This is a genomic window from Arthrobacter sp. Dra40 (assembly GCF_059091905.1).
The window spans coordinates 1-53951 of the sequence record NZ_JBNHHB010000034.1 but is presented as its reverse complement, the minus strand read 5'-3'; the positions used below and the strand labels follow the sequence as shown (position 1 = coordinate 53951).

Annotated in this window: 49 protein-coding genes and 2 pseudogenes; 31 read left to right on the top strand and 20 right to left on the bottom strand. The window is 65.6% G+C overall.

The window, feature by feature from the left end:
* Positions 1-208: 208 nt before the first annotated feature.
* Positions 209-637: a DUF6325 family protein gene (locus AC5RWT_RS15785; RefSeq protein WP_494080973.1), complete on the top strand. Its 429-nt coding sequence runs from the start codon at positions 209-211 to the stop codon at positions 635-637.
* 27 nt (positions 638-664) lie between these two features.
* Positions 665-937, top strand: coding sequence for an SHOCT domain-containing protein (locus tag AC5RWT_RS15780; protein ID WP_494080972.1), 273 nt, complete (start codon positions 665-667; stop codon positions 935-937).
* Positions 938-1099: 162 nt separating this feature from the next.
* Here the strand turns inward: AC5RWT_RS15780 and AC5RWT_RS15775 are convergent, their stop codons facing one another.
* The 6 genes and pseudogenes from AC5RWT_RS15775 to AC5RWT_RS15750 form a co-directional block, all read right to left on the bottom strand.
* The gene (locus AC5RWT_RS15775) at positions 1100-2977 is read right to left on the bottom strand and encodes a glycoside hydrolase family 15 protein (RefSeq protein ID WP_494080971.1); all 1878 of its coding nucleotides are present in this window, start codon (positions 2975-2977) and stop codon (positions 1100-1102) included.
* Between the two features lie 578 nt (positions 2978-3555).
* A complete protein-coding gene (locus tag AC5RWT_RS15770; RefSeq protein WP_494080970.1) occupies positions 3556-4680 on the bottom strand; it encodes an AI-2E family transporter in 1125 nt (374 codons plus the stop codon).
* Between the two features lie 968 nt (positions 4681-5648).
* Positions 5649-6017, bottom strand: a complete 369-nt coding sequence (locus tag AC5RWT_RS15765) for a cupin domain-containing protein (protein ID WP_494044177.1) — start codon at positions 6015-6017, stop codon at positions 5649-5651.
* 123 nt (positions 6018-6140) lie between these two features.
* Positions 6141-6397, bottom strand: a pseudogene (locus AC5RWT_RS15760) (pyridoxamine 5'-phosphate oxidase family protein); the annotation flags it as partial.
* Between the two features lie 32 nt (positions 6398-6429).
* Positions 6430-6681 carry a hypothetical protein gene (locus AC5RWT_RS15755; RefSeq protein ID WP_494080969.1) on the bottom strand — a complete coding sequence of 84 codons (252 nt, stop codon included), beginning with the start codon at positions 6679-6681 and terminating at the stop codon, positions 6430-6432.
* A gap of 167 nt (positions 6682-6848) precedes the next feature.
* Positions 6849-7751 (bottom strand): ribonuclease Z, encoded by a 903-nt coding sequence (locus AC5RWT_RS15750; RefSeq protein ID WP_494080968.1) that lies wholly within the window; start codon positions 7749-7751, stop codon positions 6849-6851.
* 112 nt (positions 7752-7863) lie between these two features.
* On the opposite strand from AC5RWT_RS15750, the gene AC5RWT_RS15745 reads away from it, so the two are divergent.
* Positions 7864-8466, top strand: a complete 603-nt coding sequence (locus AC5RWT_RS15745; protein WP_494043657.1) for a DnaJ family domain-containing protein — start codon at positions 7864-7866, stop codon at positions 8464-8466.
* A 12-nt stretch (positions 8467-8478) separates the two neighbouring features.
* Here the strand turns inward: AC5RWT_RS15745 and AC5RWT_RS15740 are convergent, their stop codons facing one another.
* Positions 8479-9102 carry a uridine kinase family protein gene (locus tag AC5RWT_RS15740; RefSeq protein WP_494080967.1) on the bottom strand — a complete coding sequence of 208 codons (624 nt, stop codon included), beginning with the start codon at positions 9100-9102 and terminating at the stop codon, positions 8479-8481.
* 110 nt (positions 9103-9212) lie between these two features.
* Between AC5RWT_RS15740 and AC5RWT_RS15735 the strand changes: the two genes are divergently transcribed.
* From AC5RWT_RS15735 to AC5RWT_RS15725, 3 genes are all read left to right on the top strand, one after another.
* The gene (locus AC5RWT_RS15735; protein ID WP_494043659.1) at positions 9213-9992 is read left to right on the top strand and encodes a lipoate--protein ligase family protein; all 780 of its coding nucleotides are present in this window, start codon (positions 9213-9215) and stop codon (positions 9990-9992) included.
* 52 nt (positions 9993-10044) lie between these two features.
* The gene (gene moaA / locus AC5RWT_RS15730) at positions 10045-11154 is read left to right on the top strand and encodes a GTP 3',8-cyclase MoaA (protein ID WP_494043660.1); all 1110 of its coding nucleotides are present in this window, start codon (positions 10045-10047) and stop codon (positions 11152-11154) included.
* A gap of 120 nt (positions 11155-11274) precedes the next feature.
* The gene (locus AC5RWT_RS15725) at positions 11275-11730 is read left to right on the top strand and encodes a DUF4262 domain-containing protein (RefSeq protein ID WP_494080966.1); all 456 of its coding nucleotides are present in this window, start codon (positions 11275-11277) and stop codon (positions 11728-11730) included.
* 30 nt (positions 11731-11760) lie between these two features.
* Here AC5RWT_RS15725 and AC5RWT_RS15720 read toward each other — a convergent pair whose 3' ends face one another.
* The 3 genes from AC5RWT_RS15720 to AC5RWT_RS15710 all read right to left on the bottom strand — a co-directional run bounded on the left by AC5RWT_RS15720 (position 11761) and on the right by AC5RWT_RS15710 (position 13897).
* Positions 11761-12390 carry an MBL fold metallo-hydrolase gene (locus AC5RWT_RS15720; RefSeq protein WP_494080965.1) on the bottom strand — a complete coding sequence of 210 codons (630 nt, stop codon included), beginning with the start codon at positions 12388-12390 and terminating at the stop codon, positions 11761-11763.
* A complete protein-coding gene (locus AC5RWT_RS15715) occupies positions 12387-13475 on the bottom strand; it encodes an S-(hydroxymethyl)mycothiol dehydrogenase (RefSeq protein WP_494080964.1) in 1089 nt (362 codons plus the stop codon). The genes AC5RWT_RS15720 and AC5RWT_RS15715 overlap by 4 nt, the downstream gene beginning before the upstream one ends.
* Positions 13476-13639: 164 nt before the next feature.
* Positions 13640-13897: a glutaredoxin domain-containing protein gene (locus AC5RWT_RS15710; RefSeq protein WP_494080963.1), complete on the bottom strand. Its 258-nt coding sequence runs from the start codon at positions 13895-13897 to the stop codon at positions 13640-13642.
* A gap of 133 nt (positions 13898-14030) precedes the next feature.
* Between AC5RWT_RS15710 and AC5RWT_RS15705 the strand changes: the two genes are divergently transcribed.
* The 9 genes from AC5RWT_RS15705 to AC5RWT_RS15665 all read left to right on the top strand — a co-directional run bounded on the left by AC5RWT_RS15705 (position 14031) and on the right by AC5RWT_RS15665 (position 25815).
* Positions 14031-14810 (top strand): SOS response-associated peptidase, encoded by a 780-nt coding sequence (locus AC5RWT_RS15705; protein ID WP_494080975.1) that lies wholly within the window; start codon positions 14031-14033, stop codon positions 14808-14810.
* 156 nt (positions 14811-14966) lie between these two features.
* Entirely contained in the window at positions 14967-15398 is a 432-nt protein-coding gene (locus tag AC5RWT_RS15700; protein WP_494080962.1) for an SRPBCC domain-containing protein, read from the top strand.
* A gap of 291 nt (positions 15399-15689) precedes the next feature.
* The gene (locus AC5RWT_RS15695) at positions 15690-16004 is read left to right on the top strand and encodes a DUF6504 family protein (protein ID WP_494080961.1); all 315 of its coding nucleotides are present in this window, start codon (positions 15690-15692) and stop codon (positions 16002-16004) included.
* 91 nt (positions 16005-16095) lie between these two features.
* Positions 16096-19665: a DNA polymerase III subunit alpha gene (locus tag AC5RWT_RS15690; protein WP_494080960.1), complete on the top strand. Its 3570-nt coding sequence runs from the start codon at positions 16096-16098 to the stop codon at positions 19663-19665.
* A 206-nt stretch (positions 19666-19871) separates the two neighbouring features.
* Positions 19872-21884, top strand: a complete 2013-nt coding sequence (gene thrS, locus AC5RWT_RS15685) for a threonine--tRNA ligase (RefSeq protein ID WP_494080959.1) — start codon at positions 19872-19874, stop codon at positions 21882-21884.
* A 2-nt stretch (positions 21885-21886) separates the two neighbouring features.
* Positions 21887-22468, top strand: a complete 582-nt coding sequence (locus tag AC5RWT_RS15680; RefSeq protein WP_494043668.1) for an HIT family protein — start codon at positions 21887-21889, stop codon at positions 22466-22468.
* A gap of 7 nt (positions 22469-22475) precedes the next feature.
* Positions 22476-23087, top strand: a complete 612-nt coding sequence (gene pgsA / locus AC5RWT_RS15675) for a phosphatidylinositol phosphate synthase (protein WP_494080958.1) — start codon at positions 22476-22478, stop codon at positions 23085-23087.
* Positions 23088-23251: 164 nt separating this feature from the next.
* On the top strand, positions 23252-24166 hold the full coding sequence (gene pdxS, locus AC5RWT_RS15670) for a pyridoxal 5'-phosphate synthase lyase subunit PdxS (RefSeq protein WP_494043670.1): 915 nt from the start codon (positions 23252-23254) through the stop codon (positions 24164-24166).
* Positions 24167-24450: 284 nt separating this feature from the next.
* The gene (locus AC5RWT_RS15665) at positions 24451-25815 is read left to right on the top strand and encodes a hypothetical protein (RefSeq protein ID WP_494080957.1); all 1365 of its coding nucleotides are present in this window, start codon (positions 24451-24453) and stop codon (positions 25813-25815) included.
* Positions 25816-25912: 97 nt separating this feature from the next.
* Here AC5RWT_RS15665 and AC5RWT_RS15660 read toward each other — a convergent pair whose 3' ends face one another.
* From AC5RWT_RS15660 to AC5RWT_RS15650, 3 genes are all read right to left on the bottom strand, one after another.
* Positions 25913-26263, bottom strand: a complete 351-nt coding sequence (locus tag AC5RWT_RS15660) for an SHOCT domain-containing protein (protein ID WP_494080956.1) — start codon at positions 26261-26263, stop codon at positions 25913-25915.
* A gap of 13 nt (positions 26264-26276) precedes the next feature.
* On the bottom strand, positions 26277-26726 hold the full coding sequence (locus AC5RWT_RS15655; RefSeq protein WP_494043673.1) for a DUF6325 family protein: 450 nt from the start codon (positions 26724-26726) through the stop codon (positions 26277-26279).
* Positions 26727-26920: 194 nt separating this feature from the next.
* Positions 26921-27370 carry a DUF7144 family membrane protein gene (locus AC5RWT_RS15650; protein WP_494080955.1) on the bottom strand — a complete coding sequence of 150 codons (450 nt, stop codon included), beginning with the start codon at positions 27368-27370 and terminating at the stop codon, positions 26921-26923.
* 189 nt (positions 27371-27559) lie between these two features.
* Between AC5RWT_RS15650 and AC5RWT_RS15645 the strand changes: the two genes are divergently transcribed.
* Both AC5RWT_RS15645 and AC5RWT_RS15640 read left to right on the top strand, forming a co-directional pair.
* On the top strand, positions 27560-28960 hold the full coding sequence (locus AC5RWT_RS15645) for an MFS transporter (protein ID WP_494080954.1): 1401 nt from the start codon (positions 27560-27562) through the stop codon (positions 28958-28960).
* Between the two features lie 74 nt (positions 28961-29034).
* Positions 29035-30423 (top strand): CapA family protein, encoded by a 1389-nt coding sequence (locus AC5RWT_RS15640; RefSeq protein ID WP_494080953.1) that lies wholly within the window; start codon positions 29035-29037, stop codon positions 30421-30423.
* A 43-nt stretch (positions 30424-30466) separates the two neighbouring features.
* On the opposite strand, the gene AC5RWT_RS15635 is transcribed toward AC5RWT_RS15640, so the two are convergent.
* Both AC5RWT_RS15635 and AC5RWT_RS15630 read right to left on the bottom strand, forming a co-directional pair.
* Positions 30467-31189, bottom strand: coding sequence for a type 1 glutamine amidotransferase (locus AC5RWT_RS15635; protein WP_494080952.1), 723 nt, complete (start codon positions 31187-31189; stop codon positions 30467-30469).
* Positions 31189-32499: a MurT ligase domain-containing protein gene (locus tag AC5RWT_RS15630; RefSeq protein ID WP_494043678.1), complete on the bottom strand. Its 1311-nt coding sequence runs from the start codon at positions 32497-32499 to the stop codon at positions 31189-31191. Before AC5RWT_RS15630 ends, AC5RWT_RS15635 begins: the two co-directional genes overlap by 1 nt.
* A 154-nt stretch (positions 32500-32653) precedes the next feature.
* Here AC5RWT_RS15630 and pdxT point away from each other — a divergent pair, with 154 nt between their 5' ends.
* The 9 genes from pdxT to AC5RWT_RS15585 all read left to right on the top strand — a co-directional run bounded on the left by pdxT (position 32654) and on the right by AC5RWT_RS15585 (position 42504).
* On the top strand, positions 32654-33328 hold the full coding sequence (gene pdxT / locus AC5RWT_RS15625; RefSeq protein ID WP_494080974.1) for a pyridoxal 5'-phosphate synthase glutaminase subunit PdxT: 675 nt from the start codon (positions 32654-32656) through the stop codon (positions 33326-33328).
* A gap of 2 nt (positions 33329-33330) precedes the next feature.
* On the top strand, positions 33331-34086 hold the full coding sequence (locus AC5RWT_RS15620) for a YebC/PmpR family DNA-binding transcriptional regulator (RefSeq protein WP_494043679.1): 756 nt from the start codon (positions 33331-33333) through the stop codon (positions 34084-34086).
* 26 nt (positions 34087-34112) lie between these two features.
* On the top strand, positions 34113-34673 hold the full coding sequence (ruvC, locus tag AC5RWT_RS15615) for a crossover junction endodeoxyribonuclease RuvC (protein ID WP_494080951.1): 561 nt from the start codon (positions 34113-34115) through the stop codon (positions 34671-34673).
* Between the two features lie 170 nt (positions 34674-34843).
* Positions 34844-35479, top strand: a complete 636-nt coding sequence (gene ruvA, locus AC5RWT_RS15610; protein WP_241912834.1) for a Holliday junction branch migration protein RuvA — start codon at positions 34844-34846, stop codon at positions 35477-35479.
* 1 nt (position 35480) lies between these two features.
* Positions 35481-36566 (top strand): Holliday junction branch migration DNA helicase RuvB, encoded by a 1086-nt coding sequence (ruvB, locus tag AC5RWT_RS15605; protein ID WP_494080950.1) that lies wholly within the window; start codon positions 35481-35483, stop codon positions 36564-36566.
* A gap of 139 nt (positions 36567-36705) precedes the next feature.
* On the top strand, positions 36706-37152 hold the full coding sequence (yajC, locus tag AC5RWT_RS15600) for a preprotein translocase subunit YajC (protein ID WP_494043682.1): 447 nt from the start codon (positions 36706-36708) through the stop codon (positions 37150-37152).
* A 112-nt stretch (positions 37153-37264) separates the two neighbouring features.
* Complete coding sequence (gene secD, locus AC5RWT_RS15595) at positions 37265-38992, top strand: protein translocase subunit SecD (protein ID WP_494043683.1); 1728 nt, start codon at positions 37265-37267, stop codon at positions 38990-38992.
* Positions 38992-39984, top strand: coding sequence for a protein translocase subunit SecF (secF, locus tag AC5RWT_RS15590; RefSeq protein ID WP_494043684.1), 993 nt, complete (start codon positions 38992-38994; stop codon positions 39982-39984). The genes secD and secF overlap by 1 nt, the downstream gene beginning before the upstream one ends.
* A gap of 309 nt (positions 39985-40293) precedes the next feature.
* Positions 40294-42504: a RelA/SpoT family protein gene (locus AC5RWT_RS15585; protein WP_494080949.1), complete on the top strand. Its 2211-nt coding sequence runs from the start codon at positions 40294-40296 to the stop codon at positions 42502-42504.
* Between the two features lie 69 nt (positions 42505-42573).
* On the opposite strand, the gene AC5RWT_RS15580 is transcribed toward AC5RWT_RS15585, so the two are convergent.
* From AC5RWT_RS15580 to AC5RWT_RS15570, 3 genes are all read right to left on the bottom strand, one after another.
* Entirely contained in the window at positions 42574-43185 is a 612-nt protein-coding gene (locus tag AC5RWT_RS15580; RefSeq protein WP_494043686.1) for a type IV toxin-antitoxin system AbiEi family antitoxin, read from the bottom strand.
* 95 nt (positions 43186-43280) lie between these two features.
* Positions 43281-45068, bottom strand: coding sequence for a DUF349 domain-containing protein (locus tag AC5RWT_RS15575; protein WP_494080948.1), 1788 nt, complete (start codon positions 45066-45068; stop codon positions 43281-43283).
* 64 nt (positions 45069-45132) lie between these two features.
* On the bottom strand, positions 45133-45924 hold the full coding sequence (locus AC5RWT_RS15570) for a peptidylprolyl isomerase (protein WP_494080947.1): 792 nt from the start codon (positions 45922-45924) through the stop codon (positions 45133-45135).
* Between the two features lie 194 nt (positions 45925-46118).
* Between AC5RWT_RS15570 and hisS the strand changes: the two genes are divergently transcribed.
* Positions 46119-47468, top strand: coding sequence for a histidine--tRNA ligase (hisS, locus tag AC5RWT_RS15565; protein WP_494043689.1), 1350 nt, complete (start codon positions 46119-46121; stop codon positions 47466-47468).
* A gap of 137 nt (positions 47469-47605) precedes the next feature.
* On the opposite strand, the gene AC5RWT_RS15560 is transcribed toward hisS, so the two are convergent.
* Positions 47606-48856 (bottom strand): APC family permease, encoded by a 1251-nt coding sequence (locus AC5RWT_RS15560; RefSeq protein WP_494080946.1) that lies wholly within the window; start codon positions 48854-48856, stop codon positions 47606-47608.
* 208 nt (positions 48857-49064) lie between these two features.
* Here AC5RWT_RS15560 and aspS point away from each other — a divergent pair, with 208 nt between their 5' ends.
* The 3 genes from aspS (at position 49065) to AC5RWT_RS15545 (ending at position 53163) form a co-directional block, all read left to right on the top strand.
* Positions 49065-50891, top strand: coding sequence for an aspartate--tRNA ligase (gene aspS, locus AC5RWT_RS15555; protein ID WP_494080945.1), 1827 nt, complete (start codon positions 49065-49067; stop codon positions 50889-50891).
* A 93-nt stretch (positions 50892-50984) separates the two neighbouring features.
* Complete coding sequence (locus AC5RWT_RS15550) at positions 50985-51602, top strand: GNAT family N-acetyltransferase (RefSeq protein ID WP_494080944.1); 618 nt, start codon at positions 50985-50987, stop codon at positions 51600-51602.
* Positions 51603-51738: 136 nt separating this feature from the next.
* Positions 51739-53163, top strand: coding sequence for a replication-associated recombination protein A (locus AC5RWT_RS15545; protein WP_494080943.1), 1425 nt, complete (start codon positions 51739-51741; stop codon positions 53161-53163).
* Between the two features lie 37 nt (positions 53164-53200).
* Here AC5RWT_RS15545 and dtd read toward each other — a convergent pair whose 3' ends face one another.
* Positions 53201-53653: a D-aminoacyl-tRNA deacylase gene (dtd, locus tag AC5RWT_RS15540; protein ID WP_494043694.1), complete on the bottom strand. Its 453-nt coding sequence runs from the start codon at positions 53651-53653 to the stop codon at positions 53201-53203.
* A 216-nt stretch (positions 53654-53869) separates the two neighbouring features.
* Between dtd and AC5RWT_RS15535 the strand changes: the two are divergent.
* Positions 53870-53951 (top strand): annotated as a pseudogene (locus tag AC5RWT_RS15535) (30S ribosomal protein S4); the annotation flags it as partial.

Genomic DNA, 53951 nt, shown 5'->3' with positions numbered 1-53951 from the left:
CCGCCTCACACCCCTCGAATTTGAGACAATCGAAACCGGCCTTCAAGCCGCTTAGAAACCATCAACCCCGAGAGTCAACGAAACCCGGGGCAGTCCCACCGGTCGCGTGGCTGGAAGGTCAACAGATCATCCGGGGCGGGTGAGGTCTGACCGGTTCGGCACAGGGAATATTTGTAGGACTTGCAGTTCCGGCCAACAGGAGTCACACATGAAAGTCGGACCCGTTGAAGTCATGATCTGTGCGTTTCCGCGATCCGAGGTCGACGCAACCGTCATCGATGCCTTGAGGGAAGCCGTCAAGCCCGGTGCGGTGGCCATCATCGATCTGGTTTTGCTATCGAGAGACCAGTACGGAGTAGTGCACGTCCGTGATATGGAAGACCACCTTCAGGAGGCTTGGTCGGGCCTCGTAGATTATTCCCGGTTGCTGACGCTTCTCAGCGACACGGACCTTGAAGTCGCTGCCGAATCAATAGGAAACAACGAAACAGCATTGGTGCTAGCGCTGGAGCATCGTTGGGCGCAGCACCTTTCCGATGCCGTACAGGATTCAGGAGGGGTAACTACCCTATACGCGAGAATTCCGCATGACATAGTGGTCGCTGCCGTCGAAGCAGCCGGCATTTCCGCGACCTGAACCGAACAAAGAACCCGAGTAATTCTGATGACATTTGCGAGAAGCGGCCTACCCGGGCTGCTGGGAACCATAGCGAGATCTGCTGCCCTCTCGGGTGCAGCACGCGTAACAGCAGGTTCACTTGATGATCGTGTCCGTGCCCGCCGGGCATCAGAACTGCGGGCACCCAGTGTCCCGTCCGCTACCCCCGCTGGTAAAGAGTGGCTGGCTGATCAACTGGAGATACTTGCTGAACTGCACGCCGCCCACGTGTTGACTGACAAGGAATTCGCTGCCGCGAAAGCGAGGCTCCTGTCATGACCTTCGGGGGAGCGGCCCTTCTCCGCTTGCATCTGTAGACGTCCAACTGCGCGGCGCCCCGCCCATTTGGGCATCCCCGCGACGGCGTACGACCCAGGCGGATAAACCACCAAGAGGGCCGCTGACGCAGCGACCCAGACGGTCGGGAAGTGGGCTGCGGTCTTACGGCGAGGTGTGCCGAGTCTGGCTCCCGAATCGCCGGCCATTCTGCGCGGCGTCCAGACGGTCGTTGAGGGTGATGGCGGCGTCGATAAGTGCCAGATGAGTAAACGCTTGTGGAAAGTTGCCGATCTGCTCTCCGGTGGCAGCGATCTCCTCGGAGTACAACCCGACGTGGTTTGCGTAAGTCAGCATCTTGTCGAACGTTAATCGTGCTTCATCGAGCCGGTTGGACCGGGCCAAGGCATCTACGTAGAGGAACGTGCATAGTGAGAACGTCCCCTCCGAACCGCGCAGCCCGTCCGGGGAGGCGCTGGGGTCGTAGCGATAGACCAAGCTATCGGAGACGAGCTCTGTATCCATCGCCCGGAGGGTCGACTGCCACATGGGATCTTGTGGGGACACGAAGCCAACCTGAGGCATCTTCAGCAATGCGGCGTCCAGGACATTCTCTCCATACTGCTGGACGAAAGCCTGGCGTTCGCTGCTCCACCCCTTTTCCATGATCTGTTGGTAGATGGCGTCCCGTTCTGCTATCCACCGGGTGAGTGGCGCCGGCCGCCCGTGCGACGTCGCGAGTCGGATGCCACGGTCAAACGCGACCCAACACATGAGTCGTCCGTACGTGAAGTCTTTGCGCCCGCCCCGGGTCTCCCAGATCCCTTCTTCCGGCTGGTCCCAGTTATCGGCGAGCCAATTAAGCAATTCGGAGATGGCGAGCCACCCGGATTGTCCGATTCCGACGCCTGCGCCGTCGAGGTAGTAGACCGCATCGAGCGCTTCGCCGTAAATGTCCAGTTGGAGTTGGTCAGCGGCTCCGTTTCCAATCCGCACCGGGTAGGAGCCGCGGTAGCCTTTCCAATCCGCCAGGACTTCCTCGTGGAGGTCCGTGCTGCCATCAACGCGGTACATGATATCCAGCGGGTAGGAGCCTTCCTCCCGAGGCTCGGTAACGCGGTCGCGGAGCCAGTGGCTAAAGCCGACAGCCTCATCGACGAATCCCATGCGAAGCAGCGCGTGAACCGAGAATGATCCATCGCGGACCCAGGTGAATCTGTAGTCCCAGTTGCGTTCACCGCCGATCTCTTCCGGAAGACCGGCTGTGGGGGCAGCCACCAAGCTTCCGCTGGGCGCATAGGTCAGCAGCTTCAGCGTGATAGCCGACCGCTCCAGGACCGCGCGCCACCGTCCTGTGTAGGTGGACTGACTGAGCCAGTTTTGCCAAAAGTGTGCGGTGTCGTCGGCCAACTGCTGTGCCTGCGCCGGTCGCATCACCGTGGGGGCAACATCCGGGCCCGTTTCCAGCACGACCCCACGCATTTGACCTTCCTCAAGGTCGAGGACGGCCCGCAGCATACCTTCGTCGGAGGATACAGAACGACCTAGCCTTTCGTCGTCCTCCTCACGAATGAGGCTGAGGCTTAGGCGTGTCTCGCCTGCGTCGAAGACCGCGCCGGAATCAGTGAGACTCAGCTCATGGCTCTGCCGTCCGTAGTCGAATCGGGGAGCAACCTCGATCTCGAACGAGATCCTCCCGCGAACGCATCGGACCATCCGCACAAGCCGGTGCTGCTGACTGGGGGCAGTGCCCGTGGTGGGAATCATGAAGTCGGTAAGTTCTCCGACCCCTGCTTCAGTCAGAAAACGCGTAATCAGGATTGCTGTATCGGGGAAATAGAGCTGCTTCGTTGCGAATGCTTTCTCGCGGGGTCGCGTGGTGAAGTGGCCTCCGTGCTCATGATCCAGCAAGGAGGCGAAGATGCTGGGCGAATCGAAGCGTGGGCTGCAGAACCAATCCAGAGTGCCGTCTGTGGCAACCAGCGCCGTCGTCTGCAGATCACCGATAAGACCATGATCGGCGATCAGTGGGTGTGTGTTCATGACGGAGACCTATTCTTCAGATAATGGAGACCGTTCTGACGGCGGATGCTGAAAGGACAGGAAAGGTTTGGCGGCAGCATTTCGTCAGGCTGGATCGTGGTGACTCTCAATTAATGTTGTGGGCGCCCGCGGCCCGTGTCATCATCCCCAAAGGATGAGCAACCACTTAAGTCCCATGAAGCTGTTGGGGGAGCCGAACGCACTAATCCTCCTCATCGGCGACCGTCACTGACAACATCAGAATCAGGACGCTGCCCACGTGCATGGCGGGATGTTGGGAACGGCAAACATTGTCCGGGTTTCTGAGGTGGGTCCGGCTGCTCGGGGCGCTTCAGACTCGGAGCCATTCGACGTCTATGGCCAAAGGCCCCTTGTCTCAGGTCACCTAGGAGCCAATCGAGATGCTGCTCCGACCGGTGGACGGCGACCACTACGCATTGTCTAGCTGGCCGTGGCCAGATCATGCCAGCCATGGGGATCGCCTTTGAACGTCGCTTAAAGCCGGCACTGTGGCACTGCGACGGTAGCAAGTCAGTGCGCCAGTTGCCGCGCCCGTCAATGGGGGCGTTTCGGTGAGGTTATGTCGGCTCGGAACCGGCCGGAGGCAGGTCCGGGTTGAGGTCCTCAAGCCGCGGGTCCTCGGCGGTCCAGACCTGCAACACGGCCCACGCAACTGCGGCCAACGGAACGGCCAGCACCGCGCCGATGATGCCGGCCAGGATCGTGCCGGCGGTCAGCGAAAACAGGATTACCAACGCATGCAGCTTCAGTGACCTGGCCATCACGATCGGTTGCAGCAGATGGTTTTCCAGTTGGTTGACTGCGACGACGATGATGACCACGATGACGGCGATAATTGGACCTCGGGTCACGAGCGCTACCAGTACGGCCAGCACGCTGGCAACCGTGGCTCCCACAAGCGGAATGAAGGCACCGAGGAAGACGATCATGGCCAGCGGGATGGCCAGCGGGACCTGCAGCACCAGCAGGCCAATGCCGATTGCCGTTGCGTCGATCAGTGCAATGATGGCCGTTCCCCGTACGTAGCTGCCCAGCACCTCGAGCGTGCGCTTGCCAGCACGGCGCAGTTTGGCTTCCCGCGGGCCGCTGAACGGACGTAACAGGAAGTTCCAGATTTTCGCCCCGTCTTTGAGGAAGAAGAAAAGGACAATAACCATCAGTGCGGTGCCCGCAAAAAACTCAGTGGCCGCCGACAAGCCCGACAGCGCGCTGGACCGGGCTTGGGCGCTAGTGGCGAAATCGATCAAGGCCTGGCGTCCTTGTGCCAGTTGCTCCTGGCTGATCGGAAACGGCCCATTCAGCAGGAATGAATCGAGTTGATCGAGCCCGGAGGAGGTGGCGGCAACCAGTTCATTCAACTGGCTGCGCACCGCCAGGACAATAACGGTTCCCGTCACCGCCAGAACCACCAGCAAGCCCAGGAAGGACAGAAGCGTTGCCGGTACGCCTGGCAGACCCGCACGGCGCAGCAGGTTCACCAACGGGCCGATCGCTGCGGACAGTATCAGCGCGATCAGTACCGGAATCAGCAGCAGGCTGACTCGTAACAATCCATACACCGTAAGACTGACGAGAGTCAGGATCAGCAGGATCTGCGCGCAGCGGCTGCCCGCGCGTCCGAGCGTATCCTGCCATGCGCTGCCCGCCTGCTGGGACGTGGGGATGCGCGAGGATGGTGACATGCTGGGTTCCCTCCGTTGGTGGAAACCCGGATTTTCCGCGTTCTAGTCGCGGGGGTCCGGGTTGAACTCCTCTAGCAGCGCGCCCAGGCGGGCGTCCGGCACGCCGCCTTAGAGCGGGTCCTAAGTGTCTTTCCACGGGCCGGTCCGAATCAGTGTCAACGACGGCATGGCTCAGCGGCACTGCGACAACGCCCTCATCGGGAAGGACGGTTTCGTCGCCGTGGATGTTCCGCTCGGGGTCCGTCAGATTCAGGCCGTCTTCCGGGCGGATCTCTTCGCTCATCGTGGCCTCCTGCGATCGTTGATGCGCTGACGGCGGCTTAGGCTGACAACATAGTCCGAACTCGCCGACAGGGAAACAGGTAGCTTGTCCGGAAGGGAGTAGAACCGGTGGTTTCGGGAAGCAACGGGGCAGCGCTATGGGAAGAGAATCACGTTCAGGATCTCGGCCGCAGCGACGGCGGTCCTCAGCACGGCTGCCTGTCTGCTCCGCGACATGGGTAGATGGCGGGATGGCTGGATGGTTCCAACTCGGCCGTCAAGTGAGTATCACCCGGCCGGAATGATTTTCTGACGTTGCATAAAAGCGACCACCGGTGGCGAACCGGGTGTATTTTTGTTCCTTTCCCGCCGGTGATCAGCCCGGGCCGAGGACCCAGCCAGCATCTGCACCCGATGATTCCCGGGCCAGCAGGACGAACGGTGGAGGGTGCACGGGAGGATTGTGAGTGACGAACCGTCCGGTTTCTGCGGTGGCTCCGGCTGCTCGGGGCGCTTCAAAACGGAGTCATTCGACTTGTAGAGAGAAAGCCGCCGTTGCCTCAGCACACTGAGGAGCCAATCGAGACTCTGCTCCTACAGGTGGGTGGCGAACAACATGCGGACCTAGCCTAGGCGACTGGCTAGTTGTCAGTCGCCTAGCGGGGCCGGCACCAGGCTGGACTCCCAGAGTCGGGCGGGGATGAAATTTAGTCCCGTCGCTTGGCGTAGTCGGCGTAACCCGCCCAGTCGATGACCACGCATTGCTCGTCGCCGATGACCCAGGCATCATGGCCCGGGGGTACAGACATGTAGTCGCCGGCGGCAAACTCGCTTTCTTGGCCGTCGTCCATGACGATCTTCATCCGTCCGGACAGCACATAGCCAGCGTGGCTGGCTTGGCAGCTGTCCGTCTTGGCGATCGGCTTCACGTGCTTGGACCATTGCCAGCCGGGTTCGAAAACGCCCCGCCCCACGCCGCCGGCCTCAAGATTGACCAGATCAAGCTTTCCCATGCCTTCCTCGAAAGGACGGGTTTCCTCGGGTTCGTCCAGACTCTTGCGGATCATGCCAGCCATGAGGATCTCCTTTGAACCAAAAGGTGTGATGCTCAAAGTGTGGCAGCGTCCCGGGAGGGGGTCAACGCGCCGGAATTCTTCGGTCGGTCCCACCTCTGCCGCCTGCCCTTTGACGACGACACTCCAGGCCTGATGGGTGCGGCTATTGATGTGGTCGGCTTCCAGTGCCACCGGTTTTCCCATCAACGCCGCTGACAGTTTTGTGCCTGGCGCAGTGCGGAAACGATGGTCTCGTGGTCGGTCCGGAACTTGAGCGGAAACAACTCCGGGTGGTCGTCTACCCACACGGCGAGACGGCCCAGCGCAACACCTCGAAGCAGCCGCCAGCAGTCGTCTGCTCCCAGGACCTCGGTGGTGGGCGGTGAGGGCTTGTTCTCCATGGCGGCGAGCCTACTCGGTCAGCGGACAAGGCTTATTGCATAGGGTCCTCCGGGTCGAAGTCGTCCAGCGACGCACCCGGGCGCTCGTCCGGCACGCCGCCTTCGAGCGGGTCGGACAGGGTTTCGTCCACCGGCCGCTCGGAGTCTGTGTCGACCCCGGCGTCCACTAGGTCCGGCGGGACCGCATCCACGCCTTCATCGGGAATGACCGGGTCTTCGCCCTGGACATTCAACTCCGGATCCGGCAGGTTCTGCTCGTCTTCGGGACGGTTCTGTTCACTCATCGCGGCCTCCTTCAACTGTTGATCCAACCGGTTAGTGTGCCAACATAGCCCGAACGCTTGCCGAGGGAAATAGGTCGGAGCCCGAATCCGCTGCCGGAGGTGGAAGAGGACCGCGGAACTGTGCTGGCACTGACGTCCAGGCAGGGACGGACGCCGGCCTCCCGCGGCTATTGTCCTCGCGTCGCGGTCTGCCGGCGCTTGGGAAAGGGGATTACGTCCAGGTCCCGTGCAATAACGACGGCGGTGTTCCCCGCACGGGCGCGGGCCTGCTCACCGAGCGGGATCAAGTCCCCGTAACGCGATGAGAAGTGCGTGAGTACCAGCATGCCCACCTCGCCGCCGGCGGCGAGGTCGCCTGCCTGTCCCGCCGTGAGGTGGCGGTACTGCGCTGCCAGCGCGCCGTCGTCGTCGCTGAAGGTGGACTCCGCCACCAACAGGTCCGCTCCGTCCGCGAGTTCTTCCGCGCCGGCGCACACCGCAGTGTCCATGACGAAGGCGAACCGCTGGCCGGGCCGCGGCACGCTGACATCTTCCAGCCGCACACCGTTCAGGGTCCGCTGGTAAAGCAGGCGTCCAACGTCGGGGCCGGCAATCCCGGCGGCAGCGAGCCGCTCGGGCAGCAGGGTGCGGCCGGCGGGCTCCGTCAGTCGGTAGCCGTAGGCCTCAATCCGGTGGTCCAGGGGGCGTACTTCGAGGCCATCCGCAATGGCGCCGGCCGCGCCGTGCGGGTGCAGGTGCAGGTCCAGTCCCGGGGAGGCGAGCGAGACCAGCGCCCGGACCACGTCCTCGCCGGAGGCGGGGTAATGCAGATGGACCGGATGCTCGACCCCATCCAGGACCATGCGCGAAAGCACGCCCGGCAAGCCGTAGCAGTGGTCGCCGTGCAGATGCGTGAGGCAGATGCGGGTGATCCGGCTGGCCGAGACGCCGGCCAGGATCATCTGCCGCTGCGTGCCCTCGCCCGGATCGAACAGCAATCCCTCGCCGTCCCAGCGCAACAGGTAACCGTTGTGATTGCGGGTCCGGGTGGGGACCTGGGAGGCGGTGCCGAGGACGACGAATGCGCGCATGGCTCCGAGTCTGCCACCGCGCATTGCCGCGTGTAGGCCGGGCTGGGAAAATATCAACAACGCCCGTGGCTGCGCAGCCGGGCTAAGGCTCTACGGAGGTGGTGAGGGACAGATGGGCAGGACATCCGGGGACAACGGCCGGCGGATGGAACGCGCCGCCGAGTTGCGCGCCGCGCGGGAACAAGGCCCGACTGGCCCGGAGGACGCCGAACAGACCGCGGCGGACGAGGAGAAGCAGCGGAAAATCCGGGAGCTGGACACCTCCCGGCGCGCGGACTACCTGGTCCGGGAGGCGATGGCCCGCGGCGACTTCGACGACCTGAAATATGCGGGCAAACCGATTCCGAACCTGGGCAATGGATACGACCCCGACTGGTGGCTCAAGGGGTTGATCGAGCGCGAGCACCTGACCGGGCTGGGCCCGGAAGCCCTGCTGTTGCGCACCGAGGACGCCGAACTGGATGGCCGGCTGGACCAACAGGTTGCGGAACGGCAGGTGCGCGAGATCTTGGAGGACTTCAACGCCAGGGTCATCAACGCGCGGCGCCAGTTGCAGGGAGGCCCACCGGTCATCACCAAGACCCGCGACCTGGAGTACGAAGTGGAACGCTGGCGCGAGCGCCGCGTGGCCAGGGCCGCCGCAGCGGCGGATGAAGCGCCGGAGCCCGAGCCGAAGCGTCATTGGTGGCGCCGGATCTGGGACGTCACCGAGTAGGTTTTTGCAGCGCTACTGTCGGCCGCCGACCGAAAGCGGCTGCAGCCCGGCCAGTTCCTTCTTGACCTGTCGCTTGGCGACGACACGGAACCCTGCTTGCAAGTAGCGGTCACGCACGCCTCGCTCGGAGCGGAAGAGCGCCCAGCCGCGCTTGAGCAGGAACGGCAGCGGTTTGCGCTGCTCGCGGAGGTCGCGCACCAGCCGGCGCACCGCCGTCGTGAGGGGAGGGACCTTGATGAAGACTGCGTCCACCTCCACCCCGAGGCCGCGCAACGGGGCCAGCACGGCATCGGCGAAGATGCCCTCGGCGATCACCGGGCCTTCGGCGAGAGACACGGTGCGATGACCGGTGTAGCTGGAGGTGGCGATGGAGTAGTTGGGGATCTCGGTCCGCCCGGTCTGCAGCAATTGCACCATCGCGCGGGCCGCGGCGCCGCTGTTCCAGGTCCCGGGATGGTCCCAGTCGATCTCTCCGTAAGGCGTTTGCGGCAGCGGGGTAGCCGCGGTGTGCTCGCCGATCTCCCGGTAGAACCCGTCGAGCTCCACGTGCGGGCGGCCGAACCGGGCCGCCAGATAGGACTTGCCGGAACCGGAGGCGCCGCCGAGCAAAATGAGCGGGGTTTGGGGAGAAGGCACATCGCTATTATTCCGTGTCCGGGTCGTAAGCCGGCCGCGCCGTAAGATGGCAGGGGTATTCCGCCCCGGCCGGAAGCGCCGAGCAGCACGTTGAGGAAGCAGGCATCACGTTGGAGCAGTCACCGCAGACCGCTGGCGGACTGGAATGGGTCAAGCAGCCGGAATCGTTCGGTGCGGAAGCGGACCTGCAGTACGGGCTGGAACTGCTGGCCGCCGCCAAGCAGGGACGTCTCGGCCCCACCATGCGCGTCTACCGTCCGGCGCCTACGGTGGCGTTTGGCCAGCGCGACGCCCACCTGCCCGGCTTTGAAGAGGCAGCACGGCGTTGCCGCGAACTCGGTTTCGAGCCGCTGGTGCGCAAGGCAGGAGGCCGTGCCGCGGCGTACCACGAAGGCTGCCTGATACTGGACCACGTGGAGCCGCTGGCCGACGCCATTGCCGGCGCGAAGAAGCGCTTTAGCCAGTTCGGCGAGCTCATCGCTTCAGGCCTGCGCGATGCGGGACTGCTCGCCGCCGTCGGCGAAATCCCGGGGGAGTACTGCCCCGGCGAGTTCAGCATCCACGGCGCACACGCGGTTGACCCGCTGCGCCGGGTCAAGCTGGTGGGGACCGCGCAACGGGTAGTCGCCGGTGCCTGGCTGTTTTCCTCGGTGGTGGTGGTGCGGGATTCGGCTCCGCTGCGCGAGGTGCTGACGGCCAGCTACGACGCACTGGGACTGGACTGGGACCCGGCAACCGCCGGTTCGGCCGAAGACCTGGTGCCCGGGCTGAACGTCGCCATGGTTGAACGGTCGCTGCGGGCGGTCTACTCGGACCAGGCGGCGGTGCGGGACGGGGCGTTCGGCGAGCTGCTGGCCCGGGTGCCGGCGCCCGTTGTAGTCCGGGTGTAGCCAGCCTAGTCTGGAAGGGACTTCGAGTCCCGGCACACGGCGGAGGCACACCATGGACGGGCCAGCGCAGCACGGTCCGCATACTCTGAACGATGTACTGGACCGGCCACTGCGTGATCTGCGGATCTCCGTGACCGACCGGTGCAACTTCCGCTGCGTCTACTGCATGCCCAAGGAAATCTTCGGGCGCGACTTCGTTTTCCTGCCGAAAGACCAACTGCTCAGCTTCGAGGAGATCACCCGGGTGGCCCGGATAGCGGCCGCACAGGGCGTGGAAAAGATCCGGCTGACCGGCGGCGAACCGCTGCTGCGGCGGGGGATCGAAAATTTGGTGGCCGGGCTCGCAGAACTGCGCACTCCCGAAGGCCGCCCGCTGGACCTGGCGATGACCACGAACGGTTCCGTGCTGGCCCGCAAGGCGGCGGTTCTCAAGGCGGCCGGGCTGTCCCGGGTAACGGTCTCGCTCGACTCCGTCGATGACGCCACCTTCCGGCAGATGAACGACGTCGACTACCCCGTGGCCACGGTGCTGGAGGCAATCGAGGCCGCGGCCGCCGTCGGGCTTGGCCCGGTCAAGGTGAACATGGTGGTCAAGCGCGGAATGAACGACGGCGGCGTCCTCGCGATGGCGCGCCACTTCCGCCATACGGGGCACATCGTGCGGTTCATCGAATACATGGATGTCGGTTCCACCAACGGCTGGAACCTGGAGCAGGTGGTCCCCTCCGCCGAGGTGGTGCGGCGGATCGATGCCGAACTCCCGCTGGAACCGCTGGCTCCCCGCTACGCGGGCGAGACCGCGACGCGCTTCAGGTACCGGGACGGCGGCGGCGAGATCGGGACGATTTCCAGTGTCACGCAGGCGTTCTGCCACGGCTGCACCCGGGCCCGGCTGAGTACCGACGGGAAGCTGTTCACCTGCCTGTTCGGCACCGGCGGCACCGACCTGAGGGCTTTGCTGCGCGGTGGCGCCAACGACGACGAACTGGCCGGCGTGCTCGCCGGCGTGTGGCGCCGCCGGACGGACCGCTATTCGGAGCTGCGCAGCGCCGAGACCGCGGGCGTTGACCCCCGTTCCGGCGGCGCTCCGGCCCAGGCAGGTGCCCCGCCGGCGACCGGCTGGCCCGGGCGGAAAGTGGAGATGCACTACATCGGCGGCTGATACAGACTTATCCACATCGGCGGATTCGCCGGTGCCGTTGGAGCAGACGCGCCTGCAGACTGGCTGGACAAGTCAATCCATCGGCAAGAGGAGCCCGTGGTGTGCGATATCTGCAATGGCATGACCCATCGGGAGGCCAGGGAGAAGACGCTCCGAACCATCGACAGGTACGGCTGGCAATGCATGATTGTCGAGGGGGACACCGACAACACCGCTTTTGGCTACACCATCGGGCTGACCCAGGTGCAGCATCCCGAAATACTGCTTACCGGACGGACCTTGGCGGAGACCCACGCCATTCTCAGCCTCTTGACGCACCGGGTGCTCCACCATGGCCGCACCCTGGTGGCCGGGATGGAAGTACCGCTGCGGCCGCGGAAAGTGGCGCTGGCCCGGATTGAGCGGCCGGAGAATGTGCTCCTGGTCGCGGCAGATATTTACAAGGGCCGGCTACGCGGCCTGCAGGCCATCTGGGCCGACAAGGAAGGGCTGTTTCCGTGGCAGCAGGAGGTCCCGGACGTGCTGACCCAGCCCCTCTATGGAACACCGCCCGTGCTCAGGCCGAAGCCGGGTTGAGCACGGGCGGTGTATTTGAGCGGGCCGTTCTCAGTGCCCGCGGGCAATCCATTCGTCCAGTTGCGGTGCCTCGGCGCCGATGCTGGTGGCATCGCCGTGGCCGGTGTTCACCGTGGTCTCGGCCGGCAGCGTCAGCAGCCTGTCCTTGATCGACTCGATGATCGTCTCGAAGCTGGAGTAGCTGCGTCCGGTGGCGCCGGGGCCGCCGTTGAACAGCGTGTCGCCGCTGAACAGCACGCCCGCAGACTCCAGATGGAAGCAGACCGAGCCGGGGGAATGGCCCGGGGTGTGGATGGCCTTCAGCTGCGCTCCCGCGACCTCGAACGTATCTCCGTCCTTGATCGAGTGGTCCGGCGTGCTGTCCGGGAAGACCGTGTCCCAGAGCATCCGGTCGTCGTCGTGCAGGTACACCGGTGCCTTCACCAGGTCCCGGAATTCGCCGACGGCGCGGATGTGGTCGTCATGGCCGTGGGTCAGCAGGATGGCCTTCACGGTCCGGGAACCGACAGCGGCGGCGATGGCCTGCGGGTCGTGAGCCGGGTCGATGACGAACACCTCGGCGTCGTCACCGACGATCCAGACGTTGTTGTCCACGTCCCAGGTGCCGCCGTCCAGCGAGAAGGTGCCGGAAGTGACTAGGTTTTCGATCGTGGCGCTCATGCGACCTCCACCACCGAACGCAGGACCTTGCCGTCGTGCATCTTGTCGAAGGCGGCCTCCACATCATCCAGCGTGATCCGCTCGGTGACGAAGGCGTCCAGGTCCAAGTTGCCCTGCTTGTAGTGGCTGACCAGCATGGGGAAGTCGCGGGAGGGCAGGCAGTCGCCGTACCACGAGGACTTCAGCGAGCCGCCGCGGCCGAACACATCCAGCAGCGGCAGTTCGAGCTTCATATCCGGCGTCGGGACGCCCACCAGTACCACGCGGCCGGCCAAATCGCGGGCGTAGAAGGCCTGCTTGTAGGTCTCCGGGCGGCCCACTGCTTCAATGACGACGTCGGCGCCGTTGCCACCGGTCAGCGCCCGGATGGCCTCCACCGGGTCCTGCTCCTTGGAGTTGATGCCGTGCGTGGCACCCAGGGACTTGGCCAGTTCTACCTTGTTGTCGTCGATATCCACCGCGATGATCGTGGTGGCACCGGCCAGTTTGGCACCGGCGACGGCGGCGATGCCAACCCCGCCGCAGCCAATCACGGCGACGGATTCGCCGCGCTTGACCTCACCGGTATTGATGGCGGCGCCAATGCCGGCCATCACACCGCAGCCGAGCAGGCCCACCGCGGCCGGATCGACGTCGTCGTCCACCTTGGTGCACTGGCCGGCGGCAACCAGGGTCTTCTCGGCAAAGGCGCCGATGCCCAGCGCCGGGGAGAGTTCGGTGCCGTCCTCCAGCGTCATCTTCTGCGTGGCGTTGTGGGTGTTGAAGCAGTACTGTGCCTGGCCGCGCTGGCAGGCCCGGCATTCACCACAGACGGCGCGCCAGTTCAGGATCACGCGGTCGCCGGGGACCAGGTTGGTCACGTCCGGGCCCACGGCGCTGACCACGCCGGTGGCCTCGTGGCCGAGCAGGAACGGGAAGTCGTCGTTGATCCCGCCCTGCTTGTAGTGCAGGTCCGTATGGCAGACGCCGCAGGTGAGGATGTCCACCAGCGCCTCGCCCGGACCCGGGTCCGGCACCAGGATGGTTTCGATGGAGACCGGCGCATTCTTTTCCAGGGCCACTACTGCCCGTACCTTGTGAACCATGCGGGAGTGATTCCTTCCTAGCGAAGTCTGGCGGGGCCGTCGTCGGCCACCCTGCCCATCCTAGGAAGAAAACAGGGGCGCCACAATTTCCAAAACGAATGTTATGAAAACTGTGGCGCCCTCGATGCCTGCGGTTCGAATTCCGCCGGTGGAGCCTGCGGCTGCTAGACGCCCAGGCGCTCCTTGACCAGTGAGAGCGGCGGGTTCGTGGCGCTGCTGCCATCCGGGAAGAGCAGGGTGGGAACCGTCTGGTTTCCGTCGTTGAGCTTCTCGACCAGCTCGGCGGTGCCCGGGACCTCTTCGATGTTGATCTCGGTGTAGGCGATGCCCTGCGCATCGAACTGGGTCTTCAGGCGACGGCAGTACCCGCACCAGGTGGTGGAGAACATGGTGACGGTTCCGGCAGCAGGTGTGTAATCCAAGGTGGCTCCTTCTGGTGTGAAAGCTTGTGTACATGTCAACGTCGCGCCGGCCGTGGTCATTCCCGGCGCTGAGCGTTGCCGCGGACTGTTCGGGCCGGTGGCCTTCGTTCCGGCCCGCGGGCGAGATCCCAGGATGCCACGAAAGGCAGGGAACTGTGCCTGCCCTGCGCCGCCTGAATCCGCGGTACTGGACCATAATGGAGGCATGTGTGGCAGATACGTCATGGCGCGGGGAACCGGCGACCTAGTGGCTTCGTTCGACGTCGATGAGTCCTACGTTGAAGAAATCCAGCCTTCGTACAACATTGCACCGACGGACGAAGTCCCCCTGATCATCGACCGCAGGGGGCCCAGCGGCGATGGAGTATCCAGAAAACTCATCATGGCCCGGTGGGGCCTGGTACCCCCGTGGGCTAAGGATCCTCGATCCGGCGCACGACTGATCAACGCACGCATGGAGACCGTGACGGAAAAACCCTCGTTCCGAAAGGCTGCGGCCAGAAAGCGCGGATTGCTGGTTGCGGATGGGTACTTTGAATGGCAAAAGACCCCCGACGGCAAAATACCGACCTATCTGCATGGCGAACGCGAAGAGATGCTGGCCTTCGCGGCTCTCTTCGAGAATTGGCCGGACCCAGCCTTGCCGGAAGATCATCCGGAGAAGTGGCTGCGGACCTGCACCATCATCACCACGCAAGCTTCCGATTCGCTCGGGCACATCCATGACAGAACGCCGCTGATCGTCCCCAGTGACCTTTTTTCGGACTGGCTGGATCCGGAAACAACATCGGAGGCCGATGTGCAACAGCTGCTGGATGCTATGCCCGAACCGCATCTTGTTCCGCGGCGGGTCAGTTCCAAGGTCAACAATGTGCGCAACAACGGGCCCGATCTCATCGCCGAGGCAGCATAGCGCTGGCTCGGCCGTTCGGAGACGTGATTTCTCGACGGCCGCGCCGGAACAATTCCGCCGAACTTATTGTGCGCCGGCCCTCGCTGCTGGAAGCTGGGGGAGAGTAGCCGGACCCAGCCGCTTTAGGGCGTCTGTGGGTATGTGGGGGAGGAACCGATGACGGGAAAGTTTGTTGCCAGTTCGACGACGACCATCGCGGCACAGCCCGATCGTGTCTGGTCGGTGATTACCGACCCCGAAGCCATCAAGGGGTTCATGTTCGGTACCGAGGTCGAGACGGACTGGAGCATCGGTGGGCCCATCCGCTGGCGGGGTGAATGGGAAGGCAAGGCCTACGAAGACAGGGGCCGGGTGCTGGAGTTCGAACCGGGCAGGCGGCTGGTCGTGACACACTTCAGCCCGCTGACCGGGCAAGAGGACGCGCCGGAGAACTACCACCGCCTCACTTGGACGCTGGAGGAAGTTCCCGGCGGGACCGAGTTCACACTGTCGCAAGACAACAATGCCACTGCCGAAGCGGCCGAGCACTCCAAGCTGATGTGGGACAAGCTGGTGGGCGATGTGAAGGACCTGGCCGAGCAAGGCTAGGCAAGGGGGCCGCGGACGTCCCGCTGCCGCCATGCGGCGACATTGATGAGATGGCAGCGGTCTTGGCCCTGCTCGGATCTAGGGCGTAGTAGCGGCAAGCCAGGGAACTGCGGCAGGCTGAGGGCACCCCCTCCACGCTCTGATTTTGTCAGTGCCCGCCCCTACTCTTGATCTTGGATTCGAACACATATTCGAATAGAATAAGAGGGTCAAGTTCTTTGGCAGGCGTGTTGGCGCAGGGGCGCATGCTGCGGACTCTGACCCGTTGTCCAGATGAAAGGTGGCTGGCACATGGGTGTTTTCAGCGAAGCTGTCGAAGTTGTTTGTTCCCCTGCCGGACAGCCGCTGCGGCTGCGGTGGCAGGGCAGGAGCTACCGGATCGTCGCAGAACCTGTGCGTTGGTATGAACGCCGCAATTGGTGGGCGGAAGAACTGCGGGCAGAGCGGGGCAGGGGAGCCGGGCTGGTGGACCATGAGATCTGGCGTGTTCAGGCACGGCTGAACGGCAGGTCGCAGATCCGTACCTTGGATCTTTCCCATCAGGTGGATGCCGATCGCTGGCGACTGATCCGTGTCCATGATGCCGTCCGTGAACTGAGCGCATGAGCGCAGACCCGCAGTATTTATTCGCCTCGGTTTTCGCGGCAGCCTGCCGGATAACGATCCTGTGCCTTGAATAAGGCGTTTGGAATGACCAATGAGCTTTTCCCATCTGCATGTATCCACGGCGTTCAGCGCCCACTACGGTGTCTCCTGGCCTGATGAATTGGCCGGCGCAGCCGCTTCCTTCGGAGCGGACGCTTTGGCCTGCACAGACCGGGACGGACTTTACGGAACGGTCAAGCACCTCAAGGCATGTCTGGCCGCGGGGATTGATCCGATAGTCGGCGTGGATCTGGCAGTCCAGGACGACGGCGGCCGGGACACCGGGCGCGTTGTGGTGTTGGCGCATGGCGGAAGCCAAGGCAGCGGCTACCATGCGCTCTGCCGCCTGATTTCCGCGGCGCATGACGGTACGGCAGGCAGCGGGCGGGGAAGCAGGCACCGGACGCCCGGGGTGACGCTGGAACAACTCGCCCGGCATGCCGGTACTCCGGACGGCGGACCTGCCCTCACGGTGCTGTTGGGTCCGATGTCCGAGGTCGGTCAGGCGTTGCGCCGCCGCAGCTATGCCGAAGCGCGGCGGCTGGCCGGACACTGGCGCACCGTCCTGCCAGTTGGATCGTTGGCAATGGAGATCGTTTCCCACCTCAGTGCACCCGGCGAGAACCTGAGCACCGCCCATGCTGTGCGCATGCTCAACCTTGCCGGGGAGCTGAAGATTCCAGCAGTGCTGACCAATGCGGTGCGCTACTGCGAAGAGGACGGAGCAGCCACCGCAGATGTGCTGGACTCGGCTAGGGCTTTGACGGCCTTGTCCAAACTGCCTGACCTGCAGCCCAGTGCCCAGGGCTGGTTGAAATCCCCTGCCCAGATGCACGCGCTGGCGCGGGAGATCGTTCAGGCCGCCGGTGGCGGAAGCCGGGACGTGCACCGCCTGCTGTCCATGACGGAAGCCGTGGCGGACCGGTGCCGGATGGACCCTTACCAGGACATGGGCTTCAAGCATCCAGTGGTCCCTGAAGCCTCGGTCATCGGGATCGATGGGGAACCCATGACCGAGCTGCTCCAGCGCTGTGAAACCGGCATCGCCGAACGGTTTGGCGGAATATCCGGACGGGCGGAACAGGGGCTGCGGGACCGGTTGGCACATGAGCTGGGCATCATCTCCCGGCTGGGCTTCGCCTCCTACTTCCTGACAGTTGCCGAAGTATCGCGAATGATCACCGGCATGGGCGTTCGGGCCTCGGCCCGAGGCTCCGGGGCCTCCAGCCTGGTGAACTATCTGCTCTACATCAGCCACGTAAACCCGCTGGACCACGGGCTGATCTTTGAACGTTTCCTCTCCCAGGACCGCTCCACCCTGCCGGACATAGACATTGACGTGGAAAGCGCAGAACGGCACAACGTCTACCAGAAAATCTTCGACCGATTCGGCAGCGAGCGGGTCACCCTGATGAGCATGCAGAACGGCTACCGTGCCCGCGGCGCGGTCCGCGACGCCGGCCTGGCACTTGGCCTGCCGGAGGATGAGATCTCCGGCATCGCCAAACAGCTTTGGCGGTTCTCCGCGCGCAAATTCCGTGAAGCGATGGCGGAGAAGCCGGAACTGCGCGCGTTTTCGGCCCAGGTGGAGCAGAACCAGCAACTGGATCTGCTGGTGGACCTGACCGAACGGCTGGACCGGCTGCCCCGGCATATCTCCATGCATCCTTGCGGGGTGATCCTGGGCGACACCTCGTTGCTGGACCGTACCCCCACCCAGCCCAGCGGACTGGGACTACCGATGAGCCAGTTCGACAAGCACGATATGGATCCGATGGGCATGCTCAAACTGGACGTGCTGGGTGTGCGGATGCAGAGCTCGATGGCTTACGCGCTCGCCGAAATTACCCGCATCCATCCAAACAAGGAAGCGGTGACAGCAGCCGGAAAACACCCGGTGGGCGAGGACGGGGAAGGGCCCGGCTACATTGCCGCGGACGGGACAATCAACCTGGAACAGGTCCCGCTGGACGACGAACCGACCTACGAACTGATCCGCAGCACCCACACTCTGGGGTGCTTCCAGATTGAATCCCCGGGCCAGCGTGAACTGGTGGGCAAGATGGCGCCACGGGACTTCAACGACCTGATCATCGACATTTCGCTGTTCCGGCCCGGCCCCATGCAATCTGACATGGTCCGCCCGTTCCTGGAGCAGCGCCACGGCTGGGCTCCGGAGCGCTTCCCGCATCCGGACCTGATCCCGGTTCTAAAGGAAACCCATGGCGTGACTGTCTTCCATGAACAAGTCCTGCGGACCTTTGACGTCTTCACCGGCTGCGGGCTGGCCAAGGCGGACGAATTCCGCCGGCTGCTGGGCAATGAGGAAGCCGAACCGGCAGTGGAGGATTATTTCCGCAAAGCTTCGCTGGACCGGGGCTACCCGCCGGACGTAGTGGATACGGTCTGGACTACCTTGAAATCCTTTGGCAGCTTCGGCTTCTGCAAAGCCCATGGGGCCGCCTTCGCCGTCCCCACCTACCAGACCGCGTGGTTGAAAGCCCACCATCCGGAGGCGTTCCTCGCCGGGCTCTGGGAGCACGACCCGGGGATGTACCCAAGGCGGCTGTTGGTGGCCGAGGCGCGGCGGCTCGGCATCCCGATCCTGCCGTTGGACATCAACCGCAGCACTGACCGCTACCGGGTGGAACGCGTTTCTTCCGGTACAGGAGAAAAGCTGGGCATCCGACTCAGCCTTGCCGGCATCTACGGGCTCTCTGCTGCCGAACTCCAGCGCATTGTCGCCGGGCAGCCTTACGAATCGCTGGCCGATCTGCGGGCCCGGGGCAAGGTCAGCAAACCTGCACTGAAACGCCTGGCCCAGCTGGGAGCCTTCGACGAACTGAGCCGGGCAACCGGCCAGCGCGGCGGACGTACTGCAAGCAGGACGGATCTGGTGTATCACTTGGACCAGCCGGCCGCACGCCCGGTGCCCAAGCGCTACCAGCCCACCGAAGGCCAGCTGTCCCTACCGCTGGGGGACATGGAACTGCGCAATCTGGTCCCGGTCTTCCCAGAACCGACGGCGGTAGACATGGTGCGCACCGAGCTGGACTTGCTCTCGATCGACGCCAGCTCCCACTTGATGGAAAGCTACGCGCCGCTGCTGGCAAAACTAGGTGTCACACCGGCCAAGGATCTGCTGGGTCTGCGCAACGGAAGCGAGGTGATGGTGGCCGGCATCCGGGTCGCCACCCAAACCCCGCCCATGCGCGGCGGCCGCCGGGTGGTTTTCATCAGCGTGGACGACGGGACCGGATGTGTAGACGCCACCTTTTTCCAGGAGGCACAGGAACGCTCCGGCTCGCTGCTGTTCGGGACCGAGCTGCTGCTCATCCGTGGACTCACCCGCCGGACCGGTCCCAAAGGAATCGGGTTGCAGGCGCTCGAGGCCTGGGATCTGTCCGACGCTGCCAGTCTGCCGCTGCCGGGGAACACCGTCCGTTCCGAAGGGCCGCACGATCGGACCCCTGCCGCATCGCCGGCGGCACCCCCTGCCGCTCGCGGTACCGGAGCGCGGAGTACCGCCGAACTCGCCCGCCGCATGGCCGAGGAAGGCCTGGACAACCGCGGCCCGGCCGAACCCTGGCTGGCCGGAAGCCGTTCGTCCCGGGCCGGGTGAAAGCGGCCGGGTCTACTCCGCGGTTGAAGTCGTCGATCCATGCGGTCTGCCAGCCGGTGTCAGCCCGGTCCTCAGCGGTGGTCATCCCTGATCCGGCCGTGCCCATGTTGGTCCGGCAACTCGTCAGCGGATACGATCGTAGAGGCTTGCAGCGCCCACGTATGTCGCTGCAGTAATGGCCGCAGCCAAACAATTAGGAGACCTCCGTGTCAGCGCCCCAGAACATCACCCTCATCGTCGACGGCGAAGAGAACCAGGTGACCGAGGGCACGACGGGAGCCGATCTTTACGGCACCCGGCGGGAGGTCGTCGTCGTACGCGTGGACGGCGAGCTGAAGGACTTGGACCAGCCCATCCCGGCCGGCGCGAAGGTGGAAGCCGTGACCATCGATTCGCCCGACGGCTTGAACGTGCTGCGCCATTCCACCGCGCACGTGATGGCCCAGGCCGTGCAGCAGCTGCGCAAGGACTCCAAGCTTGGCATCGGTCCGTACATTACCGACGGCTTCTACTTCGATTTCGACGTCGATGAGCCCTTCACTCCGGAGGACCTGAAGCAGCTGGAAAAGATGATGCTCAAGATCGTCAACTCCAACCAACGATTCGTCCGCCGCGCGGTCTCCGAGACCGAGGCCTTGGCTGAGATGGCCGGGGAGCCGTACAAGGAAGAGCTGATCGGGCTCAAGGGCCACTCCGACGAGGCCGGCGAAGGTGCCAGCATCGAAGTTGGCTCCGGCGAACTGACCATCTACGACAACGTGGACGCCAAGAGCGGCGAAGTGGTCTGGAAGGACCTCTGCCGCGGCCCGCACCTGCCGAACACCAAGCTGATCTCCAACGCCTACGCGTTGACCCGTTCGGCCGCCGCGTACTGGCGCGGCAACGAGAAGAACAAGCAGCTGCAGCGCATCTACGGCACCGCTTGGCCCACCAAGGACGACCTGAAGGCCTACCAGGAGCGGCTGGCGGAGGCCGAGCGCCGGGACCACCGCCGGCTGGGCGCCGAACTGGACCTGTTCTCCTTCCCGGACGAACTGGGTAGCGGCCTGCCCGTTTTCCACCCCAAGGGCGGCACTGTCCGCAAGGCGATGGAAGACTACTCGCGGCAGCGGCACACCGAGGCCGGCTACGAATTCGTCTACACCCCGCACATCACCAAGAGCAATCTGTACGAGGTGTCCGGCCACCTGGACTGGTACCGGGACGGCATGTTCCCCCCGATGCACGTGGACGAGACCAGGGACCCGGAGACCGGCGAGGTCATCAAGCCCGGCCAGGACTACTACCTGAAGCCGATGAACTGCCCCATGCACAACCTGATCTTCCGCTCGCGCGGACGGTCCTACCGCGAACTGCCGCTGCGGCTGTTCGAGTTCGGTTCGGTCTACCGGTACGAGAAGTCCGGCGTGATCCACGGGCTGACCCGGGTGCGGGGCATGACCCAGGACGACGCCCACATCTATTGCACCCGCGAACAGATGAAGGATGAGCTGACCACCACGCTGAACTTCGTGCTGGACCTGCTCAAGGACTACGGGCTGGACGACTTCTTCCTGGAACTTTCCACCAAGGATCCCGAAAAGTTCGTCGGCACCGACGAGGTCTGGGATGAAGCCACCCGCACGCTGGCCGAGGTGGCCGAAGCATCCGGCCTGGAACTGGTGCCGGACCCGGGCGGAGCCGCCTTCTACGGACCGAAGATCTCGGTGCAGGCGCGGGACGCGATCGGCCGCACCTGGCAGATGTCCACCATCCAGCTGGACTTCAACCTGCCGGAACGGTTCGAGCTGGAGTACCAGGCCGCCGACGGTTCCCGGCAGCGGCCGGTGATGATCCACCGTGCGCTGTTCGGATCGGTGGAGCGGTTCATGGGCCTGCTGATCGAGCACTACGCCGGTGCGTTCCCGGCCTGGCTCGCTCCGGTACAGGTGGTCGGCATTCCGGTGGCGGAGACCTTCAACGAGTACATGCTGGAGATTGTGGCCAAGCTGCGCGCGCAGGGCATCCGCGCCGAGGCCGACCTGGGGTCCGACCGCTTCCCGAAGAAGATCCGCACCGCCAGCAAGGACAAAGTACCGTTCGTGCTGATCGCCGGCGGCGAGGATGCCGAAGCCGGAGCGGTCTCCTTCCGCTTCCGTGACGGCAGTCAGGACAACGGCATTCCGGTGGACGAGGCAGTGTCGCGGATCGTGCAGGCTGTCGCCAGGCGCGGCAACTGACGATGGCCGGGACGACCAGGGAAGCCATGAAGGACCGGGCGGATGATGAGGCAACGGACAGCTTCGAGCTGCCCGGAGTCCCGGATGCCTTCCAGCGGCTCTGGACGCCGCACCGGATGGCCTACGTCAAGGGCGGCCAGGGGCAGTTCAAGAACAAGGACGAGTGCCCGTTCTGCGTGGCGCCGGCCCGGCCGGACGAGGAATCGCTGATCGTTCACCGCGGCGAGACCGCCTACGTGGTGCTGAACCTGTTTCCGTACAACCCGGGCCACTTGCTGGTCTGTCCGTACCGCCACGTGCCCGACTACACGGACATCACCCCGGCGGAAACCGCGGAGTTTGCCGAGCTCACCCAGACGGCCATGCGCGTGTTGCGCAAGGTGGCGAACCCCAGCGGCTTCAACCTGGGCATGAACCAAGGCGAAGCCGGGGGAGCGGGCGTGGCGGCGCATTTGCACCAGCACGTGGTGCCGCGGTGGGGCGGCGACGGGAACTTCTTCCCGATCATCGCTCAGACCAAAGCCATCACCCAGACTTTGGACGAGGTCCGCAAGCAGGTAGCCGACGCCTGGCCCGCACGGTAACGCGGCGATGCTCAACAAATACGCGCGCGGATTCTTCGGCAAGCTCTTCACTCCGCTGGCCCGCGTCCTGATCCGGATGGGTGTCTCGCCCGACGCCGTCACGATCATCGGCACGGTCGGGGTCTGTGCCGGGGCGCTGATTTTCTACCCGCTGGGCGAACTGTTCTGGGGCACCGTATTCATCACGGCGTTCGTTTTCTCTGACATGGTGGACGGCCTGATGGCCCGCATGCTGGAACGCAGCAGCCGCTGGGGCAGCTTCCTGGACTCCACCCTTGACCGGTTGGCCGACGGCGCGGTGTTCGCCGGCGTGGCCATCTGGTTCTTTACCGGGGGAGAGAACCCGGCCATCGCCATCTTTGCACTCGTGTGCATGCTGCTGGGCTCCCTGGTCTCCTACGCCCGGGCCAAGGCCGAGTCGCTCGGCTGCACCGCGGCCGTCGGGTTTGCCGAGCGGTCCGAGCGACTGGTGGCCGTCCTGGTCTTCACCGGCCTGACCGGCCTGGGCCTGCCGGAAATCGTCCTGCTGGTGGTCCTGATGCTGCTGGCCGCCGCTAGTCTGGTGACCGTGATCCAGCGGATCATGACCGTCTACCGGCAGACCCGGCTGACCGCCTGACCGGCTGGCCAACGCTCAGCGGGACGATCGCGGGAGGCGGGACGACGACGGGAGGCGGGCGGCCGCCGTCGGGCGTTCAGGAAGGTTACGTCACCGGTGAGCCGGTTCACGGGCCCGGACGTATGATGAGATGTACGCTTTCGACCGACTCCTAGGGGCTTTTAGTGTCCAGCAGTGAACCAACGTCAACTCACGCCCCCGTGACCGGCAGCAGCCGGGTAAAGCGGGGCATGGCCGAGATGTTGAAGGGCGGCGTCATCATGGACGTCGTAACGCCCGAACAGGCCCGCATCGCCGAAGACGCCGGTGCCGTGGCCGTGATGGCCCTTGAGCGCGTTCCGGCGGATATCCGCGCGCAAGGCGGCGTGTCCCGGATGAGCGATCCGGACATGGTGGACGGCATCATCGAAGCCGTCTCCATCCCGGTGATGGCCAAGGCCCGCATCGGCCACTTCGTCGAGGCGCAGGTGCTGCAATCCCTCGGCGTGGACTACATCGACGAGTCCGAGGTCCTGACCCCGGCCGACTACACCAACCACATCGACAAGTGGAACTTCACCGTTCCGTTCGTCTGCGGTGCCACCAACCTGGGCGAGGCACTGCGCCGGATCAACGAAGGCGCGGCGATGATCCGTTCCAAGGGCGAAGCCGGCACCGGCGACGTCTCCAATGCCACCGGACACATGCGCCAGATCCGCTCCGAGATCAAGCGCCTGTCCGCGATGCCCGAAGACGAGCTGTACGTGGCGGCCAAGGAACTGCAGGCCCCGTACGAACTGGTCAAGGAAATTGCGCAGACCGGCAAGCTGCCGGTGGTGCTGTTCACCGCCGGCGGCATCGCCACCCCGGCCGACGCCGCGATGATGATGCAGCTGGGCGCCGACGGCGTGTTCGTTGGCTCCGGCATCTTCAAGTCCGGCAACCCGGCCGAGCGCGCCGCCGCGATCGTGAAGGCCACCACCTTCCACGACGATCCGGACGTCATCGCCAAGGTCTCCCGCGGCCTGGGCGAAGCAATGGTCGGCATCAATGTGGACGAAATCCCGCAGCCGCACCGCCTCGCCGAGCGCGGCTGGTAAGAACTAACGACGGCGAACGCCCGGTCCCGCACGAAGGTGCGGTACCGGGCGTTTGGCGTTAAGCCCTTCGTGCTGCCCGACACGGCTGGCCCGGCTCCGGCCTCTGGACTCCCCGGGCAGAATGGAGCTTTCCGCCGGTGCGTCCAGTGATCGTTTCATCAGGTGCACTTTCATCCTTCCCAGATGATGAGCATGCACGGGTGCCGGCGGAGACTGAAGTCAACGGATGAATCCGGAGGCGATAGTGCCCGCCCGAACGACAGCGCGCCTGAACGGAGCCAGCGATGACGGATCCAGGAATGACCGATGCCGAGGAGCTACAACGGCTGAGGGCCCGGGTGGCCGAACTTGAGGCCGAACGTGTCCATGGGCCAGGCGGCGCGCACGCCCCTGCCGAGGAACGGCATCGTTGGAGATCCATTGGCTCGGCAGTGCTGCTCACGCTGGCGTGTCTGCTCGCTCCGATCTCGGTGGTGGGGGTGTGGGCGGGCAGCGTGGTGTCCGACACCGACAGATATGTTGAAACCGTCAGTCCGCTGATCAACGACCCATCCGTGCAGGCGGACCTGACCGACGCCGTCACCGAGGCCATCTTCACCCACGTGGACCTGAAAGCTGTCACCGACGAGGCGTTCAACGCGGTCTCCGACCTCGGGCTGCCTCCGCGAGCCCAAGCTGCGCTAACTGCCCTGCAGCAGCCAATGATTTCGGGCATCGAAAACTTCGTCCACAGCCGCGTGCAGCAAACGATCAGCAGCCCGCAATTCGATACCGTCTGGGACCGCTCCAACGAGATCGCTCACCAGAACCTGGTGAAGCTGCTGGAAGGCAACCAGGGCGGAGCCATCAGCGCCCAGAATGACACGATCTCGGTCAACCTCGGGCCGATCATCGCCCAGGTGAAGGAGCGGCTCGTGGCCGAAGGGTTCGGCCTGGCGCAGAACATCCCCAATGTGAACACCTCCTACGAGCTGGTGCAGTCGGACGCCGTCACCCAAGCACAGAGCGCTTACCGGGTATTGAACGCACTCAGCATCTGGCTGCCGATCATCACCGGCATCCTGTTCGTCGCGGGAGTGCTGACCGCGCGCCACCGAGCCCGTGCCGTGATGCTGGGTGCGCTCGGCATCGTGGCGGCGATGTTGGCACTGGGGATTGCGCTTGCGGTGGCCCGCATCGCCTATCTTCAGGCGCTGCCGGGCGTAGTGCTATCGCGCGATTCGGCGGGGCTGGTCTACGACACCCTGGTGCGCTTCCTGCGTGACTCACTGCGCCTCACCGCGGTAATCGCGCTGGTGGTGGCGATAGCCGCGTACTTCACCGGAGCCTCTGCTTCCGCCGTACGGGCGCGCGCCTCAGCGTCTCGGGGGATCGCCCGCCTGCGCGGATCCGCGGAGTCGGCGGGGATGCGCACCGGCGGGGTGGGAAACTGGGTTTACCGGTACAAGCGGCTGCTCTGGGTTGCCACTGTCATCGTCGGCGGGCTGGTGCTCGTCTTCTGGTCGGAGCCCACGATCGGCGTCGTCATCACGATAGCGATCATTGTGGTGGTCGTGATCGCGATTATCGAATTCATCGGGACTCCGCCAGCGGAGCCGAGGGCTTATCCCGAGGCCGCCGACGAAGTACCGGTCCCGCCGAACCCCTGACCGAGACCACCCAGAACTGGTGGCCAACGTCGTCGTGCCCTGCCGACCGGAGTCGGCAGGGCACGGTTTGGGTGATGAGCGGGCCAGTTAGCTTGCTTCAGCCGGCCAGGATTTTCGCCTTCTGGGCCTCGAACTCCGCCTCGGAGAGGAGACCCTGCGCTTTCAGTTCGCCCAAGGTCTTGAGCCGTTCCAAGGGATCAGCGGCCGGCGCAGCCGTTGCTTGGGCCGCCGCCGTGTCGTAATCGGGTTGCGCATACTGCTGGGGTGGCGCGTAGCCCTGCTGCGGCTGTGCATACTGCTGCTGTTGTTGTTCGTACCCCTGCTGTGCGTACTGCTCCTGCTCTTGGGCGTCCCAGCGCGCCTGTTGGCGGCGCTGCACGCGACCGCTGACAGCCGTCGCCGTGCCGGCGACAACTGCCGTGCGGGCTACTCCTCGTAACAGTCCCATGTCTACTTCCTCCTCAGACCGTCGAATCGGATTCCATCGCGTCCAGCGCGGCCATGACGTCCTCAGCCGGAATGCGCGCACTCGCGATGACCTCTCCACCGGACTCGCGTGCTGCGGCAATGAAGGGAATCGCCCAGAGATTCTCGTAGACGATCAGCGCCGCCACGGTGCCAGGTTCCATCGCCGAAGCCGCTTCGGCGATTTCGTCGTCGCCCAGGAGGCCCGAACGAACCGAGGCAAGAGAGGCGAACCCTTCCAAGCCCTCGCTAACGTCTTCTGTCATCTCGACGCCGGCGGTGGAACCGTCCGCGTCTTTCCTGATGATCATGAGGTCGTAGACCCAGACCACCTTCCGATTAATCAGGTCCATCAGGGCAGCAACGGTGGCGCCGCTGCCCGTCTTGTCTACTGGAAACTCGATCAACACGAAGTCGATGGGGCCGTGCACTTCTGTTGTTGCCACGAACATCACCCTTGCAATCTGATTGGCCGTCCAAGACCTGGCCAGAGTAGTTTTCCCTCCACGCCCGGGGCATCACCCCGACCGAATGATCTTGGCCAGCGGCTGTTGAGGCGGACGCCCGCGGCGGACCGGACTTCCTTCGGTAGTTATAACGGCGTTCGACGAAGTCACCCACGCCCTCGAAACCAGCGGAATCAGGGCTGCGTGGCGTATCGCAGGTCACGGGGGTGAGCCAGAACCGCCCAAATGATGACCACGTCGAGGACGATGATGATCACGCCCCACAGCGGGTAATACGGGAGCCACATGAAGTTCAGCACTGCGCTCAGCGACGCCAACACTACGGCCAGAATGCGTGCCCACACAGCGCCCCGGAACAGGAAAATCCCGCCGAGCACCAAGAGCACTCCTCCGAGCAGGTGGATCCAGCCCCACGAGGTCAGGTCGAACTTGTAGATGTACTCCTCACCGGCCACGTAGAACTGATCATTGAACAGCGCCACAAGTGCCTGAACTATGTGAAAGGCGCCGGCCACGATCATGATGATCCCGCCGAAGAGGATCGTCCCCGCGGCCGCAATGTTGTAATCCGGGTCGACGGACCGCCCCGGACCGGTGGTCCGCCCAGCTGAACCGCTTGCCATGGTGGTCCTCCCTCGTGCGGTGCGCCGGTGGCGACTCGGTTATGTCACCGGAGACTCGGCCCACCCTCAGCAAGTCTTCACCGGGCCCGGTCGAGTTTCCTCATCCTTTCTGGGTGATCCTGATAGCACGCGCGCGCCGTAATTTGGGCCCTAGCGGCCGTATTTTTCAGGCGATGACGGGACACGAACATGACTGAGCAGACAGCCCGTACTCAGGCGAGGGGAGTGTTGCTCCCACTCGCACTAGCGCAATTCATCTGCAGCTTCGCTGGCTCGAACATGAACGTGATGATCAACGACATGAGCAAGGATCTCGACACTACGGTGCAGGGGATCCAAGTTGCGATCACCATCTTCCTGCTGGTCATGGCCGCGCTGATGATCCCCGGTGGCAAGCTCACCGACCGATATGGTCGCAAGCCGCTGTTCCTTCTCGGGCTCATTATCTATGGCGTCGGCGCACTCATCAGTGCAATCGCACCGGGACTGCCGGTACTGATCCTGGGCAACTCCATCCTTGAGGGTATCGGCACCGCGCTCCTCATCCCGCCGGTCTACATCCTGACCACCATGCTGTTCCACGATCTAGGCTCCCGTGCCAAGGCGTTCGGCGCGATCAGCGCGATGGGCGGCATCGGATCCGCGGCCGGCCCTTTGATCGGTGGCCTGATCACGTCGGCAATCAGTTGGCGTGCGGCGTTCGTCTTCCAGGCCCTCATTATCGTGGTGATCGCGCTGCTCAGCCGCAGCCTCAAGGATCCCCTTCCCCCGGATCCAACCCGTGAGTTCGACGTGCGGGGAGCGGTCCTCTCTGCCGGGGGCCTCATCCTGATCGTCATGGGTATCCTGGCCGCAGATAACAGCCTCTGGTTGATGCTCATCCTGCTCGCCTCCGGCGGGCTGGTGCTGGTGGGCTTCTTCGTGTCGGTGCGGGCGAAGGAGCGCTCAGGTCACGAACCCCTGCTGTCGCTCAGCCTGTTCCGCAACCGCACGTCGAACCTTGGGTTGATCACGCAGAACGCCCAATGGCTGATGCTGCTGGGATTCTCCTTCGTGGTCGCCAGCTTCCTGCAGGTGGTGCGCGGCTATAACGCCATCGAGACCGGCGTGATCTTCACTGCGGCAACGGTTGGCCTGCTGGCGTCGTCGCTGGCTGCCGGGCCCTTGTCGAAGAAGTTTGCCCAGCGGACGCTCATCATCTCTGGTTTTGTGCTCACGATCGCCGGTATGCTGCTCGGTCTCGTGATCGTGCAGGGCACCCAGGGCGCCTGGGCATTCGCGCCAGGTTTGCTGCTCACCGGCCTGGGTGTCGGCTTGATGCTCACCCCCTCGGTGAACGTGGTGCAGTCTAGTTTTGCGGAGTCCAAGCAGGGCGAGATCTCAGGGCTGTCCCGAAGCGTCTCCAACCTGGGCTCCTCCCTCGGGACGGCGATCGCCGGTACCATCCTCGTAGCCGGTATCGCGACTACTCCCGGCCAAAACTATGCGATCTCGACGATTGTTCTGGCTGCTGTGGGACTCATCGGCCTTGTCGCGGCGCTGTTCATCCCACGCAAGATTCCGTCGCCGGTCGAGGAAGCGACGAGATGACCCCAGTCTGAATCCTGGTCGGTACTTTGCCGTGCCGCCATGATCAAGGCCATAGGCGGGATTACACTGGCGGCATGATCGGACGGGAGGCCCATGGGCGCGGCCCGGAGCAGGGGTCGACGCGAGCCACGATCCGGTTGACCAAGAATGTGACTGCGGTGACGGTGGCCGCCCTGCTCATGGCCGGCTGTACCAGCGGGCCGGTCGACGGCCCGCATCCCGGCGGTCCGACCGGAGCGGCACCCACAGCGGAGTTTGCCGGGCCGGGCGCGGGAGGGAGCGGCAGGGACGGGAGCGGTGCAGAAGCGCGTGGCACGGAGGGGAGTGGCGCCGCGGGGGAGGCACCGCCGTCGTCCTCCGGAATGGACCCCGCCCCGGAGGTGACAGCCGGAGCAGGTCCGGACTGCCCGGCGAGGCGCTGCGCCACCGTGGCGATGACGGGCGATCTGCTGCTGCATGAAGCGCTCTGGGAGCAAGCGGCCGCAGATGCGCGGCGGACCGGCAAGCGGGGCTTGGACTTCGAACCCATCCTGGCCGCACAGCAGCAATACCTGGACACAGCCGACCTTGCGATCTGCCAGTTGGAAACGCCGCTGGCGGACGAAGACGGCCCGTATTCCGGATACCCGGCGTTCAATGCACCGCCGCAGATCCTCGACGCCGCGACCGCCGTTGGCTACGACGCCTGCACCACCGCCAGCAACCACACGTTCGACTACGGCACCGCCGGCTTGGAACGGACGTTGGCCTCGCTCGACGCCCGCGGCCTGGAGCACACCGGATCCTATCGCAGCGAAGCCGAGTCCGGCGACGTGCTGATCCTGGACACTCCGGCCGCGCGCGTCGCCGTTATTACCGGCGCGTTCTCGCTGAACGGACTGGTGCCGGACGCCCTTTGGCAGGTGGACATGCTGGATCCCCAGGCCATGATTGCCAAGGCCAAACAGGCACGGGCGGGCGGCGCGGAGATCGTACTGGGCGCAATCCATGCGGGCAACGAATACACGAACTATGCCAACGCGCAACAACTGCAGGCTGCCCATGCCTTGGCCGACAGCGGCGAGTTCTCGCTGATTTACGGGCACCACAGCCACTCGGTCCAGCCGATGGAACGCTACAACGGAACCTGGATTGTCTACGGGCTGGGCAACACGATCGCAGCGCACGCAACGCCCAACATCCTTAATACCGAGGGCGTGATGGTCCGCGCGCAGTTTGCCCAGCGGGACGACGGCGGTGCTTGGGAGGTGGCGAGGCTTGACTGGCTGCCCGCAACGTTCGCCGGACCGGAGCATCGCTGGTGTCCGGTCTCATCCGATGCCCTGGAGGCAGCGGCGGAGTCTGGGGAGTGGTGCGTCTCCAAAGAGGCGGATGCGGCCAGTCGGGAACGGACCAGGGCGACCGTCGAGTCGATGGGCGCCGCCGGGGACGTCGCCCACGAATGGCTGCTCGGCGACGAGTGAGGACCTGCGGGCAGGGGTGGGGGCCCGTGCTCGCCCGAGCGCCTCAGCGGGGCCGCGCCGCCGCGTCGGTCCGGGCCTCTGCCTCGTGTGGAATGTCCAACGGCACATCGTTAAAGCTGCCATAGCGCCGTTCTGCTGCGTGCCGGATTAAATAATCCGCGACGGCAGGGTTCTTGGGCAGCAGGGATCCATGCAGGTAAGTGGCAATGACGTTGCGGTAACGGGCGCCTTCGGTGCCGTCCGTGCCGTTGTTGCCGTCGCCCTTGGTGACCCGGCCGAACGGTTGGACCTCGGCGCCCAGTGTGGTCAGGCCGCTGTGGTTCTCGTACCCGATGACGGTGCCGAACTCGTCGCTTTCCAGCACGGTGTTGCCGATCAGTCGGGTGGGCCCGCCAACGGTTTCGGCATCCAAGAGCCCGATGCCGGTGATCACCTCGCCGGTGTGGGTGGTGAACCGGTGGCCGAACAGTTGGTACAGGCCGCACACGGCGAGCATCGGCAGGCCGTCGTCGGCCAGGTCGCGGAGCCGGCCGCCCTGGGCAAGCAGGTCGGCCTGGATCTTGTTCTGGCCCGAGTCCTGGCCGCCGCCGCCCACCATCAGGTCAACCTGCTCGGGAAATTCGTCTCCGGGGTTGTACTCATGAAGCCGGACGTCATAGCCGCGCAGGGTCAGCCGCTTGCGCAGGACCAGGACGTTGCCCCAGTCGCCGTAAATGTTCATGTCCCGCGGGTACAACTGGAGGAGGTCGATCACGGGTGCGTCCATCAGGACACCACTTCCACTTCGGTCAGTTTGCCCAGCTCGCGCCGCAGCGCCAGCATGGCGGTGTAGGTGCAGTAGATGCGTTTGGGCGTATCGGGATCCTCGGCGATGAACCGGTGCAGCGAGGCCATGAGGTCGGTATCTACGCTACCCACGGGAACGTCCTCATAGAAGAGGCGCAGCCCCATGTCCTGTGCCCGGACACCGCTGACTTCGGCCACGCCCGTGTCGCGCAGCGAATCGAAGTCCACGTCCCAGAGCCAGGACATGTCCCGGCCATCGGCGTAGTTGTCGTTGATTGCAATCATGGTCCGGGAGCCCGCGGCCGGGAACGACTTCAGCGCGAGTCGGAAGCCGGCCGGGTTCTTCACCAGGACCAGATCCAGCGGCTGGCCGTTGACGGTGAGCGATTCGCCGCGCCCGAAGGCCGGGGTAACGTTTTCCAGCGAGGCCAGCAGGGCCGGTTCATCCACGGCGGGACCAAGCACGGTGCGGGCCAGCACCAGCGCCGCGGCGGCGTTGAACACGTTGTAGACGCCGGTCAGCTTCAGCTCAACCTCGATCCCGCGTCCGTCCACCTGGAAGGTGGCGGCGGAGCCTTCGCAGGCGGACAGCACGACGTCGGCACGCGGCCCCTCGGGCTGGCCTCCACCAGCTCCGGCGGCCTCGGCGCCGGGAACCTCGGCGGCGACGGCGTTCCGCATCTCGTCGTCATGCGGGAACATGTGGCGCAGCTGCGGAGCAAGGCCGAAGTATTCGACCCGGGGTGCCGTCACGGCGTTGGCCAGGGCCAGGATGCGCGGGTCTTCGCGGTTGAGCACCACGGCGTCGGTGGTGGCTGCGGCGATCTGGCGGAGGAATCCCGCCGTCGTCTCAATCTCGCCAAAGCGGTCCAACTGGTCCCGCATCACGTTGAGCAGCAGGCTGTAGCGCGGCTGAACCAGTTTGACGAAGTGCACGGCGTGGGCTTCGTCCAGTTCCAGCACCGCGATGTCCGCATCCAGCCGGCCGCGGGCGTCCGAATCGCCCAATACCGAAGCCACTACTCCGCGGGTGAAGTTGCTGCCGGTGCGGTTGGTGAACACGTTCATGCCCTGGCCCTGCAGCAGTTCCACCACCATTTTGGTGGTGGTGGTCTTGCCGTTCGTCCCGCTGATCACGACGACGCCGCGCGGCAGCTTGCCGAGCGTGCGGGGCAGGAACTGCGGATCGATTTTCTCGGCCACCAGGCCGGGCAGCGCGGAGCCGCCGCCGCGGAGCCTGGCTACCGCCTTCACGGCCTTTCCGGCAACGGTCGCAAGGAGGTGTCGCATGAGTAGAGACTATACAAGCCGCCGGCACCAGCCCGCCGACGAGCCCGCGGGCTGTGGCGTGCTGCACAGCAGCGGCCGGCGCGATTTAACACCGCAGGACCGGTTGGTATTACTGTTTTTCCGTACGGCCGCAACGCGCGCGGCCCGATACTGAATCCGAGGAACCTTCACCGTGGTCACGATTGGTGTGCTCGCCCTGCAGGGCGATGTCCGCGAACACATATCCGCCCTGGAACACAGCGGCGCCGCAACAATGCCGGTCCGCCGGCCGGGCGAACTGGACGCCGTGGACGGACTGGTCATACCCGGCGGGGAATCAACAACGATTGACAAGCTCACCCGGATCTTCGAGCTGGCCGATCCGCTGAAGAAACGGATCGAGGCCGGCATGCCCGTCTACGGTTCCTGCGCCGGCATGATCATGCTGGCCCAGGAAATCGCGGATCCCGCCACCGACCTCAAGGGCGAGGCCCAGCAGACGCTGGGCGGCCTGGACATTACGGTGCGGCGGAACGCCTTCGGCCGGCAGCGTGAGTCGTTTGAAACGGATCTGAACTTCCGCGGACTGGAGTTCAGTGCGCCGTCCCCGGACCAGGATCCGGCGCCCGTGCACGCCGTCTTCATCCGTGCCCCCTGGGTGGAACGGGTGGGCGAGGGCGTGGAAGTCCTGGCCACGGTGGAACCCGCGTCCCACGGGGCTTTGCACGGGACAGCTAGAATTGTGGCAGTGCGTTCGCGGCATATGCTGGCGACTTCTTTCCACCCGGAAGTGACGGGGGAGCGCCGCATCCACGAACTATTCATCCGCATCGTCAGAGGAGAGGCCTAAGCATGTCCGGACACTCTAAGTGGGCGACCACCAAGCACAAGAAGGCCGTGATCGACGCCCGGCGCGCGAAGTCGTTTGCGAAGCTGATCAAGAACATTGAGGTGGCAGCCCGCGCCGGCGGCGCCGACATGTCCGGGAACCCCGGGCTGGAACTGGCCGTCCAGAAGGCCAAGAAGACGTCGGTTCCCAACGACAACATCGACCGCGCCATCAAGCGCGGCGCCGGCCTCACCGGCGAAATCATCGATTACACCGAAATCATCTACGAAGCCCGCGGTCCGCAGGGCTCCGCCGTGCTGATTGAGTGCCTGACCGACAACAAGAACCGCGCCGCCTCCGAGGTCCGCCTGGCCATCACCCGCAACGGCGGCACGGTGGCCGACCCCGGTTCGGTCTCCTACATGTTCGCCCGCAAGGGCGTGGTGTCCTTGCCCAAAAACGAGCTCACCGAGGACGACCTGCTGATGGCCGTGCTGGATGCCGGCGCGGAGGAAGTCAAGGAACAAGGCGAAAACTTCGAGGTCCACTCCGACCCCACCGACCTGCGCGGCGTGGTGGCCGGCTTGGAAGAAGCCGGCATCGAGTACGAAACGGATGAAATCGAGTTCGTCTCCTCGATGGCCGTGGAGCTCGACGCCGACGCCGCGCGGAAGTTCCTGAAGCTGGTCGACGCACTGGAGGACCTGGACGACGTGCAGAACGTCTACTCCAACGCCGATATCAGCCAGGACGTCCTCGCTGAACTCGAGAACGACTGACACCGGTCAGAGGGTCGGCAACCGCCTTGCGCGTACTGGGCGTGGACCCCGGCCTGACCCGGTGCGGCCTGGGCGTGGTCGACGTCGAGCCGAACCGCCGCTCCACCCTGGTGGAAGTGGGCGTCGTCGGGACCACTCCTGACATGCCGCTGGAACTGCGCCTGCTGAAGATCGCAGAGACCATCGACGAATGGCTTGATGCGCACGCACCGGACGTGCTCGCCGTCGAACGCGTCTTCAGCCAGACGAACGTCAGCACCGTGATGGGCACGGCGCAGGCCTCCGGTGTGGTGATGACTGCAGCAGCGCGGCGGGGGATTGCCGTCGCGCTGCACACGCCCACTGAGGTGAAAGCCGCGGTCACCGGCAACGGCCAAGCGGACAAGGCCGCCGTGACCAAAATGGTGACCCGGATCCTCCGGCTGGACACCCCGCCGCGTCCGGCCGACGCCGCGGATGCGCTGGCGTTGGCGATCACTCACGCGTGGCGCGGCGGCGCTGCGAAGCCGGCCACGGGCGGCGGCATGACGACTGCCCAGAAGCTGTGGGCGGAAGCCGAAGCCAAGGCCAGGCGCAACCGCCGCTGAGCTGCCCGGAACGGCACGGCACGAAGGGTGCCAAGGGGTGTGGCGGTTGCCGGTAATGTCGGCGCCGCCACGTAAGCTATTCGTAAATATGTTCGGACAATCCCTCCCGCGCTCCGGTCCGGAAGGCGGCGTCCGGGCAGCAGCCAGTGCCGGGAAGTGGGAGTTGGATCATGATTAGCTCGTTGCGCGGCGTCGTCGCCCATGTGGGGTTGAACTCGGCCGTGATCGACGTCAACGGGTTCGGCATGCTCGTCCAGGCGACGCCGCAGACCCTTGGCACGCTGTTCATCGGACGGGAAGCCCAACTGGCCACCACCATGATTGTGCGCGAAGACTCCATGACGCTCTATGGGTTCGAGGACGCAGCGCAGCGCGAAGTCTTCGAGACCCTCATCTCGGTCAGCGGCGTCGGCCCGCGGCTGGGCCTGGCGGCATTGTCGGTGCACTCGCCCGAAGCCCTGCGGATTGCCGCCGCGGACGGCGACAACAAGGCGTTCAGCAAGGTGCCCGGCATCGGCCCGAAGCTTGCCGGCAGGATCGTGCTGGAACTGGCCGGCAAGCTGGTGCCCACCGGCGAGGTGGCTCCGCAGCAGGCGGCTGGTTGGAAAGGCCAGGTGCAGCAGGCGCTCTCCGGCCTGGGCTGGTCGGACAAGGACGCCGCGGCGGCCGTGGACACGACCGCCGACGAGAATCCGGAGGCGGCTGCGGCCGGCCATGTGGGCGACTTGCTGAGGCTAACGCTGCGGCGGCTTGGCCAGGACGGTGCCCGGACCGGCTCGGCCCGGCGGACCGCGGGAGTGAAGTAGCGTGCCCGAGGACGCCGGGGAGAGCCGGCTGGTCTCCACCGCGTCGGAGGCCGAAGAGCGGGCCGTCGAATCGGCGCTGCGGCCCAAGAACCTGGATGATTTCGTAGGCCAGGCGAGAGTCCGGCAGCAGTTGTCGCTGGTGCTGGAAGCCTCCCGGATTCGCGAGCGGACGGCCGACCACGTCCTGCTGTCCGGTCCGCCCGGGCTGGGCAAGACCACGCTGGCCATGATTATCGCCGCGGAAATGAATGCGCCGCTCCGGATCAGCTCCGGTCCGGCGATTCAGCACGCCGGCGATTTGGCGGCGATTCTGTCCTCGTTGACCGAAGGGGAAATCCTCTTCCTCGATGAGATCCACCGGATGTCGCGTCCGGCAGAGGAAATGCTGTACATGGCCATGGAAGACTTCCGGGTGGACATCGTGGTGGGCAAGGGCGCCGGCGCCACAGCCATCCCCCTTGATCTGCCGCCGTTCACCCTCGTCGGAGCCACCACCCGGGCCGGGCTGCTTCCGGGTCCGCTGCGCGACCGGTTCGGGTTCACCGGGCACTTGGAGTTCTACGCCGTCGAAGAACTGGAATTGGTGCTTCGCCGTTCGGCGATGCTTCTGGACCTGAAGGTGAGTTCCGCAGGGTTTGCCGAGATCGCCGGCCGCTCCCGTGGCACGCCCCGCATCGCCAACCGTTTGCTCCGCCGGGTCCGGGACTGGGCCTTGGTGCACAAGATCGACGAAATCGATTTCCGTGCCGCAGCGGCTGCGCTGGACATGTACGAGGTCGACGAGCGAGGCCTGGACCGGCTGGACCGCTCGGTGCTGACCGCACTGATCACCAAGTTCGGTGGCGGCCCGGTGGGGCTGTCCACGCTGGCCATTGCCGTCGGTGAGGAAACCGAGACGGTGGAGACCGTGGCCGAACCGTACTTGGTCCGGGAAGGGCTGCTGGGCCGGACGCCACGCGGGCGGATCGCCACTGCCGCCGCCTGGCAGCATCTGGGGCTGGCGGTGCCGGATCATCTGGCCGCAGGGCAGACCGGTGACCTGCTCGCGGAACTGCTGGAACCGGACACGGATTTCGCCGATAACTGAAGAAACCGTGTAAGCGTGGTCACCGCGTAGAATGGTAGGAACGTGCGGAGTGCGCCGTTCCTTAAGGAACCCGGCAGGCTGCGTATACGGTCCGGAATCTCCTGCCGGTCCGCCCAGACTTCTAGGACGGAAATTTCCTGTGTTCGTAAATCTCTTCGCTGCTACCAATACTCAGCAGCAGTCCGGCGGTGGCATCGATGTGATGACCATCGGCCTGTTCGCTGTTTTTGCACTGCTGATCTTCTTCATGTTCCGCAAGCAGAAGAAGGTACAGGCCCAGATGCGCGAAAAGACTGAGCGTCTCAAGGAACAGATGGTTCCCGGCACCGAGGTCATGACCCAGTTCGGTCTCTTCGGCACCGTCGTTTCCGTCGACGCCGACAATAACAAGGTGGTCCTCGAACTGTCTCCGGGCAACACCGCCACGGTGCACACGCAGGCCGTTAACGAAGTGGTGACGCCGGAGGCCCCCGAGGTGCCGGACGATGCCTCCTCGCTGACCGCGGAGCAGGCCGACCGGCCGGAGGAAACCGCCGAGGAGACCCTGAAGCGCCTCAATGAAGAGCAGAACAAAGACACCAAGTAGGCCAGCGACGGCTTAGCCGCATCGGCGTGCAGTGGCGGGGCATGCCCCCGCCACTTCGCCGTGTACCGGCCGGTTCCGCCGGCCGCCTGAGTCGATGAGAGAAAGATCTTCCATGGCACGATCCGGTTCCACCAGCGTTGCTCGGCGGACACTTATATGGCTCGGTGTGCTGCTTGCCGCCGGTACCGTCATCCTTGGCAGCGGTGTCTTCACCAACCAAGCGAGCTGGGCGCCAAAGTTGGCGCTCGACCTTGAGGGCGGCACCCAGATGATCCTGGCCCCGAAGGTCCAGGGCGCCGGGGGCGAAATCACCGGCGAGCAGCTGAACCAAGCCGTGGAGATCATTCGCCAGCGCGTTGACGGCTCCGGCGTGGCAGAAGCGGAGATCACCACGCAGTCCGGGCGCAATGTGGTGGTCAGTCTGCCGGGCATCCCGGACCAGCGCACCCGCGAACTGATCCAGGCGTCGGCCGACATGGAATTCCGGCCGGTCCTGACCTCTGCCTCGGGTGCGGCTGTTCCCGAAGCAGAGCGGACCCCGACGAAGGATATTCCGAAACCGACGGCCAAGCCGGAGAACTCCAGCGACCCGAATTGGATCACTCCCGAGCTCTATCAGGAATTTGAAGCACTCGAGTGCCTTGACCCGGCCGCTGCGGCAGACGAAACCCAGCCTGCCGACCCGGCCAAGCCGATGGTGGCCTGTGAACCGGACACCGGAATGAAGTACATTCTCGGCCCGGTGGAAGTACCTGGCACCGATATCTCCGATTCAAGCTTCGGCCAGACCCGCGGCCAGCAGGGACAGACCCTGAACCAGTGGGCAGTCAACATCGAGTTCAACGGCGAAGGCACCCGGACTTTCAAGGCCGTCACAGAGCGGCTGTTTGGACTCTCTGGAGCCCGGAATCAATTCGCCATTGTGCTGGACGGCAAGGTCATCTCCGCACCGACGACCAACGCCGTCATCCCGGATGGCAAGCCGCAGATCACTGGCAACTTCACCGAAGAGTCTGCGCGCGGCCTTTCCGAACAGCTGAAGTACGGCGCGCTGCCGATCAGCTTCGAGATCCAAAGCGAGCAGCAGATTTCCGCCACGCTCGGCGCAGACCAGTTGCGGATGGGCCTTATCGCCGGCGTTATCGGTTTGGTGCTGGTAGCGGGCTATTCACTCTTCCAGTACCGGGCGCTCGGCTTCGTCACGATCGCGTCGCTGGTAGTGGCGGGTCTCATCACCTATCTGGCGATTGCGATTTTGGGCTGGACCGAAAACTACCGGCTTTCGCTGGCCGGTGTCGCCGGCCTGATCGTGGCCATCGGCCAGACTGCCGACTCGTTCATCGTCTACTTCGAACGTATCCGCGATGAGTTGCGCGAGGGCCGGGGCCTGGTGTCCGCGGTGGACAACGGCTGGAAGCGTGCCCGGCAGACAGTGTTGGCCTCCAAGGCAGTCAACCTGTTGGCCGCCGTCGTGCTCTACTTTGTGGCCGTAGGCAACGTGCGAGGTTTCGCCTTCACGCTCGGCCTGACCGCGGTGGCCGACCTTTTGGTGGTCTTCCTCTTCACCCACCCGACCATGGTGCTGCTGGCAAAGACTAAGTTCTTCGGCGAGGGCCACCGGTTCTCCGGCTTGGATCCGCGCTTGCTGGGCGCGGTGCCGCTGTACCGAGGGGCTGGACGCGTCCGCCAGCCGGGCGAACGCACAGCTCCGGTCCGCGCCAAGAACACCGCGGCAGCTGCCGAAGCGGGCCGCCGCCAGACCATCGCCGAACGCCGAGCGGCCGAGAAGCAGCAGGCGACCAGCGGCGCCGGCCGCGGCGCCAACAAGGAGAGCAACTAATGGCCAACTTTGCTAAGTGGGGTAACGACCTCTACACCGGCAAGCGCTCCTATGACTTTGTCGGCAAGTACAAGATCTGGTTCGGCATCGCCATCGTCGGCATTCTTCTGTCCATCGTGGTGCCGTTCGTCAAGGGCGGCTTCAACCTGGGCATTGATTTCCGCGGCGGTTCCGAATTCACCGTCTCCAACGTTCAGAACACCGACGCCGGACCCGGCGAAGCTGCCGTGGCCAAGGTCGCCGCGGAGGCGGACCCCCGGGTGACCAACATCGCGCCGGGTACCATGCGGATCCAGACCGAACGACTGGACGACGAACAGACTCTGCAACTGCGCGATGAGCTGGTTGGCGCCTACGGCGTGCAGGCCAACGAAGTGACCTCCTCGTACGTCGGCCCCACCTGGGGCGCGGACGTGACCCGGCAGGCGCTCTGGGGTCTGGTGGTGTTCGTTGTGCTGGCAGCCTTCATGATGGCGCTGTACTTCCGGACCTGGAAGATGTCCATCTCCGCGCTCAGCGGGCTCGTGGTGGTGCTGGTCCTGACCGCCGGCATCTACTCACTCAGCGATTTTGAGGTCACGCCCTCGGCGATCATCGGGTTCCTGACCATTCTGGGGTATTCCCTGTACGACACCGTGGTGGTGTTCGACAAGATCCGCGAGAATACGAAGGACTTGGACAAGTCCACCAGGCGGACGTTCGCGGAGGAGGTCAACCTCGCCGTGAACCAGACCCTGGTCCGGTCCATCAACACCTCGGTGGTGGCGGTCCTGCCGGTTGCCGCGATTCTGTTCATCGGCGCGTTCGTCTTGGGTGCCGGAACGCTGAAGGACCTGTCGCTGGCGCTGTTCATCGGCATCATCATCGGCGCCGCCACCACCATCTTCATCGCTGCGCCGATGTACGCACTCATCCGGGCGAAGGAACCGGCGCTGGTCAAGCAGGCCCAGCGGGTGGAAGAACGACGCCGCAACGAGGCCGTCACCGTCTGACACGGCTCTGCGGCCGTCGCCGTCTGACGCAACTCCGGGTGCCCGGGCAGCATCAGCGGGCATAGACTAGACGTTGCGGAACAGCGTTGAGTTGGTGCTGCTGCTGGCGGGCGGAATAATCGGCGCCAGCGGCAAGGCCAGGACAAGTCGGAAAGGCGGGCAGGATTGGCCGAGAACCTCAGGTCGACAGAGCAGGCCAGTGATAGCGGCACGAAGCCGGATCCTGGTTCCTCTGTGGTGCCTGCGGCCAAGGATGCCCCGGGCACTGCACCGGTCCGCCATGCTTTCCCAGGCCGTCGGGAACGCACCATGTCCCGGCTGGCCCGGTTGGCCGGCAGAGGTGGATCCGGCTATTCGCCGATCCTCGAGCCGCTGTTGCGCACCGTGCGGGCGAACAATCCGCGCGAGGACTTCGATCTAATCCAGCGCGCCTTCGTTGTGGCGGAGCGCAGCCACCGCGGCCAGAAGCGCAAGAGCGGCGATCCTTACATCACGCATCCGGTGGCCGTGGCCACCATTCTGGCCGAACTGGGCATGACCGGCACGACTCTGGCCGCCGCGCTGCTTCACGACACCGTCGAGGATACGGAATACACCCTCGACATGCTGAAGAAAGAGTTCGGCCCAGAGGTGGCCATGCTGGTGGACGGCGTCACCAAGCTGGACAAGGTGCAGTTCGGTGATGCGGCCCAGTCGGAGACCGTGCGCAAGATGGTTGTGGCGATGGCCAAGGACATCCGCGTCCTGGTGATCAAACTGGCCGACCGGCTGCACAATGCCCGTACCTGGCGCTTCGTGTCCCCGGAGTCTTCCGCCAAAAAGGCCCGCGAGACTCTGGAGATCTTCGCGCCGCTGGCCCACCGGCTGGGCATGAACACCATCAAGTGGGAGTTGGAAGACCTTTCGTTCGCGGCCCTGCATCCCAAGGTCTATGAGGAGATCGTGCGGATGGTGGGGGAGCGCACCCCCGAACGCGAGAAGTACCTGACCACCCTGCGCACCAAGATCGGCGATGATCTGCGCGCGGTCAAGATCAAGGCCACGATCACCGGCCGGCCGAAGCACTACTACTCCATCTATCAGAAGATGATTGTGCGGGGTAAGGACTTCGACGACATCCACGACCTGATGGGCATCCGCGTGCTGGTGGACACCGTCCGCGACTGCTACGCAGCGCTGGGCGCCCTGCATTCGCGGTGGAACCCGCTGCCCGGGCGGTTCAAAGATTACATCGCCATGCCCAAGTTCAATATGTACCAGTCGCTGCACACCACGGTGATCGGCCCGGGCGGCAAGCCGGTAGAAATCCAGATCCGCACCCACGAGATGCACCGCCGCGCCGAGTATGGCGTTGCGGCGCACTGGAAGTACAAGGACATTGCCCGCGGCGGCACGGCCGACGGCGGCGACATGGGTTGGCTCCGGAGCCTGGTCGATTGGCAGCAGGAAACCAGCGATCCGGCCGAGTTCTTGGACTCCCTCCGGTTTGAAATTAATGCCAAGGAAGTCTTCGTCTTCACCCCCAAGGGCGAAGTCATGGCGCTGCCGGCTGGATCAACGCCGGTGGACTTTGCCTACGCGGTGCATACCGAGGTGGGCCATCGCACCATCGGCGCCCGGGTCAACGGCAAACTGGTACCGCTCAACAGCGAGCTCAACCACGGCGACTGGGTGGAGATTTTCACCTCCAAGGCGGAGGGCGCCGGCCCGAGCCAGGACTGGCAGGGCTTCGTCAAGAGCCCGCGGGCGCGGAACAAGATCCGTCAGTGGTTCACCAAGGAGCGTCGCGAAGAGGCGATCGAAAAGGGCAAGGAACATCTCACCCGCGCCATGCGGAAGCAGAACCTGCCGCTGCAGAAGATGATGACGCACGACGCGCTGATGTCGGTGGCGCAGGAAATGCACCACGCAGATGTGTCTGCGTTGTACGCCGCGGTTGGCGACGGCCATACGTCCGCGCAAAACGTCATCGAGCACCTGGTTGGCTTGCTCGGCGGGCAGGAAGCGGTCGAGGAAACCGAGCCGTCCATTTCGACGGTGGTCAAGCGCCCCAAGCATCCGGACTCCGGCGTCACAGTGGTTGGCGTAGGCGATGTCTGGGTCAAGCTGGCCCGGTGCTGTACCCCGGTACCGCCGGATCCGATCGTCGGGTTCGTCACGCGGGGTTCAGGCGTCTCCGTGCACCGTTCCGACTGCCGCAACGTGGCGGAGCTGCGGGAAAGCCCCGACCGCATAGTCAACGTCGCCTGGGCGCCCACCCAGTCCAGCGTGTTCCTGGTGGAGATCCAGGTGGAGGCGCTGGACCGCAAGAGCCTGCTCTCCGACGTCACCCGCGTGCTGGCCGAGAACCACGTCAACATCCTCTCCGCGACGGTGCACACCTCGAGCGACAGGCTGGCCATATCGCGGTTCTCCTTCGAGATGGGCGATCCGAAGTACCTGAGCCACGTCCTCAGTGCCGTCCGGCGCATCGACGGCGTGTACGACGTGTACCGCACCTCGGGGTCGCAGCGCCGCTGACTGAGCCCTACCGCTGACTGACCCCTACCGCTGAAGCTTGCCCTCGCCCGTGCCTGGTGGAGCTTCCGGCTACGGATCCGCGTCCATCGCCGCGCCGATACGCTGCAGCGCCCGGGCTTTGCCCGGCAGTCTAGGTCTGGCCTCGATCGCCTGCCGAATGACGTCCAGCTGGCAACCGAGCCCCTTGGCTCCGGCCAGTGCAGTCAGGACGCGGACCGCATCCGGTTCCGGAGCATGCAATGCCACGTCCAGTGCGGTCCTCAGCGGGGTACTGACCGGGACGCCGCCGATGGTCACAGTATCCAAGGGGCCCAGCGTCACTTCATGGATCAGGGCCGGGCGATAGCGTCCCTGCGAGATTGCCCGATGCCGGTGGTCCAGCAGTACCGAGAGCTTTTCGGGTTCCGGGGCGCAGCCGTAAACCCACGCCGCCGTCAACCTGCCCAGCACCACCTTCCGACGGACCTGCTCGGGCAGGCTGAAGAAGGCGGCAGCCGCGCGGTGCCTGGGCGTGATCTGGTCCCATGGCAACGCAAACCCCGAGCCATAGACGTTGACCAACAGGCCGTCCAGCCGCATGCACTCGAGTTCGCTGCGACTGAACGGGTGCCCGGGGCGCAGTACCGCCGGCTGAGCTTGCGCCGCTGCAGCCGGCGAGGCAGGGGAAAGGTGAAGGACCATGCCAGCCAGCATGCCAAACGGCACCCGACAGCCGGAGGGGCCGGGAGCGCTTTGTGGAAAGCGTTCCCGGCCCCTCCGGTTGTGTAGCTTAGCTGCTAGGAGAAGTCTTCGGCCGAGCGCTGAAGGGTGTCCAGCCACTGGCGGCGTGCCTCCAGGGCCTCGCGTGCCGCGGCGATCCGCCGCTGGTCTCCGGCTCGTTCGGCCTGTGCCAGATCATCCTCGAGCCCGGCAATCGCGGACTCGAGCTGGGACAGCGCGCTGTTGGTACGGGCCTTGGTTTCCGGGTTCGTCCGTCGCCAGTGGTCATCCTCGGCAGACTTGACGGCATCCTCGACCTTGCGCAGGCCGGCGTCGATCCGCTGCATGTCACCGCGGGGTACCTTCCCGGCTTCCTCCCAGCGATCGCGGATCGACTGCAGGGACTTCTTGGCCGCGGCCAGGTCGGTCACGGGCAGCAGCGCCTGCGCCTCGGCTACCAGCGCCTCCTTGACCGCCAAGTTGGCGGAGAACTCCTGGTCGATCGCCTCATTGGCAGACTGGCGCGCCGCGAAGAACTTGTCCTGGGCTGCACGGAACCTGGTCCACAGGGCGTCATCATCCTTGCGGCTAGCGCGCTTGGAAGCCTTCCAGTCGTCCATCAGCTTGCGGTACTCGGCGGCAGTGTGGCCCCAGTCGGTCGAGCTGGAGAGCTCTTCCGCCCGGGCGATCAAGGCTTCCTTGGCAGCCTTGGCCGCAGCGTTGTCGCTGTCCAGCTGGCTGAAGAATGCGCGGCGGTGCCGGTCGAAGACCGTGCGGGCCGAGCGGAATCGCTTCCAGAGTGCGTCCTCGGTGCTGCGCCCCAGCCGGACGCCGTTCTTTTGGGCGGATTTCCAAGCGTCGAAGAGCTCGTTCATGCGGGCGCTGCTGGTCTTCCACTGCACGGATGACGGTTCCTTGCCCGCAATCTCCTCGGCTTCGGCGACGATGGCCTCGCGGGCAGCCAGTTCAGCCGCCCGCTGGGCCTCCTGGCCGGCCTTCTCGGCCTTCTGCAGTTCGCTGATGGCAGTGCCCAGTGCCTCCAGCCGGGCCTCCAAGGCGGGAATGTCGCCCACCATGTGGCGCTCGGCCGTCTGGGCCTTCAGATGCTCCAGCGTCTTGTGCATGTCAGTGGACGGGGCTTTGGCTTCCACGCGCTGTTCCAGCAGTGCCGCCTGGGCTGCGACGTCGTCATACTTGCGCACGAAGTAGGCCAGCGCCTCGTCTTTGCTGGTGTCCGGATACTGTCCGACCGGGTGTTCCTGACCGTCGATCAGCAGGAACACATGGCCGTCGTCGGTTACCCGGGCCCATTTGGACGCCTCGGACAACGGTGTGGAGGCGACCGCCGGGGCCGGGATGACTTGCTGCGCCGGAGCGCCAGCAGCACTCTTTCCGGGCATGGCGGCCGGCGTCGGCTTCGGTCCGGGCATGGGCTTCGGTGTCGGCTTGGCGGCCGGGCTCGGGGCCTCGGCGGAAGCTTCGGGGACAGCCGGTGCCGCATTAGCGGATGCCTGCTGTTCGGCGGCAGAGGCTTCCGGCGCCACAGGAGTGCCTGCTTCCTGGGCCTGCTCGGACTGCTCAGCCTGAAGCTGCTCAGCGGGGGCCTGCTCAGTAGAGGCCTGCTCGGTAGAGGCCTGCTCGGCCCGATCTGCCTCAGCCTGGGCCTGCTCGGTTTGTTCAACCGGCGCCTGTTCGGCCTCGCCTGCCTCAGCGGGGACGTGCTCGGTAGAGGCCTGCTCGGCCTGTTCAGCCGGGGCCTGCTCGGTCTGCTCAGCCGGCGCCTGCTCAACCTGTGCCGGAGCGGCCGCGACCTGTTCGGTCTCGGTGGCTTGAGCTGTTTCGTCGGATTGTTGACTAGGTGTCACCGCTAGAACTCTTTCGCTTGTGTCCGGGGCCGCCTGTTCTGGCGGCACCGTCGTGGTGTTGGGTTCACTGAAGGGTGAACGACTTTATCGTTACCGGTATTTTAGGCGGGCCGTCCTGGCTATTGGCATCCTCGACGCCGCCGGCCGCAATCTGCTCGATCACGTCCAGCCCTTCGGTTACCTTACCCATAATCGTGTAGCCGCCGGTATCCTGCGGGATCGTCGAATCTTTCCACGCAATGAAGAATTGCGTCCCGTTGCTGTACGTGCTCGCACCGCGGGCGACGGCGATGGTGCCTGCCGGGTAGACGCCGTCCTCGGGCGTGTTCTCCACCGGTCCCCACTGGTATTCCGGATCGCCGCTGCCAGCGCCGTCCACGGAACCGCACTGGAGCACGCCCATGCTGGTGGCCGTGGTGAGCCGGTGGCAGGTCTTGCCCTCGAAGAACCCGTCCTTCGCCAAGGTGCTGAAGACCGCCGTCGCCTGGGGAGCAGCCTTGCCATCCAATTCCACGCCGATGTCGCCCTCGTTGGTCGCGATGGTGCCGCTGAAAACCTTGCCCGCGGCGACCTCGGGCGAGGGGATGTGGGCTGCGTTGACGGAGGACGACGGCGAAGGCACGGCTGCGGGGTCCTCGAGGCCTTGGCGGACCTGTTCCATTTGGGACGGGGTGGGGTTCGCGGCGAAGACGGTCAGCTGGACGGCCACGGCACCGGCTATCAAGGCCGCGATGGCCACACCGGCGGCAATGTTGTCCCGCTTGCGCCGCGCCAGCTGCTGCCGGCGCAGGTCGCGCTTGGCTTCCATCCGGGCAATACGACGCCGGGCTTCGCGGTCCGGACTGTTCCGTGCCAATGCTCCTCCTGGTCTACGCTGACTGGGTCCGCCCCGCCGGCGGGACCGCACCGGCAGGGCGGTTTGGTTCCGCTGCCGTTGCAGGCCTTAAAATGGTCCAGCAGCCAGTTTAGCGATTCAGTGCCGCTGCGCGGTCGCCGGCTTCAGAACGACCAGCCCTTCTTGACCCCTCATCTACTAGGAGATACGTCCGTATGGCACGCAAGGCCTCGCTGTCAGGCTTCCCGGAATGGCTTCCGCAGGAGAGGCTCGTGGAACTTCATGTGCTGGATTCCCTGCGCCGGACTTTTGAGCTGCACGGCTTCTCCTCCATCGAGACGCGCGCCGTCGAAACCGTGGCCCAGCTGCTGCGCAAGGGCGAGATTGATAAAGAGGTCTACGGGCTGCACCGGCTGCAGGCCGACGAAGCCGAAGGCAAGAACGAGGACAAGCTGGCGCTGCACTTCGACCTCACCGTGCCGTTCGCTCGTTACGTGGTGGAGAACGCGGGCCACCTGGCCTTCCCGTTCCGCCGTTACCAGATCCAGAAGGTCTGGCGCGGGGAGCGCCCGCAGGAAGGCCGCGCCCGGGAGTTCACCCAGGCGGACATCGACGTGGTGGGCGACGGCGAGCTGCCGTTCCGCTACGACGTGGAACTGGCGCTGGTGATCGTCGAGGCCCTCAGCGCGCTGCCCATCCCGGACTTCAAGCTGCGCGTGAACAACCGCAAGCTCGCCGAGGGCTTCTACCGTGGCATCGGCCTGACCGATACCGCCGGTGTCCTGCGCAGCATCGACAAGCTGGAGAAGATCGGCCCCGAAAAGGTGGCCGCGCTGCTGCAGGAAGAACTCGGGGCCACCGACGAACAGGCGCAGGCTGCGCTGAAGCTGGCCTCCATCCGCACCGAAGACACCTCTTTCGTGGACCAGGTGCGTGCCCTCGGCGTCGAGCACGAACTGCTGGAGACCGGCCTGGCCGAGCTGCAGGAAGTCATCGGCGAGGCGCACCGACGGGCCCCCGGCAAGGTGATGGCCGACCTGAGCATCGCCCGCGGACTGGACTACTACACCGGCACCGTCTACGAAACCGTGCTCGTGGGCCACGAGCAGCTCGGCTCCATCTGCTCCGGCGGCCGGTACGACGCGCTGGCCACCAAGGGCAACCGCACGTTCCCCGGCGTCGGGCTGTCCATCGGCGTGACCCGGCTCGTGATGCGGATTCTGGGCCAGGAGTTCGCCACCGCATCGCGGCATGTCCCGACGGCGGTGCTGGTCACCTTGGCGAACGAGGACAGCTGGTCGCAGGCCCAGGACGTGGCCGGCCAGCTGCGCGAACGCGGCATCAGCGTGGAAGTGGCCGCCAAGGCGGACAAGTTCGGTAAACAGATCAAGTACGCTGACCGCCGCGGCATCCCGTTCGTCTGGTTCACCTCGGTGGCAGAGGACGGCACCCACAGCCACGAAGTGAAGGACATCCGTTCCGGAGACCAGCACGCTGCCGATCCTTCCAGCTGGGCGCCGCCGGCCGAGGACTTGGTTCCGCAGGTCACCGCCGCCGCCCACTGACCCCGGGCTTCGCCGGCCTCGCTTAGCCGGCCGCCCCTGCTGCCGCCGCACGCACGTCGGCAGCAGGGGCGGCCCGGTGGGTCGCTCCGCTTGAGTTCCGGGGCCCGGCGGGCCGCGACGGCCGAAGCTGTCGTTGCTTAGGCGCCGGGCCGACGGCGAACCGGCGCCAGGGCGGCGCGGCCGATCACGCCGGCGCCGAGGACCGCCACCATGAGCACCACCGAAGTGACCGGCAGGGTGAACGCCAGCAGCAGGCAACCGACCAGCCCGGCAACGTTCAGCAGCTTCGGCGCATGCCACGGTCTCTCGTCCAAGGTCAGGGCCGCGGCATTGGCGACGCTGTAGTAGATCAGCACCCCGAAGCTGGAGAAGCTCACCACGGCCAGCACGTCCTGGGTGAGCAGCAGGAAAATGACGACGGCGGCGACCACCAGTTCCGCAGCCCACGGTACCTTGAAGCGCGTGCCCACCTTGTTGAACACCCGGGGCAGGTCGCCTTCCCGGGCCATGGCAAAGGTGGTCCGGCCGACGCCGGCGATCAAAGCCAGCAGTGCGCCCAGGCTCGCTGCGGCGGCGGCGATGGCGATGGCGGTGGTGCCCACGCCGCCGCCGACCTCTTCCATTACCGCGTGCAGCGGGGCTGCGGTCATCGCCAGTAGTTCCGGTCCCAGGTAGCGCAGCAGGCCCAGTCCGATCAGCACGTAAAGCACGAACGTGATGAGCAGGGCGGAGAAGATGGCCAGCGGAATAAGCTTTTTTGGTTCGCGGATTTCTTCGCCCATGGTCGCAATCCTTGCGTAGCCGGCGAACGCGAAGAAGAACAGCCCGGCGGCCTGCAGAACTCCGTACGGGGAAACTTCGGTCGCCGTTGCCGGGCCGCCGATGGGATCGGCGTCGAACGCCACCACGACCACGAAAACCAGAATGGCGGCCACGAATGCCACGATCCAGCGGGTCACCCAGGCGGTCCTCGTGATGCCTAGCAGGTTGACCGAGGTCAGCACCACCACCGCGGCCACCGCGGCGGCGGTGGCATAGTCGGGGAAAACGTAGATGCCGAAGGTCAGCGCCATGGCCGCACAGGAGGCAATTTTGCCGGTGACGAAACTCCAGCCGGCCAGGAAGCCGGGCCATTCGCCCAAGCGCTTCCGGCCGTAGATGTAAGCGCCGCCGCTGGTGGGATAGACGCTGGCCAGTTGCGCCGTGGCGCTGGCATTGCAGTAGGCCACGATGCCGGCGATGGCCAGCGCCAGCGGCAGCCAAGGCCCGGCGGCAGCGGCCGCGGGGGTGAAGACGACGAAGACGCCCGCGCCGATCATGGAGCCAACGCCCACCGTGGTGGCGTCCACCCCGCCCAGCCGGCGTTCCAGCGATGATTCACTACTCACAGATGCCACAGCTCCTTGCTGCGGGCCCGCGGGGGCTCCGGCCCACCGGGCCGCTCGGGCCGCATGGCCGGAGAACAGGTCCGGGGCGCCGCGTGATCAACGGTAAACTCGTGTACGTCTCCACTAACCATAGCCGTACCCCGCCGCCGCACCAGGTGAACAACAGCGGGCGGACAGCTGAGCAATTCGTTCTACCGGAAGGACTGTTGTGCTGCGCACACACGACCTCGGCACCCTCAGGGCCGACCACATCGGACAAACCGTTACCCTCGCCGGCTGGGTGGCCCGCCGCCGCGACCACGGTGGTGTGGCCTTCCTGGATCTGCGCGATGCCTCCGGTGTGGCCCAGGTGGTGGTCCGGGAAGAGGATGTCTTCCATGCGCTGCGCAACGAATATGTGCTGCAGATCAAAGGCACCGTGGAGAAGCGCCCCGAGGGCAACGAAAACCCGGGCCTTGCCAGCGGTGAGATAGAGGTCATCGCGGAGGACGTCGTCGTTCTCAATACCGCCGACCCGCTGCCGTTCCAGGTGGACGAGCACGTGGAGGTGGGCGAGGAAGCCAGGCTCAAGCACCGCTACCTGGACCTGCGCCGGCCCGGCCCGTCGAAGGCGCTGCGGTTGCGCTCGGAGGTCAACCGGACGGCTCGCGAACTGCTGCACGCCGACGGATTCGTGGAGATCGAAACCCCGACGCTGACCCGGTCGACGCCGGAAGGTGCCCGCGACTTCCTGGTGCCGGCACGCCTGGCCCCGGGGTCCTGGTACGCGCTGCCGCAGTCCCCGCAGCTGTTCAAGCAGTTGCTGCAGGTGGGCGGCTTCGAGAAGTACTACCAGATTGCCCGCTGCTACCGCGACGAGGACTTCCGCGCGGACCGCCAGCCGGAGTTCACCCAGCTGGACATTGAGGCCAGCTTCGTGGACCAGGACGACATCATCGCGCTGGGCGAGCGGATCGTGCAGGCGCTGTGGCGGCTGATCGGCGTCGAGATCAGCACCCCGATCGCCCGGATGACCTACGCCGAGGCGATGCACAAGTACGGTTCGGACAAGCCGGACCTGCGGTTCGGCCAGGAGCTCACCGAGCTGACCGACTTCTTCAAGGACACCACCTTCCGCGTCTTCCAGGCCCCTTACGTGGGCGCCGTGGTGATGCCCGGCGGCGCCTCGCAGGCCCGCCGCACACTGGATGCCTGGCAGGAATGGGCCAAGCAGCGCGGCGCCAAGGGCCTGGCCTACGTGCTGGTCCAGGAGGATGGCGAGCTGACCGGCCCGGTGGCCAAGAACCTCACCGACTTCGAGCGCGAGAACCTCGCGGGCACCGTCGGCGCCAAGCCCGGTGACTGCATCTTCTTCGCCGCCGGCGACCGCTCCGCCTCCCGCGCCCTGCTCGGCGCGGCCCGGGTGGAAATCGGGCACCGCACCGGACTGATCAAGGACGGCGACTGGGCCTTCGTGTGGATCGTGGACGCGCCGATGTTCGAGCCGGCCGAAGCCGCCGTGGCTTCCGGCGACGTGGCCGTCGGCTCCGGCAAGTGGACGGCCGTGCACCACGCCTTCACCTCGCCCAAGCCGGAGTTCATGGACACCTTCGACACCGATCCGGAGTCGGCGCTGTCCTATGCCTACGACATTGTCTGCAACGGCAACGAGATCGGCGGCGGCTCCATCCGTATCCACAAGCGCGACCTGCAGGAGCGCGTGTTCAAGGTGATGGGGCTGGACAAGGAGTCGGCGCAGACCAAGTTCGGCTTCCTGCTGGAAGGCTTCAAGTACGGCGCCCCGCCGCACGGCGGCATCGCGTTCGGCTGGGACCGCGTGGTGGCGTTGCTGGCCGGCGAGGATTCAATCCGCGAGGTCATCGCCTTCCCGAAGACCGGCGGCGGCTACGATCCGCTGACCGCCGCTCCGGCCGCGATCACGCCGCAGCAGCGCAAGGAAGCGGGCGTGGACGCCAAGCCCCAACCCAAGGACCCGGCCAAGGACTCCGCCACGGAGCCGGCCAAGGAGCCAGCCAAGGAGCCGGAGGCCAAGTAACCCGGCATCAGCCGGCATCGCATTCGGCACTGACGGACGACGGCGGGCGCGCACCTCTTGTGGTGCGCGCCCGCTGTGCTGTCTGCTGGGGGCATGACTACGGACACCGGCGCCGACGGTGCGATCGTGCCTGCGAATGAAGCATCGTGGGGAGACCTGCAGACAGTGCTGGGTGTCCGCGGCGAGGCGTCCCGCTGTCAGTGCCAGTGGTTCCAGACCCCTGCGGCCCAATGGCGGGAGGAGCATGTGGAGGAACGGGCCTTCCGGCTCCGGGCCGAGACCGCGTGTGGTAATCCGGCGGCCGATTCCACCAGCGGCCTGGTTGCCTATCTGGACGGTGAGCCGGCGGGTTGGTGTGCGGTGGAACCGCGGACGGCTTACCGGCGCTTGCGGACCAGCCGGGTGGTGTGGGCCGGCCGCGACGAGGATCCGGACGACGGCACCGTCTGGGCGGCGGTCTGCTTTGTGACCCGGACGGGCTTCCGGCGCCGCGGCATCAGCCGGGCGCTGGCCGCGGCCGTGCCGGCTTGGGCACAGGACAACGGTGCCCGCGCCATCGAGGGGTATCCGCTGATCCCGAAGCCCGGGCAGGAAATGACGTGGGGCGAACTCTACGTTGGCAGCCGCAGCATCTTCGCCGCGGCCGGTTTCCGCGAAGTCAGCCGCCCGACCGCCCGCCGGGCCGTGATGCGGATCGACTTCGGGCAATAAACCGTGCGGCACCCTTGCCGTGGGGATGTGGGCAGTACCCCGGCAGCGCAGGCAGGGCCGCGCGCTGGGCCGCGCGCCGGGGCGGGCACAGGCGGGGCCGCTGGAGCAGGGCAGATGAACGGATAGCCTTGACGGTGTGAGTGATTTGTTCAGTGCAGCCGCGGACGACGACGAAGACTACGACGGCGGGGGCGACGGCCACGGTGCAGCGTCCGGCGACGGCGGCGGATCCACCCGTCCGCGCAGCCCGCTGGCGGTTCGAATGCGGCCGCGCACGCTGGATGACGTGGTGGGCCAGCAGCACCTGCTCCAGCCCGGTTCGCCGCTGCGCCTGCTGGCGGCCGGCGGCGCGGCCACCGGGCCGGCGGGACCGTCGTCGGTCATGCTCTGGGGTCCGCCCGGCACCGGCAAGACCACGCTGGCGCACGTGATCGCCCGCGGCCCGGGCCGCAAGTTTGTGGAGCTCTCCGCCATCACCGCCGGCGTCAAGGACGTGCGCCGCGTGATGGACGAGGCGCTGACCGCCCGCGACCTGCACCGCACCACCACGGTGCTGTTCCTGGACGAGATCCACCGTTTCAACAAGGCACAGCAGGACGCGCTGCTGCCCGGCGTCGAAAACCGCTGGGTGGTGCTGGTCGCCGCCACCACGGAGAACCCGTCGTTCTCGGTGGTCTCGCCGCTGCTGTCCCGTTCGCTGTTGCTGACCCTGAAACCGCTGACCGCCGACGACATTGAGCAGTTGCTGGTCCGCGCGGTACAGGACGAGCGCGGGCTGGCCGGCCGCGTGGAGCTGAGCGAGGAGGCACTGGAACACCTGGTCCGGCTGGCCGCCGGCGACGCCCGCCGCGGCCTGACCTCGCTGGAGGCCGCCGCGGGCGTGGCCTGGGGCGAATCCGGCGGGGAAGGCAAAGACGGGGCCCCGGTCCGGGTGGAGCTCAGCCACGCCGAGCGCGCCACGGACCGAGCCGCCTTGCGCTACGACAAGGCGGGGGACCAGCACTACGACATCACCAGTGCCTTCATCAAATCCATGCGCGGCTCCGACGTTGATGCCGCGCTGCACTACATGGCGCGGATGCTGGAGGCGGGGGAGGACCCGCGCTTCGTGGCGCGCCGGATCATGGTCCACGCCTCCGAGGACGTGGGGATGGCCGATCCCACGGCGTTGCAGACCGCGGTGGCCGCCGCCCAGGCCGTCCAGCTGATCGGCATGCCCGAGGCCCGGCTGGTGCTGGCCCAGGCCGTGGTCCACATTGCCACCGCGCCGAAGTCGCCGGCCTGCCACGACGCGATCAACGCCGCCGTGGCGGACGTCCGGGCTGGGCGCGGCCAAGGGGTTCCGGTCCACCTGCGCGACTCCCACTACTCGGGGGCCAAGGGGATGGGCCATGGCAAGGGCTACGTGTATTCGCACGACGCCCCGCACGGGATCGCCACCCAGCAGTACGCGCCGGACGACCTGGTGGGCCGGAACTACTACGAACCCACCACGAACGGCGCCGAACGGGAGATCTCGGCCCGGGTGGAGCGGCTGCGCAAGATCATCCGCGGATCCTAACGACGGCGGGGTCCCGGCCTTCGGGCGGCGCGCCGCTTCAGCCGCGGCGCGGCTTGGCGAAGTCCTCGGTGTCCAGGCTGATGGTGAACGGGCCCGAGTTCACCAGTTCCACCTCCATCATGGCGCCGAAGACGCCGGTCTCAACCTGGGCGCCTAAGCCGCGCAGCGCGGCGACGAACTGTTCCAGCAGCGGCTCGCTGACGTCGCCGGGGGCGGCCGCGGACCAGGACGGCCGCCGGCCGCGCCGGGTATCGGCGTACAGCGTGAATTGGCTGACCACCAGCAGCGGGGCGCCGGCATCGGCGCAGGAGAGTTCGCCGTCCAGGATGCGCAGCCGCCAGATCTTCTCCGCCAGTAGCGCGGCGTCCTGGGCGGTGTCGGAATGGGTGGCACCCACTAGAACCACCAGGCCGGGGCCGGACAGGGCACCCAATACCGTGCCGTCGACGCTGACGCTGGCGCGGCTGGCGCGCTGCAGAATGGCTCGCATCCAGCCAGCCTAGACGTGGCAGGGCGAGCGGCCGGCTGATGCTAGAATGGTTGGCTGACTGGCAAGCCGTTCTTGCGCCGTCGATCCCTAGGGCAATTCAGCGAAGGGGAGAAGCGTGCCCGGGACGGACTGTAGCTGAAGGTAGCGGTTGACCAACGCTCTCCGGGACTTGGAGGCCAGCAAACCATTGCACCCGCACATAACTGGAAGGACATCGTGGCTAACAACACACGAGCCCGCCGCAAGGTCCGCATTTCGCGTGCCCTTGGCATTGCCCTGACGCCCAAGGCTGAGAAGT

Bases quoted from the DNA above. Each gene is read 5' to 3' on its own strand.
- AC5RWT_RS15785 (WP_494080973.1), top strand. From the start codon at position 209: ATGAAAGTCGGACCCGTTGAAGTCATGATCTGTGCGTTTCCGCGATCC.
- AC5RWT_RS15780 (WP_494080972.1), top strand. From the start codon at position 665: ATGACATTTGCGAGAAGCGGCCTACCCGGGCTGCTGGGAACCATAGCG.
- AC5RWT_RS15775 (WP_494080971.1), bottom strand. From the start codon at position 2,977: ATGAACACACACCCACTGATCGCCGATCATGGTCTTATCGGTGATCTG.
- AC5RWT_RS15770 (WP_494080970.1), bottom strand. From the start codon at position 4,680: ATGTCACCATCCTCGCGCATCCCCACGTCCCAGCAGGCGGGCAGCGCA.
- AC5RWT_RS15765 (WP_494044177.1), bottom strand. From the start codon at position 6,017: ATGGCTGGCATGATCCGCAAGAGTCTGGACGAACCCGAGGAAACCCGT.
- AC5RWT_RS15755 (WP_494080969.1), bottom strand. From the start codon at position 6,681: ATGAGTGAACAGAACCGTCCCGAAGACGAGCAGAACCTGCCGGATCCG.
- AC5RWT_RS15750 (WP_494080968.1), bottom strand. From the start codon at position 7,751: ATGCGCGCATTCGTCGTCCTCGGCACCGCCTCCCAGGTCCCCACCCGG.
- AC5RWT_RS15745 (WP_494043657.1), top strand. From the start codon at position 7,864: ATGGGCAGGACATCCGGGGACAACGGCCGGCGGATGGAACGCGCCGCC.
- moaA (WP_494043660.1), top strand. From the start codon at position 10,045: ATGGACGGGCCAGCGCAGCACGGTCCGCATACTCTGAACGATGTACTG.
- AC5RWT_RS15725 (WP_494080966.1), top strand. From the start codon at position 11,275: ATGACCCATCGGGAGGCCAGGGAGAAGACGCTCCGAACCATCGACAGG.
- AC5RWT_RS15720 (WP_494080965.1), bottom strand. From the start codon at position 12,390: ATGAGCGCCACGATCGAAAACCTAGTCACTTCCGGCACCTTCTCGCTG.
- AC5RWT_RS15715 (WP_494080964.1), bottom strand. From the start codon at position 13,475: ATGGTTCACAAGGTACGGGCAGTAGTGGCCCTGGAAAAGAATGCGCCG.
- AC5RWT_RS15705 (WP_494080975.1), top strand. From the start codon at position 14,031: ATGCCACGAAAGGCAGGGAACTGTGCCTGCCCTGCGCCGCCTGAATCC.
- AC5RWT_RS15700 (WP_494080962.1), top strand. From the start codon at position 14,967: ATGACGGGAAAGTTTGTTGCCAGTTCGACGACGACCATCGCGGCACAG.
- AC5RWT_RS15695 (WP_494080961.1), top strand. From the start codon at position 15,690: ATGGGTGTTTTCAGCGAAGCTGTCGAAGTTGTTTGTTCCCCTGCCGGA.
- AC5RWT_RS15690 (WP_494080960.1), top strand. From the start codon at position 16,096: ATGAGCTTTTCCCATCTGCATGTATCCACGGCGTTCAGCGCCCACTAC.
- AC5RWT_RS15680 (WP_494043668.1), top strand. From the start codon at position 21,887: ATGGCCGGGACGACCAGGGAAGCCATGAAGGACCGGGCGGATGATGAG.
- pgsA (WP_494080958.1), top strand. From the start codon at position 22,476: ATGCTCAACAAATACGCGCGCGGATTCTTCGGCAAGCTCTTCACTCCG.
- AC5RWT_RS15665 (WP_494080957.1), top strand. From the start codon at position 24,451: ATGACGGATCCAGGAATGACCGATGCCGAGGAGCTACAACGGCTGAGG.
- AC5RWT_RS15660 (WP_494080956.1), bottom strand. From the start codon at position 26,263: ATGGGACTGTTACGAGGAGTAGCCCGCACGGCAGTTGTCGCCGGCACG.
- AC5RWT_RS15650 (WP_494080955.1), bottom strand. From the start codon at position 27,370: ATGGCAAGCGGTTCAGCTGGGCGGACCACCGGTCCGGGGCGGTCCGTC.
- AC5RWT_RS15645 (WP_494080954.1), top strand. From the start codon at position 27,560: ATGACTGAGCAGACAGCCCGTACTCAGGCGAGGGGAGTGTTGCTCCCA.
- AC5RWT_RS15640 (WP_494080953.1), top strand. From the start codon at position 29,035: ATGATCGGACGGGAGGCCCATGGGCGCGGCCCGGAGCAGGGGTCGACG.
- AC5RWT_RS15635 (WP_494080952.1), bottom strand. From the start codon at position 31,189: ATGGACGCACCCGTGATCGACCTCCTCCAGTTGTACCCGCGGGACATG.
- AC5RWT_RS15630 (WP_494043678.1), bottom strand. From the start codon at position 32,499: ATGCGACACCTCCTTGCGACCGTTGCCGGAAAGGCCGTGAAGGCGGTA.
- AC5RWT_RS15620 (WP_494043679.1), top strand. From the start codon at position 33,331: ATGTCCGGACACTCTAAGTGGGCGACCACCAAGCACAAGAAGGCCGTG.
- ruvA (WP_241912834.1), top strand. From the start codon at position 34,844: ATGATTAGCTCGTTGCGCGGCGTCGTCGCCCATGTGGGGTTGAACTCG.
- secD (WP_494043683.1), top strand. From the start codon at position 37,265: ATGGCACGATCCGGTTCCACCAGCGTTGCTCGGCGGACACTTATATGG.
- secF (WP_494043684.1), top strand. From the start codon at position 38,992: ATGGCCAACTTTGCTAAGTGGGGTAACGACCTCTACACCGGCAAGCGC.
- AC5RWT_RS15585 (WP_494080949.1), top strand. From the start codon at position 40,294: ATGTCCCGGCTGGCCCGGTTGGCCGGCAGAGGTGGATCCGGCTATTCG.
- AC5RWT_RS15580 (WP_494043686.1), bottom strand. From the start codon at position 43,185: ATGGTCCTTCACCTTTCCCCTGCCTCGCCGGCTGCAGCGGCGCAAGCT.
- hisS (WP_494043689.1), top strand. From the start codon at position 46,119: ATGGCACGCAAGGCCTCGCTGTCAGGCTTCCCGGAATGGCTTCCGCAG.
- AC5RWT_RS15550 (WP_494080944.1), top strand. From the start codon at position 50,985: ATGACTACGGACACCGGCGCCGACGGTGCGATCGTGCCTGCGAATGAA.
- dtd (WP_494043694.1), bottom strand. From the start codon at position 53,653: ATGCGAGCCATTCTGCAGCGCGCCAGCCGCGCCAGCGTCAGCGTCGAC.